Here is a 57,671-nt window from a genome sequence, read left to right as displayed (position 1 = left end):
TGATAGGTAATTCAGCAATTGCCTGGCATCAATTTGAAATAGGTCAATTTCATTAAAATCTTTTACTAAAGTCGGCCCCCAGCCCATAAATTTTTCAAAAGTATCGGCTTTCTCTCCTTCCAATTCGGTATAAACCTGGTATAGCTTAAACAAGGCACTTAGGTTATCCAGTAAGGTCATCCCGGATAGTTTTACCATAAACTCTTCGGTTGAAAAAGTAGAAGGCGACCAAATTGGTTTACCGGCCAAACGAGCCAGGGTTCTTTTTAAAAAAGTACCTGCCCTGCGGTTGGGAAATACAACCGCTAATTGGTGAATCTGATCCGGATAATTGGTTAATATATGTTGCGCTACCCTTTCTACAAATGACTCCATGAACTAGCTTGTTAATTTTGGATTGTTTTTATGTCGGTTGGCATCCCTTTTGGATTTTTTGTCTAAATTTTTTTCAAGGGATTGAGTTAGGTCTATTCCTGTTTGGTTGGCTAAGCAAATTAGTACAAAAAGAACATCCGCCATTTCGTCGCCAAGTTTTTCATCGTTTTCGCCTTCCTTAAAGGATTGTTCGCCAAATTTTCTTGACATAATTCTAGCCACTTCGCCAACTTCTTCCATGAGGATGGCGGTATTGGTTAGCTCATTGAAATACCTCACTCCGGTGGTCTTTATCCATTGATCAACTTTGGTTTGTGCTTCTTGAATGGTCATGGCTGCAAGTTGGAAAAAAATTGGGTTATATCAATGTGAATTGAGAAATAGTCCAAAAACTATTTTGAAAATTATACCGGAATGTACCGATGCAAAAGTTATTTATATCTATTAATGCTAAACCTGGATTATACCTTAACAGAATTGCTATCGGTTAGGCTAATTGAAATATCGGAGGAAAAGAATGAATTTGTCCCAACATGATATTGGATTCAAGTAGAAAATAGCGATAACTCTTGCCGGAGTTAATTCCAATCAGGTTGAATTTTACGATTAGATTGTGAGCTTAGCGCTTGGTTTTACAAGTCCAATTCGTTGATTTTTTGCCCAATACAACGACCTTGATACATTCCCTGTTCAATGCTATGTCTAAATTGAGTTCCTCCATACAAGGACGAGTAGGCTGCTTCATCAACTAACTGATTTACACTTGAGTAGCTTCGGGGGCTAATTCCTTTTGATACCAAACTACTATCAACCACATTTAAATCGCCAAATAGGTCCTGGAATACTTGGTAAATCATCCCGGATTGCACGGCCATGGCAGAACTAAATTCAGGTGTAGCAGGAGAGCTAAGGTAGGGTTGCCAGTTATTGTTTAATTGTTGTTTGATGTAAGTTTCAGGCCGCATGGAATTGTGTTGGTATTTGGTTTTCCAGCAATTTTGGTAAACATCGCTGAGTCCAATACTTAATTTAACAAATGCTAAAGCCGAGGTTTCCTGGTTAAGGTTCTTTTGTCGAATGATATTTCGCAACAATTCCAGTGCATGATGAGCTGCACTAACTCCATTTTTACCATCAGCCCAGTAGTCGGCTATTTGTTTTTGGTCGTCAGTTATAGCAGAGCTAAGTTCGTAAACTTCATAGGCATCCTGGTAGTAAATGGAGTTGGTTTCGGTAGAAAAGTAGTTTGGAATTCCTGGGCTGCAAACCATTTCCGGGTCAGAAACGAGGTAACGAAATTTATCCCAATGTGGCAAAACCGGATTTCCGGAAGCTGTTGGTTCCCATAAACCTAAACCTGTAGGAATGGTATAGGAGCTGGTATCTGCGGTTTTAAAATTATCATTCATAATCCATTGAATGATGGCATTACCTAGTTCTTCGCCAAAATAAATGGAATTGCCGATAATTTCAGCGCTAACCCCCTGATTCATGAGTTGGCTGCGGTGGTTTTGTGCTAAATCAACCAATTCCTGCCTCAACTCGATAGAGGCGGTGTTAAACAAATAAAAAGAAACCTGCTTTTGTGCAAAACTGGAAACCAATCCCCAATGGTAAGACTTGGAATCGGAAGGTTTAGGTAAGTTGGTTAGTCCATTTATTTTGTTTTCCAGTGAATGGAGTTGGGTATTGCTAAAGTGAATTCCTTCGTAGCAAGCAATGCCGCAATAGGCAAATACCCTGGAAGCTTTGGGGGAATTGAGCCCGGCACGTGAAGAAGTACTTCCCAATTTTTCCATCCAATCAGAAACAAAGTTGGTCTCTTTGGTATTATCAATGATGGTTGGATCGGTTGGATCGGAAGGTGTACAGCCCAATCCAAAGCAAGTAAGAATAAGTAAAAGGTAGAAAAGTTGATTTTTCAAAAGCGGCTTTAAACTAAAATGGGTTTGACTATTTAAACCTAAGAAGATACAGGTAAGTTCCAATTCCAACTGCAAGTCCGGCAATTCCGCCATAGGTAGCATTGGCAACTTTGCGGCGTTTGGCAGTTTTATTAAATCCATCCATATAGGCTTCATCTTCTAATAACTCCGGTTTTGGAACTTGTTTTTCCAGGTTTTTATTTTTCTTTTTTACTGCAACCAAAACAATATAGGTGGCTGGAATCACTGGCCCCCAAAATGCTCCACCTATGCCACCAATGGCTCCAATTCCGGTGCCCCAAACGGTAGCCCAAGGCGATTTTACTTTGCGCCCGTCTTGCTCTCCTTTAATATACCTCCGCATTTCTCCAACGTTGTATTCTACTTCCACCTTACTTGAGTCCAGAAAACCCAAGGTGTCGGGACTATAAATCACCTGTTCTACTCCTTCCGTTGTTACCGAAAAAACCATTTCCTTTCTTTTTTTCTTTAAGCCTTGGTAACTGAGTTTGGCTATTGCCAGGTCTTTTTCTTTTTGAAGCTTTTCTTCTTCTGTTGCTTGTTTTATTTTTTGATCAAAGCTAAATTCATCCACTTCCTTCTGACTTTTTCCCTTGGCTTTATACTTTTCTAGTTTTTGGCTATAATGAGTGTTTATTAGGTAAAGTTTCTTCAGGAAATTCTGTTCCAATACTTTAGTTTGGCTTTCTACCAATGCCAAATTAAGGTTGGGTTTTAGCTTTTTAGCATATCTGACATGGAAATAATCAATTGAATAAACATATACTTTTTTAAGCTTTCCATTGGTAAGAAGCATGTCCGATTGGCCCGAACTAACCAGGGAAAGAAAAATTGCAAATGTCGACAGCAGGACTCTCAATCGAATTAAACTTTAGACCACAAACCTACATAAAAAGCCCTGACATTTTTTAAGTTTCCATGGATTTTAAGTAGAACTCATGGACAAATTTTTATTTTTGACCGATTTTTTCTCCTTAACCAAAAGAATGTGTCGAAGATAGTAGTGCTTTATTGGAGCCAAACCGGACAGCTTACCCGAATTCTTAATTCCATAACCAAGCCTTTGGAAATGGCCGGTCATCAGGTAGATTACAAACGGTATTATCCCGTTCAGGATTATCCTTTTCCCTGGACTGTTCCTACTTTTTTTGATTTAATGCCCGAAACATTTTTGGGCATGCCTCGACCCGACGAATTATTGGTTGAGCCGATTCAGGAAATGGAGAGCTACGATTTGGTTATTCTTGGTTATGCTCCCTGGTTTTTATCGCCAAGTTTGTTAGTGCAAGGCTTGTTGGAAAAGGAAGATGTTAAGAGTCTAATTGCCAATAAGCCAATAATTACTGTTACGGGGTGCAGAAATATGTGGCTAAACGCCATGGAAAAATTGAAAGAATTGTTATTGGTTCGTAAGGCAAGATTGGTTGGGAATATTGCATTGGTAGATCCGGCTTCAAATGTGGTAAGTTTAATTACCCTTTCAGCTTGGCTATTTGCAGGTAAGAAGGAAGGATTTATGGGTGGAATTTTTGGTCCATCCGGTGTTACTGATGCTCAAATTCAACATGCTTCAAAGTTTGGAGAAATTATTCATGCTTATTTGTCTAAAGGTGATTTTTCAGGCATGCAACCTGAACTTGTAAAAGCCAATGCGGTAGCAGTTAATCCTAATCTGATTCCTATCGAAACCCGGGCTATTCGACTTTTTGGACTCTGGGCCAATTTCATTCGTAAAAAGGGTGGTCCCGGAAACCCCAATCGTTATTTTCGATTGAAATTGTTTTTGTATTACATCGTGGCGGCATTGTCAGTTATTGGTCCTATCGTTTCTGTGTTTGCCTGGATTGGCAGAACCTTATCTCCTAAAAAAATTAATAAACAAATGGCCTATTTCCAAGGTTTGGAATGGGATAAAAATGGTATTTAACCTGTATGAAGTTTTCCAAAAGTTTTTCTCAGTTTATGTTGGTATCCGGTTCGGTTGCCTTGCTCTGTATTGCCGCTCCATTTATTGCACATCAGTTGGTTCCCGATTTGGTTTTACTGCCTGTTTTGCCTTTTAGCGTATTGTTTATTTTCCTTGCCTCATCCGTTTCTCATTATTTTGTCTCCAATGCCATCAGTGGGCGGCCTCAAAGTTTTATAAACGTATTTATGGGAAGTATGGGCATTAAGTTGGCCTTGTATTTTGCCTTCATAATAATTTATGTATTTACCCACAATTCCGATGCAGTTTCTTTCCTTTTGTGGTTTATGACTTACTATGTGGTGTTTACCGGTTTAGATATTGGATTTTTGCTTTCACAGAATTCGAAAAAGAATTAATGTGTTGAAAATCAGCACTTGACTACGGTATGTGAGGATTGGTTTACAGGCTTGAGTTGTTAGTCTAAATTATGACGAATATTAGTTCTTTTTAACGAAAAATCATTTGGCACTTTCAGTAACAGCCATACATTAGCCCCGTTAATTAGAAACAAGTTATGGCGAGATCAGCAAAAACCAAAGCGTCGGAAGAGGGTATTGAAAGAATAACTGTGCAATTAGACAGTAGAACAACCATTATCGTAAGGAGTAAAGAAGCATTTCATAGTTGGTTACAACGTTATCCTAATGCTAAAATCCTAAACAACTAACGGATTGTAAATTCTTTAAGCCTATTCAGGGGCTTTTTAAACCCGGCGGTTCCAGGAACTGACCGGGTTTGTTTTTTTTGAATATTTCGTTCTTTTTTTTGGCGGGTCCCTTCGCCTTCCGATTTTGTTTCGATTTCAGGGTTTTTTGCAAGGGCTCAGGTCGGGCTTTTCACTTCAAGTCCTCACCCGAAAGTGTTCGGGTTGTGGGCTTTCCGTTACAATCCCTACCCGGTCGGAACCCCAAAATGTATGTTTTCATACAAACATGGAAGCTTGATGGGGTTAGTTCAAAGCGTGAAATTTTGGGCTGTAGTCGGGTAGGGATAGCAGTGGAAAGCCCACAGGCGACCGCGGCGTTAGCCCGGGCGGCGAGGACTTGGAACGTATAGCCCGACCATGAGCCTTGCTTCTTTTGGGCCGATGCACTTAGTTAATGCGAATGGGACCCGCCAAATAAATAAACTAGTAACCTAACCACGGGCCCAGCCATTTCTCGATGTATTCAACCGATTGGCCTTTGCGTTTGGCATAATCTTCCACCTGATCTTTGGCGATTTTACCTAATCCAAAATATTTGGCTTCCGGATGAGCGAAATACAGGCCACAAACAGCAGCAGTGGGGTACATAGCCAAGCTTTCGGTTAAATGAATTTGGGTAAGATTTTCCGCATCGAGCAATTGGAAAATAGCCGGTTTTTCGGTATGATCCGGACAAGCAGGATAACCAGGTGCCGGACGAATTCCTTGGTAAGCCTCATCAATTAATTGTTCGTTGGTGAGGTTTTCTGATTTAGCATAGCCCCATAATTCGGTTCTTACTTTACGATGCATTAATTCTGCAAAAGCTTCTGCCAAGCGGTCAGCCAGGGCTTTGAGCATGATGGAAGAATAATCGTCGTGATCTTTTTCAAATTGTTCAATCCATTTTTCAATTCCGATACCTGTTGTAAGTGCAAAGGCGCCGATGTAATCTTCGCCTGCTTCTTTAGGGGCGACAAAATCGGCCAATGCCAAGCTTGGAACATTCGCAGCTTTTTTACCTTGTTGACGAAGGGTGTGCAAGGTTTGAAATTGTTGGGTTCCGGCATCATCAGCAAACAGAGCGATATCGTCGTGGTTGACTTGATTTGCTCTCCAAAAACCAATGCTTGCCTTGGCGGTCAGCCATTTTTCGTTTACAATTCGTTGAAGCATGGATTGGGCATCAGCAAAGAGTTTTTGAGCTTCTTTTCCAACAATTTCGTCATCCAGAATTTTAGGAAACCTACCGGCCAATTCCCAGGCTTGGAAAAAGGGAGTCCAGTCGATGTGTTGAGCAATTTCGTCCAGAGGGTAATTTTCGAAGGATTTTATACCCAGGAAGGATGGTTTAATGCGATTGGCGGAGTTCCAGTTTGCCTGGTATTTGTTTTTTCTAGCCTCTTCCAGGCTAATGAGTTCTTTTTCGGATTTATGTTTATTGTGATGTTCTCTTAGTTTTTGGTATTCGGCTTTTAAATCGGTTTCGAATTTGGTTTTAGCATCCTTGGAGAGCAAGTTGCTAACTACGGGAACGCTTCGACTTGCATCCAGGACGTGAACGGTGGTTCCGCTGTAATGTGGTTCAATTTTAACTGCGGTATGAACCCTGGAAGTAGTTGCTCCGCCGATGAGTAGAGGTGTTTTCATGCCCCTGCGTTCCATTTCTTTAGCGATGGAAACCATTTCGTCGAGGGAAGGGGTAATAAGTCCGCTGAGGCCTATTACATCCACATTTTCGGCAAGTGCGGTATCGAGGATTTTTTCGGTAGGAACCATCACTCCCAGGTCGATAACTTCGTAATTATTACAACCTAGAACTACGCCAACGATATTTTTACCAATATCGTGCACATCGCCTTTTACGGTTGCCATAAGCACCTTTCCTTGAGATTGGCTTGCCCCGGCTTCTTTTTCTGCATCCATAAATGGCATGAGGTAAGCAACTGCTTTTTTCATAACCCTGGCGCTTTTCACAACCTGAGGTAAGAACATTTTCCCTTGTCCAAACAGGTCACCAACTACATTCATGCCGTCCATGAGAGGACCTTCGATAACAGACAATGGTTTTTCGTATTTAAGTCGGGCTTCTTCGGTATCGGCATCAATAAACTCGACCATACCTTTTATCAGAGCATGTTTCAGGCGGTCTTCCACGGGGGCATTCCTCCATTCTTCATCTTTTTTCTCTGCTTTGCCCTTAGTACCTTTCAGGCTTTCGGCAAATTCAACGAGGCGTTCTGTTGCATCCGGTCTACGGTTCAGGAGTACATCTTCTACGCGTTCCAGGAGGTCTTTGGGTATTTCGTCGTACACACCGATTTGTCCTGCATTAACAATTCCCATATCTAAACCGGCTTTAATGGCATGGTATAGGAAAGCGGTGTGCATGGCTTCACGCACGGGTTCATTTCCACGGAAAGAAAACGATATATTGCTGACACCTCCGCTCACTTTGGTTCCGGGGAGATGTTCTTTAATCCATCGGGTTGCATTGATAAAGTCAACCGCATAGTTATTATGTTCTTCTATTCCGGTTGCAACAGTAAGGATATTGGGGTCGAAAATGATGTCGGTAGCAGGGAATCCTATTTTTTCGGTGAGGATTCGGTAGGCACGTTCACAAACTTCAATACGTCGTTGGTAATTATCGGCTTGTCCTTTTTCATCGAAAGCCATGACGATTACGGCGGCGCCATATCGACGAACGAGTTTGGCCTGTTCGATGAATTTTTCTTCACCTTCTTTAAGGGAGATAGAATTGACGATGGCTTTACCCTGAATGCATTTGAGGCCGGCTTCCAAAACGGTCCATTTGGAGCTATCGATCATGATGGGCACTTTGGAAATTTCGGGTTCAGAGGCAATGAGGTTTAGGAAGTTGGTCATGGCCTGAACGCCATCCAACATACCTTCATCCATATTGATATCAATCACCTGGGCTCCGTTTTCAACTTGTTGACGAGCGATGGCAAGTGCTTCTTCGAAATTGCCTTCTAAGATAAGCTTAGCGAATTTTTTACTACCTGTTACATTGGTTCTTTCACCCACATTGATGAAGTTGCTACCCTCGTAAATGGTTAAAGGTTCTAAACCGCTGTAGTGAGGGATTTTGGGAAGTTGAGGCAGAGGTCTGGGAGAGAATTTGGCTGCTTCATTAGCTATGGCACGAATATGGTCCGGAGTAGTTCCACAGCAACCTCCAACAATATTAACGAAGTTATGTTCTAGCCAATCGCGGATGTGAGCTGCGGTAATGTCGGGGGTTTCGTCGTATTCTCCGAAAGCATTAGGCAAACCTGCGTTGGGGTAGGCAGAGATTCGGAATTCGGTATTTTTAGATAGGGTTTGAATGTGAGGCCTCATTTGCGGTGCACCAAGGGCGCAGTTTAGTCCAATACTAAGAAGAGGCAAGTGGGAAACGGAATGTAAAAATGCTTCAACGGTTTGTCCGGAAAGGGTTCGGCCGCTAGCATCAGTGATTGTACCGCTGACCATGATTGGCAGTTTGGTGCCGGTTTGGTCGAAGTATTGGTCAATGGCGAAAAGCGCTGCTTTGGCATTTAAGGTGTCGAAGATAGTTTCCACAAGGAGGAGGTCGCATCCACCTTCGATTAGTGCCTTTACTTGTTCGGAGTATGCGTCGACCAATTGGTCGAAGGTAATGGCACGGTAGCCCGGGTTGTTAACATCGGGGGAGAGGGAAGCGGTTCGGTTGGTGGGTCCCATGGCACCGGCAACAAAGCGAGGCTTATCGGGGTTTTGGGCAGTAAATTCAGCTGCAACTTCCTTAGCAATTTTAGCAGATTGGAAATTGATGTCGTAAACTGCACTTTCCAATTTATAGTCGGCTTGGGCAATCCAGGTTCCACTGAAGGTATTGGTTTCAATAATATCGGCTCCTGCCTGCAGGTATTCGCGGTGAATGGCTTTAATAACATCTGGTCGGGTAATAGAAAGCAGGTCGTTGTTCCCTTTCAAGGGGTGGGAGTGATTTAAAAAAATCTGACCGCGGAAATCAGCCTCTTCCAAATGGTAACGTTGAATCATAGTTCCCATAGCCCCATCGAGGACGAGAATTCTTTTTTCGAGAGCTTGGTAAATAGTGGTCATATTAAATAGCAAGAAGTATTTGTTTATTAAAAAGGCAAAAATTGGTGAGGAAGGAGTAAGGTGTTTTCAAATTAAATTTTGCCGGGCAACTGGATTTTATTATTTATTCATTTCAAACCTTAGGTTGGTTCGATTACAAGCAAAACAAAAAAGCCCCGCTGAAATAAATCAGCGAGGCTTTCTAAATCAAATTATTAAGCGTACACCGACTTATCTCTTCTTCTTAAAGGAAGATAGGACTTAGCACCGAATATTGCTCCGGTTGCTACGGTTTCATAGGGCCTTTCCCTCCACCGTTCTTGATAAGTTTGTAAAGAACTGCTGCAAAGATAAGGAGATTTGCCTCCTTTTTTCGTCTTTTTAAAATTTTATTTTGCAACGACAAATTTTTTCACTCGGAACAATTTTTCCTTGCTAGATAGCTGTGCAATATAAACTCCTGCCCCAATGTTTTCGATAGGGAAAAACTGTTGGTCTTTGAAATTCACATCAAATCGTGCTACCAAATCGCCGGTAACGGAAAATACCGATAATTGGGCAGGTTCAGAAATTTTACCGGCCATATTTACCACCAACTGATTGTAAATCCAATCTACACCAATTTCCCATCCTCCCACGGATTCTTCGTATGACATAGCCGCACAACTATCGTGAATTGCTAGTCCTTCAAAAAATTGTTTAACGTTTAACACCGCAAATTGGGCACAATCCATGTGATCCAAAGCCGGATTAACGTCGAGGGTATCGCAATTTTGGCAGCCATTTGCGTTGAAATATTCAATTGCAGTAACCGCATTTTCGAAAGGTACCCTGGTGTCGGAGCGGCAAAACATCATGTAGGTTGGACTGGTTGGAACAAACTGGTAGGAATCGTTGTCGCGCAAGGCAACTCGAAAGAAATAATTGCTGTCATTAATAAATGAGTCAATCTGAGTTTGTTTAAAGATGGTTTTAGGAACTGCGGGTGCTATACTGTTTATTTCACCAAAGTTATGGTTTCCGTCGTAAAGGGGAGGAAGCAGGGTATCCCAAGGGGAGGCTAAAATTTCAGAAGGGTTGTCGTAAAAGTGGTAAATTTGGTTCCATCCGAAGACCAAATAGGGCAAATAAGCAGGTTCAGGGTAAACGTCATCCAACAGAAGCAAATCGGCCATAACCCCACTAAGTGAGTATGCACCGCTAAGAGGTGCACTTGCAGTTACGGTCATTTCGTTCGAGAGGTGGTTTTGAATGAGTTCCTGGGCGGCCATAGCAGCGTGCCCACCTTGGGAATAGCCTGTTAAGAACAATTGATTATTGTGACTAATATTTAAATCGGGAAGAGCTTCTTTGGTTGCTCGGATTAGATCGACTATGCAGGTAGCCTCTGTATGTTTATGTTGATATGGATGCAAGCCCGGACCGTCACCCATTCCTAAATAATCTGGTAAAATGGAAACATATCCAAAGGAGGAAATGATTAAACCGATATAGGCTTCCATTCCTGCTATTCTGGAAGGAGCATCGTCTTTGTAGGTCATGGTTCCATGGGCATACATGGCAATGGGGAAACTACAACCGGGAAGTCGAGGCACAACAAGTAAACCGGAGGCATAGGTGGAGGTGCTGTCCCAACTAACGGTATTGTAAAGTACTTTATAAGTATCAATACCCCATTTGGTTCCAACAATACTTGCCGGAATTCCAACTGAATTCAGTGTGGAATCCAATTCAGCTTTTGAATAGGAGCGGATAAAGGTTTTGGAAATTAAGAATTGGGCTGAACTTCCCAAGCTTAAGAGTAAGGCGATTGCAAGTAGGTAGATTTGCTTAATAAAAAAATTTTTCAAACATAACGAAATCCTTTGGAAATTAAGGAATAAGATACTGGAATAGTAGTATTTTTAAAAAAATGGTTATTCGAGAAAGAGTAGTTGTGATAATTTTGAAAAAATTTATAATTATGAAAAGAATAACTACCCTTTGTTTGGCCGCCGTTTTAGCCTTTGGTGTGGCCTCAGCACAAAAAGTAAAAGAATTAAAAGGTGATTTAGGATTCCTAAAAGGACAAACTGTTCTTAACGTGCAATATGTTTATGACGGAATGATGGTTGGTAAGAAACAAACCGAAGCAGAGTATATTAAGGAGAAAACCGAAGATGCCGAGAAGAAAGAGAAAGGGAAAGGAGATACCTGGTTAAAAGGCTGGAAAGGTGCACGAGAGCAAAGGTATCAACCTCATTTTGAAGAACTCATGAACAAGCAATTAGACGGAGCCGGAATGGTGGTAAAAAGTGGTGCAACAGAAGCCAAATACACTGTAATTTTGATAACAACTCGTACCGAGCCAGGGGTAAATGTTGGTGTATACAAACAACCTGCATATGTAGATTTTCATATCAAAATTGTAGAAACAGCCAATCCATCCAATGTGCTTTACGAAGCAGATGCTCTTAACACTCCCGGATCCCAGTTTAGTGGATATGACTTTGATGCAGGAACTCGTTTGGCAGAAAGTTATGAGAAAATGGGAAAAACCCTTGGTGGAAAAATAGCGAAAGCCATTAAATAAATAAATGTGTGATTAATAATCGAAAGGCTGTCCATCGAATGGGCGGCCTTTTTTGTTTGTGCATATTTCCAAATACCTACATTTGTCCACCTGAATTAACCTGATGGCCGAAGTGTTATACTCCGAAAAGAAAGCCCAAGCTGTTTCCACAGAGACCCTGTTAAGTGCTTGGGAATTAATGTGTACTGCCTATTCTATGGCTGAGTTGTATGAGAAAAATGCAGCTGTTACAGCTAAATATGTGCATGCTACCAGTCGTGGACATGAAGCTATTCAGATAGCAGTAGGTATGCAATTAACAAAATACGACTACCTTTCAGCCTATTACCGCGACGATTCTATTCTGCTTTCTATAGGTATGACACCCTATGAGCTTATGCTTCAATTGTTGGCTAAGCGAAACGATCCGTTTTCAGGAGGCAGAACCTACTATTCTCATCCAAGTTTAAAACGGGATACCATGCCCAAGATACCTATGCAATCTTCTGCCACCGGAATGCAAGCAATTCCGGCCACCGGAGTGGCCATGGGTATTCAATACAAAGAACTGCAAGGATTAACAGCTGATTTTGAAGGGAATTATCCTTTGGTAGTTTGTTCGCTTGGCGATGCTTCTGTTACGGAAGGAGAAGTGGCCGAAGCCTTCCAAATGGCTGTACTTAAAAAACTGCCCATTTTGTATTTGGTGCAAGATAATGAATGGGATATTAGTGCCAATGCAACAGAAACCCGGGCTCAGAATGCCGCTGAATATGCCAAGGGGTTTAAGGGATTAGAAACTCGTAGCATTGATGGTACTGATTTCACGTCCTGTTATCAAACCATACAAGAAGTAATGGGGCTAATTCGGAATGAAAGAAGGCCTTTTTTAGTGCATGCAAAAGTTCCGCTTCTTAACCACCATACAAGTGGTGTGAGAAAAGAATGGTATCGAGACGATTTAGAAAAATCAGCTTTGCGTGACCCTATGCCCAGGTTGCGTAGACAGTTACTTGCTGCCGGACTTGAGGCCAGCGAAATTGATACCATCCAAAAGGCTTCCCAATTGCGTGTTGAAAAAGATTATGCAGAGGCATTGCTAGCTCCGGATCCACAACCGGCGGATTTGTTTAATCATGATTTTGCTCCAACACCAATTGTAAGTGAGAAGGGACAGCGGTCGCCTCAAGGTAAAGAAAAGACCGTGATGGTAGATTGTGCACTTTTTGCTGTACAGGAAATAATGGAGAAGCATCCGGAAAGTTTACTATACGGACAAGATGTTGGGCTGAGACTAGGAGGTGTGTTTAGGGAAGCTGCTACACTAGCTCAAAAGTTTGGAAGTAACCGGGTTTTTAATACCCCAATCCAGGAGGCATTTATTATTGGAAGTACCGTTGGGATGAGTGCTGTTGGGTTAAAACCAATTGTGGAAGTTCAGTTTGCAGATTATATTTGGCCTGGACTGAATCAGTTATTTACGGAAGTAAGTCGTTCGTGTTATTTGAGTGATGGAAAATGGCCGGTTAGTTGTATTATAAGGGTACCGATTGGTGCTTATGGTAGCGGTGGTCCTTACCATTCATCCAGTGTTGAGTCGGTTTTAACCAATATTCGAGGGATTAAAATTGCCTACCCTAGCACAGGAGCTGATTTAAAAGGCCTGATGAAAGCTGCATATTATGATCCAAATCCGGTTGTAATGCTTGAGCATAAAGGATTGTATTGGTCGAAAATTAAAGGTACTGAAGAAGCAAAAACTGTGGAGCCGGATGAAGATTATGTTATACCTTTTGGCAAAGCAAGGTTGGTACAAGAGGCTAATACTTCCTTCACTCATACAACTTGTGTGGTAATAACTTATGGCATGGGTGTTTATTGGGCCATGAATGCTGCAAAAGCATTTGAAGGAAGGGTAGAGGTGCTCGATTTGCGAACCTTATATCCACTCGATGAGGAAGCCATATTCCAGGCTGCAAAGAAACATGGAAGGTGTTTGGTGCTAACCGAAGAAGCAGTAAATAATAGCTTTGCTCAAAGCATTGCTGCCCGAATTCAACAAAATTGTTTCCGAAGTTTAGACGCCCCCGTCCTAACACAAGGAGCTGAGAATCTTCCTGCAATACCATTAAACTCCACGTTGGAACAAGCTATGTTACCCAATGCAGAAAAGGTTAAGTTGAAATTGGAAGAATTGCTTTCTTTTTAAATTTTATCCTATACCTATTGTCAGCCTAAACAGCATTTGCTTAATCCTTTACCACTGTAATTTTCAAATTAGTTTTTGGACTATTTTCCAAATAACATTGGTAAAATTGTTCTATTCCATTCTGGCTATTTTTCAACTATGACCAAAACCCGGGAGTTAAAATAATGATTGTAGGCGTAAAGGGTTCCATACCAGTTTCCGGAAGTAGGGTTAGAGAAAACACAAATTTCTGAATCTGCATTGGGGTTAACTCCGGCACAATCGGCAGTCCAAGTATAGGAATAGTCAGTTGGTGGATTGTGGTTGATGTTAGGAGTACTTCCTTGTCTCAGGAACATATCTGCATAGTTTAAATAAGATCCGGGAGTTGTTTCAATTGTCTTTACAGTTAGTTTAGTTGTTCCTGCCGGACAATTAAAAGAAAATGGAATCCGATCCCCCACATTTCCGGAAAAATCCTGAGCCAGTATGGTGTCAATTGTTGAACCACCGCCGCCACCGCCACCGCCACCACCACCATTGGATGGGTCGGTAATTTTGGTGAAGGTCATGTCCCATTTGTCCGGATTGGAAAACTCCAAAGTGATAATTCCGTTCGATTTAGATAAGGTGATTTCGGTTTCTTCAAAATGAAAGCCATTTGGAATACTGATCACTGCATATTCTGCATGCAAATGATCGGCTTTCCATTTGTTAGTGCCAATTTTGGTGATGTTTTTCAAATATACATCGCCAACTTTTATTAAGCTGGGATTGTTTCCTAAGTAGCTATCACCAAAATCGGTAAAATAGCCTGTATTTCCATCAATTTCAAAGATTAGGCCACCATCGGCAGGGTCGCCTTTTTGGTAGAATCCATCTAAAATATATTCTTCTACCAAATCATTGGTTATTTCATCGGTTTTTTTGCAAGAGGCAAGGCCAATGCAGCTAAGGCCTAGAATAGCCATCCAAAGGGTTGAGGGGATTTTCATTATCTCCAAAATTATACCCAAACCTTTGCTAAACGAGACTTTTTAGACTAATCTTGAATATTAAGCTTTATAAGTTCGAAATCCCCCCTTAAAATGTATAATCCGGATGGAAGTTGAGTTTTTTGTGAATTTAAACCCTTATTAAGTTGAAAGGATTGTATTAGTTTTCCATCTAAGTTGTACAATTTAAGTATTTGGTTCTTGGGACAATTGATATGAATTTCACCTTCTGAGTAAAAGGCATAGCACTTTTCTTGCTCAGAGATATTGATTCCAACGGCGGAGCAGCCGGGTTCTCCAAGAACCTGGTATAGAAACAAGGCTGATTTTTGAATAATATCCGGGTAGTCGGGGTCTGTTACTGGTCCGGGAGGAAATATGCCGTTTACTACTCCCCAGTATTCGTGTAATTGGTTGGTGCCGATATAAAATTCATGGTTGAGGTTAAGATGATTGAGGCGTTGATCCATTCGTTGAGATCCGAAAACCCATGGTGCAGTAAATAATGCTGAAAATGGATAACCTTCCGAGTAAGGAACCACCGGATCAATATCGCCATGAAACATAATGGTGGGTTTATATTCCGCCGGACTAATCCAAGAGGTATCGGCAATGGCACCCCAGCATCCTACCAAGGCATCCGGTCTGCCACGATGATGGTAATTATTGCCTACACAATCCTTGCATCCTAAATCGGGTTGTAAGAAGCCACTGTTTGCGCTGGATGGTCTTTCCTGATCGCTACAATACATCAGTGATAAGCTCAAAAATGTACCAGCACTGCTACCCCACATAAATATATGATTGGTGTCAATGCCATACGTATTGGCATTTTCCTTTAAATACCTAATTGCCGCACTACCATCCTGAGTAGCACGCCAAATGGCACGGTCTACACTGGAGGTGCTGGCAGCATTCAAATTTATTCTATAGTTCATGGAAGCAGTCACATATCCATAATGAGCAAAGGTGTCAGCTAAATATTGCATGTCATCGTTGTCTTTGGAACCGCTAATAAATCCACCACCATGTGCAAATAAAATAACCGGGCGTTTTGCCATAGTATCTCCCACCGGAAACCAAATATCCATGGTTTGATCCTGGTTAGTGGTAACATTTTCGCTTACGTAAACAGCGGGAATCGCCGGTGCATTGGCATAAACAACATCCGATGTTTTTGAAATTGTAGGAAAAACTTGGGAAAGAAATCGGCAAGGTTGTGCCAAGCCCAAAATAGGCAAAAAGGTAAATAACAGGAGGTAACGCATGAAGCAAACTTAGAAAATAATTGATACCAAGATTGGTAGATTAGGAGGTTATAAATAAGGTGAAACGAACAAGTAAAACAGATAAGTTAAGAATGATTTGGTATGGATGTTTCTATAAGTCCCAAAACAAAACTATTTGAGGGCGGTTTAGGAGCCAGGAAAACTCTTGGATGAGGATAATTAAAATGCCAAGTAATGGTAGTAGAATCATAAAATGTGATGAAAAATATATCGGATAGGTATAAATCCGAAAATAAACGATATTTTTGTGGGGTGGAATGGAATTTTGATAGGGCAACATTAGATCCGTTAAAGGAATACTTCGATCGGTTGGAAAGTAAGCGCAATCTGATTCGAAACAAACGGCCTTTGCCTGCTTCCGTATTGGAGAAAGTTAAAGAAGAGCTTCAGTTGGAATGGACTTATAACTCGAATAGTATCGAAGGAAATACCCTTACGTTGCAAGAAACAAAAATTGTATTACAGGATGGTATGACTGTTAAAGGCAAAAGTATGCGTGAGCATTTTGAAGCTACTAACCATCACAATGCCATTGCCTATCTTCATGAAACTATTACACCAGCTTATACGCTTTCAGAAAAGGATGTATTGAAAATTCATTCCTTGGTTTTACAAAACATAGAGAAAGACTTTGCCGGTAGATATCGGAATGGAGGGGTGCGTATTACCGGTGCTAATTTTGTTCCTCCTAATGCACTCAAAGTACCAGTATTGATGGAAGCTCTCCTGGAATGGGTTAATTCCAATCCGATGGAATTGAATGTATTGGCGTTGGCTGCTGTATTTCACCATCGCTTTGTACATATTCATCCTTTTTTTGATGGAAATGGACGTACGGTTCGCCTACTGATGAATTTATTGCTGATGAAGGAAGGTTATCCTCCGGCAATAATTTTGAAAAATGACCGAAAGAAATATTACGAGGCGCTAAATCAGGCTAATCAGGGTAATTATTCCAAGTTGTTGTTGTTGGTACTTCAGGCTCAAGAGCGATCGTTAAACATATACTTGAATTCTTTTCCTACCGAAGGTTATGATCAGGAATACCTTGAAATAACTAATTTGGTTAAAGAAGAAAAATTACCATACAGTTCGGAATATATCAGTTTGTTGGCCCGAACCGGAAAAATTGATGCTTACAAAGAAGGCAGAAATTGGCTTACCAGCAAAGCTGCGGTTCAAAATTATATGAAGCAACGCAAAAAGAAATAGGAAGTTGAATCACTTATCCGATTCACTTCCTATTTGCTTATGGAAAGTTGAAATTAGGAACCTTTAGTAAGTTTTTGGAAGGTTTCTTCTAAACTTTGTTCTTCCTTTTGCATGGTTAAAACTGCGAGTCCTTTTTCAACTGCAAATTGGAAAATGGCGGGACGAAGATCCAGGTTGGATTTGCCCTCTAGAATCCACGTGTTTTTACCTATGTTTTTAACTTGAATTACACCACTTATTCCTTTTAATACATGATCGGCAACCGGCTTGTCGAACTCAACTGAAACGATTGTTTTCCCTCCTTGATGTTGAATTTCACCAATAGGTTTGTCGGCAACAATGCTACCCTTGTTGATGATAATTACCCGGTCGCAAACAGCTTCAACCTCTTGCATAATATGGGTTGAAAGTAAAACGGTTTTTTCTTTCCCTAATTGAAGGATGAGATTACGTATATCAACCAACTGATTGGGGTCTAAGCCGGAGGTGGGTTCGTCGAGTATAAGAACTTTGGGGTTGTGAATCATAGCTTGAGCCAAGCCAACCCGTTGGCGATAACCCTTGGATAGTGTGCCAATTATTTTATGTTGTTCAGGACCAAGGCCGGTTTTTTCAATCATTTCCTTGGCAAGTTTGTCGGACTGTTTACCCAAGCCATGAATAGAAGCGCAAAAAGCCAGGTATTCCTTTACATACATTTCCAGGTATAGCGGATTGTGTTCGGGAAGGTATCCGACCTGTTTTTTGACTTCGAGCGGATTTTCGGCAACATCAAATCCGCATACTTCTGCCTTGCCTTCTGTTTGTGGGATGTAGCAGGTCAGGATTTTCATCATAGTTGATTTTCCGGCACCATTGGGGCCTAGGAAACCAACAATTTGTCCTGCAGGAACTTCAAAACTGACATTGTTTAAGGCTTTTTGGGTTCCATAAACTTTGGTAATGTTCTGTGTTAGAATCGACATGGAAGATGTTTTTGAGCGTTAGATGGATACCCCGCCAACCCAAGATTGATTAAAAGATGAACCTGCTAAACTAAACCCGATAGCAACGGAAATGCCAAAGCCATGGCTTAAAGGGCAGGCTGGCATTGCAGTGAATAGCGGGGCAGGTGATAGTTCGGGCAGCATACGTTTGTTTCCTAAAAATATCCTTCAACTTTAAAATTACATATTTCGACGGTATTGTCCACCAACCTGAAATAGGCTCTGTGTAATTTGTCCAAGGGAACAATATTTAGCGGTTTCCATGAGGTTTTCGAAAATATTTTGGTTTTGAACGGCTGTTTTTTGCAAACTTTCCAATCCTTGTTTTGCTTGAATAGCCTGCATTTGGTGAAGATTTTCCAGCATTGAAATTTGGTATTTTTTCTCCTCTTCGGTGGCACGGATAACCTCGTTTGGAATGATGGTTGGCGAACCTTGAGAAGATAAAAACGTGTTTACTCCGATGATGGGAAATTCTCCTGTATGTTTCAGGGTTTCATAGTACAAGGATTCCTCCTGAATTTTGCCGCGCTGGTACATGGTTTCCATAGCGCCGAGTACACCACCGCGTTCGGTAATCCGATCGAATTCGGCTAACACTGCCTCTTCTACTAGATCGGTTAACTCTTCAATAATAAAGGAACCCTGCAACGGATTTTCATTTTTTGCCAATCCCAATTCCCGGTTTATAATCAACTGAATGGCCATGGCGCGACGAACGGAAGCTTCGGTAGGGGTGGTAATGGCTTCATCGTAGGCATTGGTATGCAAGGAGTTACAGTTGTCGTAAATGGCATACAAGGCTTGCAAGGTGGTTCGGATGTCGTTAAAATCGATTTCTTGAGCATGCAGACTGCGGCCGCTGGTTTGGATGTGGTATTTCAACATTTGGCTGCGCTCGTTTGCCTTGTATTTCAATTTCATAGCTTTTGCCCAAATACGGCGTGCTACCCTTCCGATAACGGAGTATTCAGGATCGATTCCATTGCTGAAAAAGAAGGAAAGGTTGGGAGCGAATTTGTTTACATCCATACCTCGGCTGAGGTAGTATTCAACGTAGGTAAATCCATTGGCCAAGGTAAAGGCCAATTGGGAAATAGGGTTGGCTCCGGCTTCGGCAATGTGGTAACCTGAAATACTAACGGAATAGAAGTTTCTAACGTTGTTTCGGATAAAATAATCCTGTACGTCACCCATTACCCGAAGCGAAAATTCAGTACTGAAAATGCAGGTATTTTGTGCCTGATCTTCTTTTAGAATGTCAGCTTGAACGGTGCCCCGAACAGCGGCCAGGGTATCGATTTTTATTTTTTCATAAACTTCTTTTGGTAAAACCTGGTCGCCGGTAACACCTAGTAACATCAAACCTAGTCCATCATTGCCATCCGGAATTTCGCCTTGGTATTTTGGTCTGGGTTTGCCTTGGTAAATGGCTTGTATGGTAGCTTCAACTTCTTGCTCTAATCCATTTTGCCTGATATAAATTTCGCATTGTTGGTCAATGGCAGCATTCATAAAATAGGCAGTAAGAATGGCAGCCGGACCATTGATGGTCATGGAAACAGAGGTTCGGGGGTCGGCCAGGTTGAAGCCGGAGTAAAGTTTTTTTGCATCATCGAGGCAGCAAATGGAAACCCCGGAATTGCCTATTTTTCCGTAGATGTCCGGGCGGTAGTCCGGATCTTGCCCATACAAAGTAACCGAATCAAAAGCCGTTGAAAGTCGTTTGGCAGGAAGACCTTTGGAAACATAATGGAAACGTTTATTGGTTCGTTCTGGTCCACCTTCACCGGCAAACATTCGGGTAGGGTCTTCTCCTTCACGTTTAAAGGGGAAAACCCCGGCAGTATAAGGAAATTCGCCAGGGAAATTCTCTTGCAAAACCCAATTCAATTGATCGGCTTTGGAGCGGAATTTTGGTGTAGCAACCTTTGGTATTTGAAGGTGAGATAAACTTTCTGAATGGGTTTTTACCTTTAATTCTTTGTCTCTAACCTTAAAGACAAAAAATTCATTGCGGTAGTTTTCAATCTTTTTAGGCAGTTCGTCAATGAGGTGTTTATTTTGGGGGTCGAATTGTCGGGAAAGTGCTTCAAAAGCTTGATCGAGGGCTAGTTTGGCTTCAGCAGAATGTACTAATTTTTGGGCGGTTTCCAAACCTTCAAGCTGGTGTTGAATTTCTACTTGATCCTTTACCCATTGGTCGTAGTTTCGATTTGTTTCTGAAATTTCGCTGAGGTAACGGGTTCTGCTGGGGGGGATGATATACACTTTTTCCGACATCTCGTTGGTGATGTGGAAGTTGGAAGGGAAATTAAGACCGGTTTTTTTCGCAATGGTTTGCATAATAGCCACATACAAACGATTCATTCCCGGGTCGTTAAATTGGGAAGCAATGGTTCCAAAAACCGGCAAATCGTCGTCGGGGGTTTCCCAGAGCTGGTGGTTACGTTTATATTGCTTTTTCACGTCGCGCAGGGCATCCAGGGCGCCGCGTTTGTCGAATTTGTTTAAAGCAATTACATCGGCAAAGTCCAACATATCAATCTTTTCAAGTTGGGTAGCAGCACCATATTCGGGAGTCATAACGTACAATGACACGTCGCTATGTTCTAGAATTTCAGTATCACTTTGACCAATTCCTGATGTTTCAAGTACCACCAAGTCAAAACCGGCGGCCTTCACAATTTCAACGGCATCTTTTACATATTTTGAAAGGGCCAGATTACTTTGACGGGTTGCCAGGGAACGCATATAAACCCGGTCGTTGTTAATGGCATTCATCCGGATTCGGTCTCCCAGTAGTGCTCCACCTGTTTTTCGTTTCGAGGGATCCACCGAAATAATGGCAATGGTTTTATCCTTGAAATCGAGCAAATAACGTCTTACCAATTCATCTACCAATGAAGATTTTCCGGCTCCACCGGTACCAGTAATTCCTAATACGGCAACTTTTTTATCGGTTCCGGCTTTGAAAACTTGGTCAAATTCATTGTGGTTGTTTTCGGCTGCTGAAATAAGTTTAGCGATGGATTTAATATCCTTTTCTGCCAGGTGTTTTACTTCCCCGTTTAGGTTAAAACCGGTTGGGAAATCGCAGGTTTTAAGCAAATCGTTAATCATTCCCTGCAAGCCTAGCGAACGTCCGTCGTCGGGTGAGTAAATTCGGGTAATTCCGTAACGATGCAGTTCTTCAATTTCGGTTGGAAGTATGGTGCCACCACCACCTCCAAAGATTTTAATTTGTCCGGCACCTCGTTCTTGCAAGAGGTCGTACATGTATTTGAAAAATTCAACGTGTCCGCCTTGATAACTGGTAATAGCAATCGCCTGCACATCTTCCTGAATAGCGCAATCAACAATTTCTTTCACCGAACGATCGTGGCCCAGGTGTATCACTTCAGCTCCACTACTTTGGATAATTCTGCGCATAATGTTAATTGCTGCATCGTGGCCATCAAACAAAGATGCCGCAGTAACAATACGGATTTTATGTTGGGGTTGGTAAACGGTAGTTTCCATTAGGGGCAAAGATAGAAATAATGAAGGAAACAGGGAATAGTTTGGTTTCGCTTTCGTGAAAGGATTTGTACAAAGCAGGAGTAAAATTTCAGTTCAAGTTTTTATGCGGGTGCCTTCGCATAGGGTTAACAGATGGTTACTAGTTTTTATTGGCTCAGGCCCGGGCTATCCGTTCCTAGTCCTCGCCCCAAAAGTGTTTGGGGCTGTGGGCTATCCACTCCTATCCCTACCCGGACAAGCCCCAAAAATCCTGCAAGAAAGCAATCTTGGGTTGTTAACCGGTGGGGGTGTTGTAACAAGTTTCGAGTACCACTCGGTTCCATTTGTCGCCTATTTCTTTTTCTCCAAAATGCTGTTGGGCCAAACATCGAGCATTTTTTCCAAGTGTTTCTTTTTGAGTAACATCGGGCAAAAGCCTTGACAAAATTTCCACAAAATCCTTTGCATTTTCAGCAACTAAGTAATCTTTTCCGGGTAAACCGGGCAATCCTTCAGCCCCGTGTGGTGTTGTAACAACTGCCAAGCCATGCATCATGGCTTCGATAATCTTAATTTTTAAACCTCCCCCCGATAACAAAGGCGCAACTAAAACTCCCGATTTTCTCCAAAATTCATCCAGGTTTTCAACGTAACCCAGTTTTTCAAATCCGGGTAAGTCGATGTTTTGAATGGCTGAGGGCATGCTTCTTCCCGCCAAAAAAAACTGAGCTTGAGGTAGTTTTGCCAAGAGCAATGGCCATATTTCGTTTAAAAACCACAACACGCCTTCGCTATTGGGTGTCCAATCCATGCTTCCAACAAATTGGCAAGCTACTTGGTTGTAGTTGGGCAAATGTTTTCCGGTTTTCATGCCGGTAGGAATCCAATAACAAGGTTTTTCGGTTAAAGAATGGAAAACATCCGTTTCTTCCTTTGAGATTCCTATAACGGCATCTACCTCCTTGAGGATGGAATGTTCGTATTTTTCAAGCTTTTGAGACAAGTGCTGGAAAAAGTACTTTTTAACTGGGTTTTTTTCTTTTTCTGCAAGGGTCTTCCACACCATAAATTCGATGTTGTGCTGACGCAGAATAATTTTTGCCTTGGAATAATATTGCAAACCTTGCAGGTAAACCGATGAATAAAGTCCATCCAGAATTATGCAATCAAAATTTTCTTCAGTAATAATCCGAATCAGTGTTTGGTCGGCCAGTGGTGAAAAGAAACGGTCAACATTGTAACTTCCGCTATCAAATAGACTTAGCAGAGCCGGGAAAATTTTTACCTCAATTTCAACCGGAACACATTCTAAATCTGTTTCAGTTAAAAACTGAGGTGGAAATTGTTCAGGCAGGTAAGGGTGTTTAAAGGTTGATAGGCAAAACAGTTTAAGCGAATGTCCATTGCCTAAAAGGGAATTTGCAAGGGAGATGGAAGTAACACAACCACCATCAACTGCCGGATAAGGTGGTTTGGAACAAATTTGGAGAATACGCACGGGTAATAATTATCTCAAGCGATCGGCTGATTTAACTAGATCATCATCCTTTTTTATAGCTCTTAAAGCTAAATACAATAAAATGACTGCCACTGCCGGGAAAACCACCGGAAATTTAAATACGACTAAATCAGTATCTTTTAAAATTTCCATTCTGGCCATCAGGGGGGTAGTAATTGATAAAATGAAAGCCAGAACCAGGTTTAGTTTGGTAATTCGCATTTGACGATCGCGATCCGTATACATAAAAATGGTTGCTATGGCCAAAAATGCAGACAGAAAGCAGAGGGTTGGTTGCCAAAGGTTTTGTTCAAAGAGGCCGGTTTCTTCGTCAACCAACCCCGACAACATAATACCCATGGTTTGACCATCTCGAATCATATCAGCAACAGGTAAAAAAACGGTAGAAAGTAAGAAAAGGGCGGCAATGCCTAAAAAGATGCTTTGAATCCTTTGAATCATGCAGCGAAATTAGAGAAATCCTGGGAATTGAAAACTGATTCGACTCAGCAAGAAGTAATTGGCGGATTTTTGAGATTAAGTTGTTGAATTTTAGCAATTTAAATAGTATGAAAATGATTTTTCGGGTTGATGGTGTCTATGTTTTTCCGGTGAATGTGGGTTACCGCCCTTCTAATTTTGGTTTAGTTCAAAAAGAGCCTGACGGTTAGAATTAGTACCAGGTTGAAAATGGCAGTATGGGTAATTGCCCGGTTATTCTTTCTGAAAAGGAATTCAAAAGCGAATAGACAAGTTGTAAACAGTCCTTTAACATTCCATTTCATTTGAACTTATGCAGAAAAGGTAGTAGTATGTTTTGGCATTTGGTGGATATTCCAAAAGAAATTTTGTGGTTTAGAATTTTGTTGTAATATTGCGGCCGATTCGCTGAATCAGTTAGCACGTCGCTAAATCAATTTTTTCACTTATTCCTTTAGTTTATCACTACCCACACAGTTTTTGTGTCTTTAATCAAAATATTTTTTCTGGATGGATTTTAGTTTGGATGCTATGGCCAACATGATGGTGGCCGATTTAAAGAAAATTGCCAAAGAATCAGGTATAGAAGGTTTCGAAATTATGCGTAAGCAAGAATTAATCGATGCCATACATGAATGGAAAAAACAGCCTAAAAAGCATAAGGCAGAAGCAGAACCGGTAAAAGCGGAAAAGGCTGCGACTCCGGTAGCCGAAGAAGTTGCAAAGTCAAAGGCAAAACGTCCCCGCAAATCAGAACCGGCAGTATCAACTCCGGAACCTGTTGTGCCTAAGGATTTGTTTGCTGAAGAACCAACTAAACCTGTATTGGAAGAGGTGGAAATTATACCTGTTTCCGAAGCTCCGGTGGCAGAGGTGGTTGAGCCCGTGCAAGAGGTAAAAACTCCGGTTGAAAATGCTGTTTCTCCAAGCGCTGAAGGTGTTGAAGAGAAACCGGCAGTTGCTCCGGAAGTTCCGGCATCTGCAGAGGGTCAAGGGTATCAACGCAGAGAAAGGTATCCTCGTCAACGGTACGACAGAAACGATAATCAAGGTCAAAATCAAGGTCAAAATCAGGGAGCAACAAGCCAAGCTCAACCTGTTGCACAAAATTCGGGTAATCCTCAAGCTATTGCAGGAGGCAGAAATGCAGCGTATCAGCAAGCTTTCCCTCAAAAAGATCGCAAGCAGCAAATTGATGAGTTGCTTTATAATTTTGATGGTATTGTATCAACTGAAGGGGTTTTAGAAATTATGCCGGATGGTTATGGTTTCCTTCGCTCTTCTGACTATAATTATTTAAGTTCTCCGGATGATGTGTATGTTAGTCAAAGCCAGATTAAATTATTTGGCTTAAAAACTGGGGACACCGTGCAAGGTACAGTGCGTCCTCCGCGTGAAGGAGAAAAGTACTTCCCGTTAATAAAGGTAGAATTTATCAATGGACGCGAACCACAAAATGTACGGGATCGTGTTCCTTTCGATTTTTTAACTCCTTTGTTCCCGGATGAAAAACTGAATTTAACCGGACCTGCGGGAAATATCAGTACCCGTATCATGGATTTGTTTGCCCCAATTGGAAAAGGCCAAAGAGGTCTTATTGTGGCTCAGCCAAAAACCGGTAAAACAGTTTTGTTGAAGGATGTAGCCAATGCTATAGCAGCTAATCATCCGGAAGTATATTTAATTATTCTGCTGATTGATGAAAGGCCGGAGGAGGTTACCGATATGGCTAGAAGTGTGAATGCCGAAGTAATATCTTCTACTTTCGATGAACCGGCTGATAGGCATGTAAAAATTGCCAATATCGTATTAGAAAAGGCCAAACGCTTGGTGGAAGTGGGCCACGATGTGGTGATTTTGCTCGACAGTATCACTCGATTGGCTCGTGCATACAACACCGTAGCTCCGGCTTCCGGAAAAGTATTATCGGGTGGGGTGGAGGCTAATGCACTTCAAAAGCCTAAACGTTTTTTTGGGTCGGCCCGAAAAATTGAAAACGGTGGTTCCTTAACCATCATCGCTACCGCCTTGATTGATACCGGTTCTAAAATGGATGAGGTAATTTTTGAAGAGTTTAAAGGTACCGGTAACATGGAATTACAATTGGATCGTCGAATCTCCAACAAACGTATTTACCCTGCAATTGATATTGTATCGTCTAGCACACGCCGCGATGATTTATTAGTGGGTAAGGAAATGCTGCAAAAAATTTGGGTATTGCGAAACCATTTGTCAGATATGACACCATTGGAAGCAATGGAATTTGTAAGGGATCGGATAAAAGATTCTCGTTCCAACGAAGAATTCTTAATTTCCATGAATGGATAGTTCCAGCGTAAAAGCTAAATAAACACAGTCCGGTTGATACTTCTTCACCGGACTGTTTTATTTTTATCTGGTTCAAAGCCTATTTTTGAGAAAATAAAATGATGAGAAAGTTAAGTGTACTTGTTTCCCTGTTTGCCCCGGTATTTGCAATAGCCCAGCATTCGGTAACTCTTAAATCAGGAGAAGTAAAAAAAGGTCGATTGGTATCAGTTGCCAACGATGAGGCCAAGTTTATGATCAATGGTACCATCAATTCCTGGCCATTGGGTAGTATCAAATTAATTAATTTAGATGAACCTGTTTCAAGCAATACTGTATCTACTTCTTCCGGAAACGCTGAAGAAAAAACGGTACAGGCCGGTACGTATTCTGTAAAATATGTGATGGCAGGCAGAACTATCAAAACGCCTCCAAAGATTACCAACGGCACGCAAGAAACAGGGGTTGTGGTGGTTGCAATTACTATAGATAAGTATGGTAATGTAATGAAAGCAGAACCTGGAGCAGCCGGTTCTACTACCACCAGTAACTACTTGTATACCAAAGCCAAGCAAGCCGCTGAGAGTGTGAAGTTCGATAATGTTCCAACTGCGCCTTTGCAAACCAGCGGATTTATTACCATTAGCTTCTAATCTAAGCTGGCTGGTAATGGTTTAGCTTGGCTTGTTGGTTTTTTCTGTTATACCCATGTTCATTAAGTAACTGCCCTATTGGCTAATCCAATATGGCTTCCATTGTTTTTGACTAGCTTAAATTTTTGGTCGATACTACATAATCAATCGGTATTACCTTTGTGAGACCTTGGAATCCAGAATTGCATGTAATCTGTTATATGAGGCCGTAGATCAATCTTATACTGCTGCGGCTGCAAGTGCTTACCACTTGTCGGTATTAATATGCCCAAGTCGGGTGCAATTGGCCGTATTGGATAAATCCAGACTTTGTTACCTGGGTGTAAAGGAGTATAGTTCCGGAATTCATCAATTTTATGATTTTCCTGAATTGCTGAGGGTTTTGGAAAAGGAAGAGGCTTGGTTAGGCTTGTCCTATGATTCTATCAAAATTGCCTTTTGTTCAGAAAAGTCCTTGCTGGTCCCATCCGTTTTTGCTCGTGAAATAGATGCCTTGAGTTTAACAAAGCATCATTTTTCTGCCAAACCCGACGAAGGTTTGCAAAAGTTTCCGGTGCCGGGAATGGATGCCGAAATTATTCAAGCCATTCCGAATGAATTGGTTAAGTGGGCAGCCCAAAAGTCGCCTAATAAGTTTTCCGTTTCTCAAGTGTTTTTGCAACAAGCACGATTGGATGGATGCAGCATTCGGATGGCAGTGTTGGATGCCTATGTTTTTTTAGCCATCTTTGATTCTTCTTCCTTGGTTTTTTACAATATATTCCCATTTCGTTCGATAGAGGAGGCTGTTTATTTTATATTATTTGCGATACAGCAAAACCAGTTGGATCCGCTAAAGGTTCACGCATTAGTGTCTGGTGAAATTGAGCCTGGCGGTGAACTATTAACACTAATGAGGAAGTATATATTCCAGGTCGAAATCCAAGAAAAGTACCAAGGTTATTCCTTAGCACAAGCCTTAAGTGGGTCGGCCCAATACCGTTATTCAACTCTTTATTCCTTATATCATTGCGCATCATAGCCGGACAATTGAAGGGTAGGATTCTTCATCCACCAAAGGGTTTGCCTGTTAGGCCTACCACCGATTTTGCCAAAACAGCATTGTTCAATATCCTGAGCAATCGCATAGATTTTGAAGAGTGTAAGGTTTTGGATTTGTTTGCCGGTACCGGTAGCATATCGTTTGAATTCAGCAGCAGGGGTTGCCCAAAAGTGGTGGCGGTAGATAAAGATTTTGGTTGCATACGATTCATCAAAGAAACCGCGGAGAAATTGGCAATACAAGGTTTGTCGGCCAACAAAGCAGATGTGTTTGGTTTTATTAAAACGTATTCGGGTAGTTTTGATTTGATTTTTTGTGATCCTCCATATGATTTGGAAAAGTTGGATAGTATACCGGATGCACTATTTTCTACAAACTTGTTATCAGAAGGAGGAATCCTGCTATTGGAGCATCCCGGCCGGGTTGATTTTTCTAAACATCCCAATTTTCGGGAGCATAGAAATTACGGAAAGGTGAACTTTAGTTTTTTTGAAAGGTAGGAATTAATGTTGGTTTTGGGTTAAACTCAACAAGAGTAAATCCCCCATGGTTTTGGCTTGAGCAAAAGCAGAAGATTGGTAATATTCACCCAATTCCGAAGCTAGTGATTTCACCTTTTCCTCGGTACTAATTTCGTCCTTTGACATGACTAATAGTAATTGTTCCAACTTTTCTTTTTCGGCCTTAAACCTTCGAGCAATAGCGCTTCGCTCTTCTTTTTGGTATTGTTGAAAGCTTTCAAAGGTTAGGAGTTCGATGCATAGATCGACAATGGGTTTGTTTTCTTTGAAGAATTGAGGCAAATAGAGGTTTTTTCGGCCCTCATAACTTTGTTGGTCAAAATCGATGGCACGAATTCGGTATTGCAAATCATCGAAATCGGGGGTGATATCGATAACATAGTTGTAAGCTCGCATATCGCCAAGCAATCGGACAAAGCAACGTTCGTTGAATTTAACAAACTCCTTAGCCAATCTAACCCGGTTGGTAGGTCGTTGGTGCATATAATCCCGCATAAAGCTATCGCCGGGAATTCCTGCTACATGTTCTTCGATTAAGGTGTTATCGTCGGTGATGTAGCTCATTCGGTTGGGCGACAATAGGTGTTCTAATTCCAAACCATAGACGCGGGAGGCATCGGCCTTTTTTACATAGAAGTAATCGTAATTGTCGTTTAATCGGTTGATGATGCGGATACGGAAAGGATTGCTATTTCCGAACGTGCAATAGTCGATACGTTCCACTTGCAGATGTTCCATAACATCTACATCGCCTTCGGTCTTTAAAAGGGCATAAATGCTGGTAAGTCCGGCATTTAGCCATTTTGTTTTTTCCGGGTTAAAGAAAACCGTTTCCCAAAGCGTGTCATTACCTATTTTATCTAAAAGGGGCACCGAAAGTTCCCAATCTTCGAGGTGGTGGTAATTTACAGGCAAATCGTTTTCCCTGCCGTATTGTTCCAGGTAATTCCTAAAGGAAGGATGAATTGGGAATGCCGGCTTTTTTCGGGAGATTTCATTCATAACCGGAAGAGGTATTGAACTTATTTACGAGCCAAGGCTTTTTCTACGGCCTCCACAATGTTTTTAACTTCCAAACCATATTTAGCCATTAGTTCATCCGGAGTGCCACTTTCACCGAATGAATCATTTACCGCTACATATTCCAATGGTTTAGGGTTGTTTTTAGCCAAAACCTGGGCAATGCTATCGCCTAAACCACCGGCCATTTGATGTTCTTCGCAGCTAACGGCACAACCGGTTTTGGCAATACTTTTTAGAATGGCATCTTCATCCAGCGGTTTGATGGTATGAATATTAATAATTTCGGCATTAATACCTTTTGCTGCGAGAATTTCTTCGGCCATTACAGCCTTAATTACGAGGTGTCCTGTGCAGAAAATGGAAACATCCTTACCTTCTTTAAGCAGGACTGCTTTACCTATTTCAAATTTTTGGTCAGGAGGGGTAATGTTGGCGATTTTAGGTCGGCCAAATCGGAGGTAAACAGGGCCATCGTATTCAGCGATGGCAATAGTAGCCGCTTTGGTTTGGTTGAAGTCGCAAGGGTTAATAACGGCCATGCCGGGCAGCATTTTCATTAAGCCGATATCTTCCAAAATTTGGTGGGTTGCACCATCTTCTCCAAGGGTTAAGCCTGCATGTGAGGCGCAAATTTTCACATTTTTTCCGCTGTATGCAACCGATTGACGTATTTGGTCATATACCCTGCCGGTGCTAAAATTAGCAAATGTTCCTGTAAATGGAATTTTACCACCAATGGTCATTCCGGCAGCAATTCCAATCATATTGGCTTCTGCAATTCCTACCTGAAAAAAGCGGTCAGGAAATTCTTTTTCAAAAGCATCCATTTTAAGGGAGCCTGTTAAATCGGCGCAAAGGGCAACTACATTGGGATTGGTTCTTCCCAATTCTAAGAGTCCTTCACCAAACCCACTGCGGGTGTCTTTATCTTCGGAGTATTTTGTTATGTTCATGCAAACCGGGTTTTAGGAGTTTTAGTACAATTGCACATTGACCGAACTGCCCGATTCAATTTTAACCTGTTTTTCAAGGGTGTAAATTGATTCTTTTGAGCCTTTTGGACGGAAAAATATGCGGTACCTTCCAGGTTGCAAAACAACATTTTCTTGGATGTTATTCTCTTTTAAGTTGTAAATATTTTTCAACTCATTGTTTTCTTCTAAACAAATGTTTCCGTAGCCTGGTCCTTTTTTAAGTATATTGGCAATTCCGGCTTGTGGGATAGAAACGGTTGTAGTATGGCTTTGGGTTATTTGAACATCATTGATATACAAGCGGGGCAAGGTTAATATCTCCAGGTCGTATTCGCCTACGATAAGCTTTTCTACCTCATCGAAAGGCATGACTAATAAGGTTTTGGTATCCCCTTTTTTTCGAACAATGGCCTGGAGGTTTTTGTATTCGCTGTGGCCGCTTGTTTTGAGTACCAAGAAACCTTGAGGCGCATCAATTCCAACCACGGTATGCTTTCCGGGAATTAAGATAATGCTGTCTTTTTCGACCGGAGGAATAGTATGGACAACTATTTTGTAAGAACCTAAAGGGTCCACTTGCAGGGTATCTGGATTGCCTTTGTGGTTGAGCGTATGTACAAAGTTGTAGCGGATTCGTCCGGAAAATTCGTCATAAAAGGTCATATCCACATTGGTTTCGGTTGGTTTGCCTGCGATATCTAACAAGTTAACCTGCATGGTGGTGCTATTCAATGCTTGGGAAATGACCACATTCAAAACCGTCCGGAATTGTTCTTCGTTGGAAGCATCGTAAAAATTTCCGACACATTCAAATTGTTTTTTAATGTCGACTCCCAATCCTACGCCGATTACAAAAGGTTTGAGGATGATTCCGTTTTTTTGCAAAGCTGCGGAAACGGCACAAGGATCACCGTTGCATTCTTCGATACCGTCGGTTATAAGAATAATAATATTCCGGCAATTTCCACAAGGGGTAAAGTCATTGGCGGCCTTTTCGAGACTGTAGGCAATTGGTGTTGTGCCGGAAGGAACCAATTGCATGATTCTGTTTTTTATTTTAGGTGCAGTATTGGGTCCAAAGGGGACTTCCAATTTGGTGTCTTTGCAATCCTGGGGTGGGAATTTGCTTTGGTGTCCGTAGCAACGCAATGCCAGTTGCAGATTGTCTACTCGTGCAAGGCTATCCAAAAGGTTGGAAAGGAGTTTTTTAGCTACTTCCATTTTAACGCCGGTTTGCCAGCGACCGTACATGCTTTGTGAGGCGTCGAAAACAAATAGAATACGTGTTAAAGGAGGTTGGACTTCCTTTTTTTGTTGAGCGAAGGAAGAGAGGAGTAGACCGGAAAAAAGCAGGGAAAGCCCAACAGGTTTAAGATGGTTGAAAATCCATATGGGAAGTTTGCCTGTCGGTTGCATACAAATGAGCTTAGGTTCTAACGAAAGTAGTTTTGTTTTCATTGTGGCCAAGCCGGGTTGGGTAAAGATTTCAACGGTTGGTAGTTAGTGGAAGAGGTAAAAGCTTAGAGGCTTGCAGGAGCCAGGTTCGGAGTGCCCGGGCAACGATAGAGGCAAGTAGCCCACAGGCCCACTACGGCTTTAGCCTAGGGGGACGAGGACTACAGCCGATAGCGTGACCCGAACGCCATGTGCTTAGCCTTGAAAATTTGGCAAGAAGGGTGGTTGGCGGAAGGGGGCCCGCCTAAATAAAAAACCTAAAAAATTTTGACAAAATAAGACAGCAAGTGCGGAAATGGTGGGGAGGAAACCTTAAAAAACCAAAAGAATTGCGATGAATTAGTGTTTCAAAGTTAGTTCTAGCTACTTTTGTGAAATATGCCAGAAGTATATTTAACCAGGAAGGAAAATTTTAATGCAGCCCATCGTTTGCATCGTTCTGATTGGAGTGAAGAAGAAAATCAAAGAGTTTTTGGACGTTGTTCGAATGCCAATTGGCATGGACATAATTTTACGTTATTGGTAACGGTAAAAGGTAGACCAAATCCGGAAACAGGTTTTATCATTAATTTGAAAGACCTGGCTGTTTTGATTCAAAGGGAAGTAATTGTTAAGTTGGATCATAAGAATTTGAATGTGGATGTTCCGTTTATGGCGGGGATTTTGCCGAGTACGGAAAATATGGCAATTGCGATATGGAAGATTTTGGATCCATTGATTCAGGAGCACCATGCAAAACTCTATTCGGTGCGGATATTTGAAACGGAGAACAACTCTGTGGAGTACCGGGGAGAATAAGAAACTTGTTACCATTTTTATGACATACAGAAAGAACAAACAAGACAAGGGCTACGAAAAAATTGACCGGTATGACGAGAAAACAACAAAAGATTTGTCATTTAGTTACGGTTCGATTTTAAAAGACCTGGGCGAGAACATTGACCGGGAAGGCCTATTAAAAACGCCGGAGAGGGCTGCTAAAGCGATGCAGTTTCTTACTTCGGGTTACGACATTGATCCGGGTGAAATTATGCGCTCAGCCATGTTTAACGAGGATTATAGTCAAATGGTGTTGGTGAAGGATATTGAATTGTATTCTTTATGCGAACATCATTTATTGCCTTTTTTTGGCAAGGCTCATATTGCCTATATTCCGGATGGGAAGATAGTGGGTTTGAGTAAAATTCCGAGGGTAGTAGATGCCTTTGCTCGTCGCTTGCAGGTTCAGGAGCGATTGACTAATGAAATCAGGGATTGTATTCAGGAAACCTTGCATCCGAAAGGGGTTGCAGTAGTGATTGAATGTGCGCATTTGTGTATGCAGATGCGGGGAGTTCAAAAGCAGAATTCAGTTACTACCACATCGGCTTTTACAGGTGAATTTTTGGAAGGCAAAACCAGGAGTGAATTTATACGACTGATATCGGCCGATTTACATTCTTAGGGGAGTAATTCTTAGGGTTCATTTTGCATAAAAACATGCTTTCGGAAACGGAGGAGAGAAATTCTTTTGCTATATTTGAGCCTATCTATTATTTAAATGAAGATGATAAAACGGATTGGAATAGGCTTGGGAATAGCTGCTTTTGTGCTATTTGTCGGGTTTTACTTTTTACCCGACCATTTTGAGGTAAGCAGGGAAATAGTTGTGGAAGGGGATGCAGGGTACATTCAGGCAGAGTTAGATAATTTTCATCATTGGAATGAGCATTGGTCACCATGGGTGAAGATGGATCCCGGAATGAGTATCAGGTATGATGGTCCGGAGCGTGGAGCCGGTGCATTTATGCATTGGAAAGGGAAAGAGAGTGGAGAGGGAGAGTTGAAGGTGCTTTATTCCACCGAGGATAGTGTGGGATATTCGATGCATATGTTGGATTTCGGCGCTAAGTCGGTTGGGAAGTTTGAATTAATTCCTCAAGGTTCTGCTACTAAGATTGTATGGACCAATGTAGGCAAGTTGGCGTTTTGGGAAAGGCCGTTTGGTTTGTTTATGGATGGGATGATGGGACCGGATTATGAGAAAGGATTAGTTCAAATCAAACAATTGGTGGAGGGGCAACCTAAGGTGAAAAAGGAGGAAGAAAAGCCGGCCATGGTTGTAGAGGAGAAAGATTTTAGTCCGAAACAGGCTCTTCTGATTTCGATTAAGTGTACGGAAAAAGAAATTGGGGAAAAGCTTAGTGCGGCTTATAGGGATATTTTAGCTTATATGAAGCAAGAACATATAAGGATGGAAGGTCCTACTTTTGCCATTTACCATCGTTTTAGTGCAGCTCAAATTCAGGTTGATGCCGGTATACCGATTGATAGGCCTGTGTTGGGGCATAAACGAATTTTTTATAAAAGATTTGAAAAGGTTCGTTCTGCTCAATGTTTGTATCGGGGTGATTTTGCTAAAACTTCCGCTGCACACGCCCGAATTGCGATTTGGATGAAGGAGCAAAACAAGCGGCAAAAGGCACCTGCTTGGGAAATTTACCTCACTGACCCTGATGTGGTGAAAGATACCGCAAAGTTGGAGACTTTGGTGGTTTATCCGCTTGAATAATTGTATTATTTTTATAGGTTTTTACAAGAATAAAAAATTAATAATAATTTTTTTATGTCCAAAAAATTGTATTTCTTTGGAAACATATTTTAATTTTTTTTCATGGCCGGATTAAACAAAGTTCTATTGATAGGCAATTTGGGTAAGGATCCTGAACTTAGGTATTTAGAGAACGGAGCTACCATAGCTAGTTTTCCCCTTGCAACCACCGAGCACTTTAAGGATAAAAATGGAAATAGACAGGATCAAACGGAATGGCATAATGTAGTAGCTTGGCGAGGTTTGGCGGAAATAGCTGAGAAATTGCTTAAAAAAGGGACTCAGGTTTATATTGAAGGCCATTTACATACTCGAAGCTGGGAGGATAAGGAGGGGCATAAGCGCTATTCAACAGAGGTAGTTGCAGATGATATTAAAGTGTTAACCAGGCCGGTAGATCATCATAGCCATTACCATCCCGGAAGTGCCGATACCAAGCCAAACGATTCTACGGTGTTTTAATTTTGAGTAGGTAAATCTTCCATCGCTTGATTGAAAGTGGAGTGCAGGAAGTTGTCTTTTTTTCGGAAGGTTTCCGTATGGGAAGGTGATGCGAGTTAAAATAAAGCTTTGAAGTAGAGCATATTACTAGGTGTTTTCTATTTTTGCCTTTTGCCATACCTTCTTCGGGAGGTTTAAAATTTGAAAATAGTATGCGTAATTTAACTTTAGTAGCCATTCTGCTGTTTGTTTTTGGTATAGACTTCAGGGGTCAATCACAAAATACTGTGGGTTTGATTCAGAATGATCCGGGAAGTTTTCAGGATGGATATTTTATCTTTAGTCCGGTTGCTTCACACAAAACTTATTTGGTTGATCATTGTGGAAGTGTGGGTAAATCATGGGATATTCCTAATAATCCCGGATTGTCGGGATATTTAGGTCAGGATGGATTTCTTTATGTTACCGGTTCATTGACCAATACCAATTTTGTGGCCGGAGGCAGAGGAGGAGTGATTCATAAGCAGGATTGGAATGGAAATGTTTTGTGGTCCTACACAATTTCGGATTCGTTGCAATGCCAGCACCATGATATTTTGCCTTTGGAGAATGGAAATATTTTATTGTTTGCCTGGGATTTGAAAACCAAACCACAAGCAATGGCGCGAGGAAGAAATCCATCGCAATGTGCTCAAACCTTATTTAGCGAGAAAATTATGGAGATACAGCCGGTTGGCACCAATGAGGCAAATATTGTATGGGAATGGAAGCTGTGGGATCATTTAATACAGGATTTTGATAATACTAAGCCCAATTTTGGGGTTGTGGCAGACAATCCTCACTTGGTGGATATCAATTTTAAGGCATTTGCTTCTAATTCGGATTGGATCCATTTAAATTCCATTGATTACAATCCGGTTTTGAATCAAATAATGGTTAGTGTGCATGCTTTTAATGAGATTTGGATAATAGACAAAAGTACAACCACCGAAGAAGCCGCCGGACATGTTGGAGGAAATTCAGGCAAGGGGGGAGACTTGCTATACCGTTGGGGAAATCCGGCTTCTTATGGGCATGGAACCAGTTCAGTATTTTATGGGCAACACAATGCACATTGGATAAAGCCGGGTTTGCCATTTGAAAATCAAATCATGGTTTTTAACAATGGCTTGGGGCATCCGGGTACGCCCTTTTCCACGGTTGAGATTATCAATCCTCCGGTTTTAGGTTATAATTATGATCAAACATTGCCCTATTTGCCGGCCAATCAAAGTTGGGTTTACAACCGGAACAATGAAAAAAATTGGTATTCGATTAATGTTGGAAGTGCCCAAATGTTGCCCAATGGCCATGTGTTTGTTACGGATGGTGCTGCCGGTCGTTTTTTTGAAATTGATACCCTCGGAAATCAGTACTGGGCTTATGTAAATCCCGATGCTAAAATCGGAATACTGGAACAAGATTCTACCCCCACGCTTAACCAATTGTTTAGTTCCATTTTGTACCCTTCCGATTTTCCGGGTTTTGCCGGACATGCCTTGGTTTCGCAAGGAATTATTGAAAATAGGAATTCGTTGTCAGATACATGTATTTTGTATAATGGTATCAATTCTCCTATAATCGACGCCACCCCGTTTATTGTTTACCCCAATCCCGGCAACGGTTATTATCAAATTGATTTTAAGTCCCGTTCCGAAGCAAGTGTCGAGGTTTATGATTTGCAAGGGAAGAAGGTCGCTCAGCTAGAAAAAGCGTATGGACAGCTTGCCCTGCCGCTTACCCTTAATTCCTCATCGCCCGGTTGCTACATGGTGAAAATTCAAATGGGCGAAAAGCTGTATCATCAGCGAGTAATCCTGGAATAGGCCAAACGGAATTTAAGGTTTTTCATAAGGCAGGGTCGGAAAGTGAATGAGCATAAATCTGAAATTAATTTCCTTTTGAAATGCCATTTAGAAAAGATAATCAAGTCTTGCTTTTGTTTGGGCAAGAAACCGAAAGACTTCATTTTAGGAAGTTGGAAGAAGCAGACTTTCAGGATTGGTTAAGGTTTTGCACTGATCCGCTATCGTTGAATTATATTTTCCCAAATGATAGGAGGAGCGCAGAGGAAAAATGCAGGGAATGGTTTAACCGCGTTTATAACAGGTATGAAAATGATTTGGGAGGTATGAATGTATTGGTGGAAAAGGGATCGGGTAAGTTAGTAGGGCAATGTGGCTTGCTGGTGCAAAAGGTGGACGAGAAAGAGGAATTGGAAATTGGATATTCTTTAATGCCTGCCTTTCGGGGCAAGGGTTTTGCCACAGAGGCTGCTCGAAAATGTCGTGATGTTTGCTTTGAAAATTCAATCAGTGATACCTTAATTTCCATTATTCATGTAGAGAACCTGGATTCCAAGCGGGTCGCGTATTCCAACGGGATGAAACCGGAAAAAACGACCCTGTTTCATCAATTTCCGGTGGATGTTTTTCGGATTAACTCGACGGAATGGGCCAAACAAACCGGCCACTAATTCCTGCCAATTGTCAGGAGGAAAACTGACCAATCTCAGGTGGTTTTTCTTGCGCACTTTATGGGCTCTGCCTTACTTTGTATAGGCAATTAACCTTGCCTTAATAAAATAATAATAATGGTCAAGAAAGAAGCAATGGAAGAAAAACAAATCACAGTAAAAACAGCAGTAAAGAAGGTTTCAAGCGGAGATGTCATTGGAGGGAAGTCGCCTCAACAAGTGAAGTCTAAAACCGTTCAGGTTAGAACCCAGGCTAAGCTACAGCACGAAGCTGCAGTAGCAGAAGGAATTTTAAAAAAGGGGCCAAAAAGTAAAACCGAGTTGTTGGATTACCTGAAAGATTTTAGCATGGAGGAGCAAAAAGAGGTGCTCCAAACCTTACAAACTAATTTAAATGAACAGCCTATCAAGGTTCATCCTGATGAGGAATTATTAGGCAATTGGAGGGAAGCTGAATATCCTTACAAGAACCTGATGTCGAGGAAAAACTATGAACGAAATAAATACGATTTACAGGTTGAGTTATTGAAGTTGCAAAACTGGGTGAAGGAGACCGGAAGTAGAGTGGTTATTTTATTTGAAGGAAGAGATGCGGCCGGAAAAGGAGGAACCATCAAACGGTTTATGGAACACCTGAATCCTAGGGGAGCCAGAGTGGTGGCCTTAGAAAAACCTACGGAAGAGGAACGTGGACAATGGTATTTTCAAAGGTATATCAAACATTTACCTACCAAGGGCGAAATTGTACTTTTTGACCGTTCATGGTATAACCGTGCCGGCGTTGAAAAAGTAATGGGATTTTGCTCGGATAAAGAATACCATGAGTTTATGCAACAAGCTCCTGAATTTGAAAAGAACATAGTGCAAAGCGGAATTTTATTGTTTAAATTTTGGTTTAGCGTTACCCGCGAAGAGCAAAAGAGAAGGTTTAAAGAAAGAGAAAATCATCCACTTAAACAATGGAAGTTGTCGCCAATTGACAAGGCATCCCTGGGTAAATGGAAAGAATATACCGTGGCCAAGCAGCAAATGTTTTTTCATACCGACACCTCCGATGCTCCATGGATAATTGTAAAATCCAATTGTAAGAAAAGGGCCAGGTTGAATGCGATGCGTTACATTTTACATAAAGTTCCTTTCTCGAACAAAGATGAAATGGCCATTGGTAAAATTGACCCTTTAATCGTCGGAAGGTCCAATGAGTTAGGAATAAATTTAATGAATACCAAATCATAGGATTTTCCTTAATCTATTTGGCATAAGTTTGTAAATAAGAAGATGATTTTCTTTCCTTTTTTCTAGGAATGTAGATTTTATTACTTTGTGAGGATTTTTCAAATTAATCAACAGCAAAAATTAATCAATGGAAAAAATTTATTCAGCACTAATCGCTATTGGAATGGGTTTCAGTTTGCCCTGTTTTGCTCAGGATGGTTCCCTGGATTTGAGTTTTGATACCGATGGAAAAGTAATGGCATCCATTGGAACCTTTGATGATGCAGCCAAAGGAATTGTTGCCCTTGACAATGGCAAAATCCTTATTGCCGGACATTCCTATACTGCGAATTCGTATGATTTTGCTGTAATGCAGTTTTTGGAGGATGGTAGTATTGATTCTTCATTCAGTGTTTATGGTTATACCACCTTTGGAATTAACACCAATGAAGACAGAGCCAATTGTTTAGCCGTTCAACCGGATGGAAAAATTTTGGTCGGCGGATTCACCAACGATGGACTTGGAGATTTGATGATGGTTGTTAGGTTGCTTCCAACAGGTGAACCAGATCTAAGTTTTGGAACAAATGCGGCTGCCATTGTGCCCGGTAATCCTAACCAAAGGGTTGAATCTTTGGTATTACAAGGCGATGGAAAAATCGTACTAACAGGTGGAAGTTCCGGCTCAGGAAACAATGATTTAATTATGGTTCGTTTAAATGCAGATGGAAGTTTAGACAATACCTTTAGTACCGATGGAATTGTTGTTACTCCGGTGTCGGCAAACTTAGACGATTATGGTTATTCGGTTAAATTGCAGTCTGACGGGAAAATACTGGTAGGCGGTTTTAGCTTTGATAATACGAATGCTAATTTTTTAATTGCCAGATACAATACTGATGGCAGTCTTGACAATACCTTTGATGGCGACGGTATTGTAACTGCCGGAATATTTGGTTCTTTCAATGAATATGGTTATGCATTGGATGTTCAGCCGGATGGGAAAATTCTATTGGCAGGATACATAGACAATAGCTATTATGATTTTATCATTATTCGAATAAATTCGGACGGAAACCTGGATTTAAGCTGGGGAAACAGTGGTGTGGTTTATACCGATTGGGGTACAGTAAATGATTATGGTGCCCCGGTGGATTTAATTGTTCAGATAGATGGCAAAGTTTTGGTCGGTGGATACCATAGCATCGGAAGCGATATCTATTTTGCTTTAGCGAAGTACCAAATGGACGGAAGTTTGGATACAACGTTTGATGCAGACGGAAAAGTTACCACTGATTTTGAAGGAATAGGGGATGCCGTTGGTTATTCCCTTGCCTTGCAACAGGATGGTAAAATTCTGTTGGCTGGTGCAGCTTATAATTCTCAAAATTATTTTGCTATTGCCCGATACCATAATACCATTGGTTCACCGGTCGGTTTAGCAGAAACTACAACTAATTCCTCCGTTCAATCCTTCCCTAATCCAAGCAATAACCAGGTTCATTTTCAATTTAATAACCCATGTCAAAATGGAGAATTGCTGATTTACAATACCAATGGACAACTTGTTAAGCATATCACTGATATTCAAGGAAGCACTTATTTGTTTGCAAAAAAGGAATTACCTGCCGGTATGTATTCCTACCGAATCATGAATAATAATTCCTTACTGTCCCAAGGTCGTATTTTATTGCAAGATTAGTTTTTTGATTGTTGAATTACTCAAGGAAGAACCTTCAGGTAATAATTGCGTTGGAGGGCTAAGTTCAACAGAATCAGGTGAATGGATGATGTTGTTTTCCATTTTTCGTTCGGAGCTTGTTATCTAAGTTGAATAAAAAAAGTATGAGTTACTTGCTTTTGTTGCGTCGATTTTTTCCGTCAATGGTGTTGTTTTTTATAGGGTGGTCGGTTGCACATGCTCAAACAGATTCGGTTACCAATGCCAATGCACTGATTCAGCACAATGAGTGGTTGCGAAATAGGATTGAAAGGGAGTTAAACCTGCGAAACAAGGCCATTCAAGAGAATGATTTAAAAACGGTTTATTTTTATTTCCATCCTTTTGCCTTGGGTACTCAGGTTTTTGAAGAGTTTGAATCGGAACACAAAAACTATAAGCAAGACTTGGATTCGCTTCATCTTCAATTGCGTGGTTTTGAAGTGTTAGGAAAAGGTAAAATTTTCTTTTGCAATAAGGAATATCAATGTTTACTCAAACAAAGAACTTCTTTTATAAAATCTCCCGGAGGGGAAGAGGTTCTTACCGATCGTTTTTTAATTGCAATTTCGGGCAACGGCGAAAGTTGGAAGTTTTTACCGGTTGAAGAGCGAGATTTGCCTCGTTTGAAAAGTCGTTTTCCTTTTTTATGTCTGGAGTCTGAGTAGTTACACCGAATGTACATTATGTTTAGTCCAATTTTAGGTATTAATTCCTATTGAAAAATAGGCCTAACATACTGTATACTCGGCATTTACCAATCTAAATTTATAAAAGCCTTCGGACTATTTATAAATTAAAATTGGTATTACTTGCCGTGTTTTTCAGCGTGCCTGTAGTTTTTATTTTCGATGCTATTCTAAAAGAGGTAGTTTAGAATAAAATTGTACAAAACCAGGTTAACTTTGTTTATTTCATACTTTGCTTCTCCATACATATTGGCCCGGTTTATTTTTCCCGCCACTAGTAATTGGGCATCTAGGCCTTTTAACCATTTTGTAAACCGGTATTTGATATCAAGGTTGAGTTGAGCATAAGAGGGCATTCCGTATTTATTGAGGCGAAAGTCTTTAGCATCCGGGAATTGATAATAACCTCCTGCCAATCCAATCTTTATTCCGGTTTTTTCCCATCCATATTGAAGTTTTGCTACCCAGGCATGAACATTTCCTGCCCCTTCATTTCGTTCCCTGGGAATAAAGGTATAAAAGGGTTCTCTTCCCCATTCCCTTGGCATTAAGAACCTTCCATTATTGAAAATTCGGTTATAGTTGGTGGTAAACTCCAATCCTTTCCATTCAAATCCTAGCCGTCCACCCAAAGTAATTGCTGAAGCCTTGGGATTGATATAGGTGTTTTCCGGATTTGGATTCCCTCCATTTCCCACCGCATCCTGCCTAATAGATTGTGCTCCGCCAATAATTTTCCAGTTCGGTTTAATGGCCCAGTTTAAATCGATTTGAACCAAAACCGTATTCATTACATTTTCAAAAAATAAATCATGAACAGTCCATTTAAACCAGGGAATTGGCGAACATTGAGTTCCCAGAAAAAAAACACCTTTGCTCGAAATGGCCCCGTAATAATTGGCTTTTTTACCGGAGGTGGTAACTCCCATGGAATAAACTCCAACCGAGCCTGCCGTTGAAAACCACCTGGAGCTGCTTCGAGGCGAAATTCCTATTATCCAGCCTCCCTCTATTTTCATTTTTCCCAGGTTTTGGGTTTCAAAAACGATACCTTGTGCCACGCTGGGTTGCATTCGCCCATCCTGAACATTCAAAAATGGGGTTTGTAAGGCTTGTCGTCCCAATTTAAGGGTGGTTTTACTAATAGTATAGGAAAGGTATAACTCGGTTAGTCGGGTAATATCCCGCTTGTTGGCCGGATTTTCTACATCAAATAATCCCAATTCGTATCGGTCTAATTGCCTTGAAATGGAATCGGGTTTTGATAAATCAGAGGAACCCAAATTGAAGTTGGAATAAACTTCTATACCCGCTCTAAAGCCATGAAAATTTCCTGTTTCGTATTTTATTGCACCGCCCAAGGCATTGGCAAAATAGTCGGTGTAGGGTGAGTGGTTGTCGGTAGCACTAAAATAATACCTAATTAATCCGCTTACTTTTCCACCCTTGAAGGCATTCCATAATTTGGAAGAGTCGGAACGGACCGGTTCAGGTTTTTGAGATTGGACAACCATAACAAGTCCTATCAAACCTAACATGGTAAGAAAGGCTTTTTTAATTGGGTTTGCCATTCGTTTCAACTTATATTATCCTATTTTAGAAGGGTTTCCTTGGCAATAATATAAATTCCCATCACCAACACAAACCATCCAAACGCTGGTTTTAATTTGGAACCGTCTATGTTTTTCGATAAATAGGATCCAATAACAATTCCTACAATAGCAAAGCTTGAAACTTTGGCCAAAAATACCCAATCAATAACTGTTTCTGAACCTTCACCCAAAAAGCCAATCAATGATTTTGCCGCAATTATCACCAACGAGGTTCCTACAGCCTCCTTCATGGGTAATTTACTCAAAATAACAAGTGCCGGAATAATCAAAAATCCTCCACCGGCACCAACCAAACCGGTTAAAATGCCCACAATCATTCCTTCAATCAAAATAAGTGGATAATTAAAAACCTGATCTCCTTCCGATTTTTTTCCGGACGATGGTGGATCTTTTTTAATCATGCTATACGAGGCTGCAATCATTAAAACAGCAAAAAGCAACATCAACAGTAAATTTTTGCTTAATACCCAACCATCAATTTCCATCACCTCTTTGGGTATGGCCGGAACGAGGTAGGCTCGGGTTGCAAATACGGCTGCAATCGATGGCATTCCAAAAACCAAAGCCGTTTTCACGTTCACTAAATTTTTCCTAAAATAACTCAGCGAACCCACCGCACTGGTAAGTCCAACAATAAACAAAGAATAAGCAGTTGCCAGCACCGGTTCCACGCCAAAAAGGTATACCAATACCGGAACGGTCAAAATGCTTCCCCCTCCGCCAATGAGTCCTAGGGTTATTCCAATAAAAATCGATGCCAAAAATCCTGCAATTTCCATTTGCTCCACCTTTAACTCAGGCCGCCAATGTACTTGGATTTTTCATTCCGGAAGCCAAGTAAAGGTAAAACCTAAATTGATTAATATCGGCAAATGTAGTTGCTTGGTCCCCGTTGCTTAGCTACAAAAGTTACATAAGGCTTAGAATAATAAGAAGTTGTTTGTTTTTTTTGAAAACGAGGGTTAGCTGCCCGAAAAATCTTCATCCCCGTTATCGCCCATAGTTTGCCATCCAAGTTCATGCCTTTTCACGGGCTTTTCGGGGTGGCAAAGCTATTTGGCTCTACCGGGTTTAGCTTAGGGGCTGTAGGCTTCCAAGCCATCTGGGGTTTGGTTGTTTGCAAGGTATAAGTTTGGTTCGGCAACCCTTATACCTCGATTCAAAGCACTACATTTAGGCTTTGCACCCCGGGTAGGGATAGCAGTGGAAAGCCCACAGCTGCCTACGGCGATAGCCTAGGCAGCGAGGACTTGGAACGAATAGCCCGGACCTGAGCCTTACTCAACTTTGTTCACTGTGCAAAGCCCATGCGAAGGTACCCGCATCCAAAAAAAATAAAAAATTCTTCTAAAAATAAATGTTTAACTATTTGGCAATCAGCTTGCTTTGGCAAATAAAATTGGTTCTTGGCACTTCTGTTTCGGCAATGGATTTAAATCCACCTTCCACTTCGGAAAAATTGCGGAAACCTCTGGCCTGAAGAATGCTAGCTGCAATCATGCTGCGGTAACCACCGGCGCAATGCAAAAAGAAATGTTGGTTTTGGTTAATGTCCTTTATCCATTCATTTATGTCGGACAAAGGCTTGTTAAAGGCTTCTTCCACGTGCTCTGCAGCATATTCTGTTTCTTTGCGAATATCGATGACCATATCGGTTTTAACATCAAAATCCCGGGCAAATTGGGTGGCCGAAATTCGGTTTACGCGGTCTACTTCTTTACCGGCGTTTACCCAGGTTTCGAAACCGCCTGCCAAATGACCCAAGATGTTGTCGAAACCAACGCGGGTAAGGCGGGTAACGGTTTCCTGCTCTTTTCCGGGCTCTGTAATAAGCAAAATGGGCTGATTTACATCGCCGATCAGGGCACCCACCCAAGGGGCAAAATCTCCATTAATGCCAATGTTTATTGATTGCGGTATAAATCCTTTGCAGAAGTTTTTACTATCCCGGGTATCAAGCAATAGCGCCCCACCGGCGGTTTCGGCAGCCACTTCAAATTCATTGGCGTTGAGAGCTCTCATGCCATTGTTTAAAACGGTTTCAAAGCTTTGGTAACCCTTTTTATTCATGGCTACATTCATTCCAAAATAGGCGGGAGGAGGCAATAAGCCATCGGTAACAGCGACAATAAAATCTTGTTTCGAAGCCTGGTTAAGGGCATAATTCATGCGTTTTTGATTTCCCAGGGTGTCCACAGTTTCTTTCATCATGTTTTTACCACAAGCACTCCCTGCGCCGTGTGCCGGATACACAATAACATCATCGGCTAAAGGTAAAATCTTGTTATACAGGCTTTCGTAAAGCAAGCCGGCCAATTCATCCTGGGTCATATTGGCTGCTTTTTGAGCTAGGTCGGGTCTTCCTACATCGCCCAAAAACAGGGTATCGCCTGAGAAAATGCAATAATCTTTTCCATTTTCATCTTTCAATAGATAGGTGGTGCTTTCTAAGGTATGTCCGGGGGTATGAAGCACTTGAAGGTTTAGCTTACCCAATGGCAAAAGTTGACCGTCTTCGGCAATGATGGCATCGAATTCGGGTTTAGCTAGAGGTCCATAAACGATGGGAGCACCGGTTTTTTTGCTGAGGTCGAGGTGTCCGGAAACAAAATCGGCATGGAAGTGAGTTTCGAGTATATATTTTAATTTCACACCATCGCGTTCCAATCTGTCTATGTAAGGTTGGGTTTCGCGTAATGGGTCAATAATGGCTGCTTCACCTTCGGAAACAATATAATAAGCACCTTGGGCCAGGCAGCCGGTATAAATTTGTTCAATTTTCATTTTCTCTTCAATTGGGAAGGCAAAAGTATACCCTTTTTTTGGTATAAACAGATACTAATGTTACATAAGGAAGTTCTTTAAGGGTAAAAAAAAAGCCGATTCGGCAAGGAATCGGCTTTTAAAGATAGGGGGTTTAAATTAGAACGGCAAATCATCATCGGCAGCAGCCAAACTCGGATTAAAGGCATCCGCTCCATTTGGTTCAGAAGTTGCTGCATAGGCTGAAGTAGGTTGAGCCTGAGTGTAGGATGCTCCAGGTGCTGCAGTAGCTCCCATACGTTCTACTTTCCATGCTCTAAGATCGGTGTACCAGCGATCGTTGTATTCGCGGCTTTCCACATCAAACGAAACCCTTACCTCGTCACCAACTTTATAATTTTTAATCTCATTGGCTTTGTCGGTCCAAAATTGACAAGCGATCTTTTTTGGATAGCGGTCTGTAGTGGTTTCTAAAATAACGGTTGATTTTACCCAAGGACCATTGGCTCCTTGTCCGGTGGTTTCTCCGGCAAATTTGAAAATGCGTCCGATAATTTCGTTTGGCATTGGTTTGATATTGAAAGGATTAAACTTAATTGACTACTGAAATTGCCAAGGTACTTTCCCCATGACGAATACAAAATTAAGGAGTTTGCCCGAGAAATTTTCAATTGTTCATAAAAAGTATATCGATTTCAACTTGCTTTTTCCGGTTGGTTACACAGGCTTTAGTTACTTTAGTCGGCAAAACCTCAGAAATGGCATTTTCAGTTTACAGGTCCTCAGCCGGATCAGGAAAAACCTTTACCCTGGTCAAGGAATACCTTAAATTATGTCTGCGCGGAATGGAGCAAGGCGATGCTTCTACCTTCCGTGGCATATTGGCAATAACTTTTACCAATAAGGCCACCGCAGAAATGAAGAACCGTGTCATTTCCAGTTTGGAAGGTCTTTCATCCTGGCCCTGGAATTCGAAAGTGCAAGCCATGGGGGAGGTTCTGTCGGCCGAACTTCAATTGTCTCCAAGTATTATCACCGAACGGAGCTTACGCATTTTTCGAACCATTCTACACCAATACGAGGATTTTTCTATTCAAACCATCGATAAATTTACCTCCAAGGTTATTCGCAGCTTTGCACGCGATTTGGGCTTAAGCCAGGATTTTGAGGTGGAATTGGATTCGGAAAAAGTCTTAACCCAAGCCATTACCAAGGTGTTGGATGAGGTTGCCAATAATGAAGTTCTTAAAATTGCCCTAACCGAGTTCGCCTTAGATAAACTAGAGGGGGAATCGTCCTATAAAATTTTTGATAATCTGTTTTCTTTTGCAAAGGAACAATTAAAAGAAGAAAGCTATTTACAACTCGACAATTACCGCGACTATTCCATTTCTGCCCTGCTCGATAAGAAGGTGGAGTTTAAACAGAAAGTGGTTGAATTAGAAAATAAGGGTAAGAATATAGGCGTTGATATGCTGGCCATTCTTGATAAATCGGGAGTATTATTGATTGATTTTAAAAATGGTAATAGTGGATTTGGTGTCCATTGGAAAAAGTTGGTTAATGGGGAGTTTAAAAAACCTAATTCACATGTAGAAAAAGCTGTTGAAAATGGGGAATGGTTTGCCAAAGACAAGAGCCATTTGCAAAGCCAACTCGATCCATATCTAAACGATATTACCTTGGTATATAAACGCTACCTGGATTTTATTGAAACAGATTACCCCACTCTTATTCTCTATAAAAATATCCTAAAAACCTTTAATTCTCTGGTAGTTATCAATGAAATTGAAAAAGCATTTCAGGAAATAAAGGAAACGTTGAATGTGGTGCTGATTAGTGAGTTTAATCTGAAAATCAGTGCCATTGTTTCTACTGAGCCCGCCCCTTTTGTGTATGAAAAAATTGGCCAACGTTACCGTAGTTTCCTCATCGACGAGTTTCAAGATACCTCAGTGATGCAATGGCTTAACCTGTTGCCCCTCATCGATGAATCTCTTTCCAATGGAAACTATAACCTTTTGGTGGGTGATGCCAAACAAGCTATTTATCGGTTCAGAGGCGGTGAGGTTGAACAATTTGCCAAATTACCAGCTATCTACCTTTCTCCGGGACTACTGGCACGGCAACTTTCGACCGATGAAAACAAACGATTTTTTCAACTTAAAGCCATTCGCGAAGCCCGACTAAACGATAACTTCGAATTGTTTAACCTCAGCGTCAATCGCCGAAGCAAAAGAGAAATTATTGAATTTAACAATGCCTTCTACTCCTTTCTTTGTCAACATCTTTCACCGCGCAACCAGTCTATTTTTACCGACTACGAACAAGGGTTTGAACCATCCAATACCGGTGGAATGGTGCAATTGCAAACCTGGCAAACTTCCAAAGAGGACGAAGTTGATGGGTATCAGGTAAATTGGGACTGGACTTTGCAAACCATTCAACAAGCAGTTCAAGATGGTTATTCCTATTCCGATATAACCATCCTTACTACCAAAAACAGATTTGGTGCCTACCTGGCCGAGCAATTGCTGAAAGAAGGAATCCAGGTGCTGTCTGCCGAGTCCTTGCTGATTGTTTCTTCCCCCAATGTGAAACTGTTAATCGCCTTGGCCGGCGCTATTGCCTATCCTTCCGATACCTTGTCCTTGGCAACCGCGTCTAAATACCTGAGCGCCCAACTAAACCTCGACCTTGATTCTCTGTTGTCAAAAGTGAAAAAGCAGGGTTTGCAGCCATTGTTGGACCTTAAATCCAACCCTCCCTCTCGCTCTTATCTGCTTGGTTTACCCTTGCATGATTTATTCCTGGAACTGGCTAATTTTTGGCTTACTCAAATGGATATCAATACCCAGTTCTTACTCGATGAAGCCCTCAATTATAGCAAAAGGTATGGCGATAACTTAATGGCTTTTTTATCCTATTTCGAAGAAAATAAGAACAACCTAAAGGTAAAATCAGCTCAGGCCTCCAATTCCATTACCGTTATGTCTATTCATAAATCCAAAGGTCTGGAATTCCCGGTGGTTATTATTCCGTTTATCCAATTTGAATCAAGTAAAGGCTTTCTCTTTTGGTACGATTCGCCCAATTTGCCCATACCCAATGTATTGCTTACTTCAAGTTCACACCTTGCCGGAACCGATGCCGGAATGCTGTATGATCTCCAAAAAGATAAGGCAATTCTCGATAAAGCCAACCTGCTCTATGTAGCAACTACCCGCCCTCGCGAACGTTTATACCTTTTTCAAAAGCTCCATCCCAAAGCCAACGATAACCCTTTTCTGCAGTTGTCCGATTTTGCCATCAGCTCCGGAGCCCAAATCGCTGAAGGTCTTTACCGCTGGGGGCAACCGGTTCAACCAAGCAAGCCTTCACGCGAAACACTTTCAGAAAATCCGGTTTATCAAACCAAGTTAACCACTTCGGCAAATTGGAGGCAAAACCTCCTGGTGAAAGCCGATTTGAATAAAAATCAGTCCTCTCCTTCTCGCCGGGCTATTCAATATGGAGTGTTGGTTCACGAAGCCATGTCATATATAAAAACCAAGGAGGATGTTGAATCGGCATCCATGAAACTTGTTCAAAATCAGCGACTTGCCGATAGCGACCTGGCCGAATTTATCCATTATCTTCAGCAGTTGGTTGCTCATTCCGACCTTCAAAAGTATTTCAGCCCCGAGTGGGAAGTGCTCAATGAACAGGAAATTCTTTTACCCAATGGCAAAACCTTGCGTCCCGATCGGGTGCTTGTCGCCGATGGAAAGGCAGTGATTATCGATTTTAAAACCGGCTTGCCTTCTCCAAAGCATCAAAAGCAATTAAAAGAGTATGGAGAATCATTGAGTGATATGGGTTTGAAAGTCAGTGAGTTGCTTCTTTATTACACCGCCAATTCGGAAGTTGTTAGGGTGTAATTTTTTGTTTTTTATTTGGCGGGTCCCATTCGCACCAAAAGCAGTGCCTAATCCAAACCAAGGAAGGCGAATGGTCGGGCTTTCGGCGTTATACCAATTTTAATTTATAAATAGTCCGAAGGCTTTTATAAATTAAAATTGGTAAATGCCGAGTATACAGTATGTTAGGCCTATTTTTCAATAGGAATTAATACCTAAAATTGGACTAAACATAATGTCCATTCGGTATAACTGCCACTATCCCTACCCGGCTAAACCCCGAAAAGTTGGTTCTTTTCCGATTTGGATTAATGAAGTATCGGTAAGGTCAATTCCAAATCCTGACTGATTTCGTAATAGGTATCAGCTTCGGTTATGGCATGAAAATAATCTTTGTCGCCTGTTGCCAGGGCAAGTTTCATTCGATGCCCTTTTCTAAACTCATAAGAAACCGGAAAAAAATCAAAAACCACTTGGGTGTATTCGTCAGAAGAAAGTTGAATGGCATCTTTTCGGTAGTAACTGTGGTAAGGTACAACATCTTGGTAGTTAACCGGTTTGTCATAGGTTTTTGAATGAGCAAGGCGCAAATGTCCTTCCGAAACATAATGCACCTTACCGGTTGTATCTACATCCAATAGGTAGGCAAACAGGGCACCATCTGTTTTGTTCGATTTTAATTTCAACGAAATGACAGGATGTCCTGTCACCTCGGTATTTTGGTCCAAGGGATTGGAAAGGAAGTACAAGGTTTTTTGATCCCAGTCTTTTAAATCAGGGAAACCGGCTTGAGGAAGACTAAAGCCTAAATTCCAGCGGGAGTAAATTCCGGTTCCAAAACTTGAATCTGCTTTCAAAACAAAGCCATCATTAACCTTGGCAGATGCCTGCCAATCTTTACCAACGCTAACCTTATTCGGAATGGAATTAGCTGGAGGCCAGGTGTTGGAACTGTTCCATTTTTCGGCACCGATGGTATAGTATGAAACCTTGGGTTCTTTCTCTATACCGGTTGAAATTCCTTTGAGGTGGTAATCGAAAAATTTCATCACTTCACCAATGTGGTCAAATTGGGTTTTGCCTAAGCTGTAATGACTTATGTTGGTAACTCCTCCATGGCTCCATGGTCCCAGCATAAGTTTGTTTTGAGGATTTGAATAGTTTAAAAACTGCCTAACTCCTCCTTTGGTAAAGCCTAAGTCCCACCAACCGGTGTAAGAATAAACCGGAACTTGATCTTGATTTAATTCCTGGTAGACCAAATGGGGGCTTTTAAAGGCTTTTCTAGGTATACAACCATCCAGGGAGCAACTGTCATCCATAAATTCTAAAACGGTTCCAGGATGGTTTTGATAAAAGTTGTCTTTATGGTCATTAAATGCCTTTTTTCGTAAAATCCAGCCTCTCCAGGGGTCAGCTTTTCCAACTCCACTCACCAACATTTTCTTTACAAAATCTAAATGCCTTGGAATGATTCCTTGATCCATTCGTTCACACACTTTATTCCATCCGGTAATGAACTTTTCTGCAAAAATCCCACCCGGCATACCAACATCGTCGTAAAAATCAAACGGTGTAAACAAAGGGGCAACAGCTTTAACTGCAGGATGCCTGTTCATCATTAGAAATTGGGCCGTTATTCCAATGTATGAAATGCCGGTTGCGCCAATTTTTCCATCGCTCCATTTTTGTTTGATAATCCAATCACACACTTCAGCGCCATCCTTAATTTCATTGGAATCCGGTAAGGAAAGGGTTCGTTTGCCAAACGAAGAACCTGTACCTCTAACATCCACACAAATGAGGGCATAACCATTTCTAATGAACTCCTTCATTTCGAAATTGGGGGTACTTGGAATCATTTTAAACACATTTCCCAACAATGGACCGCGAAGTTGAATGGATCGAAAATACCTGGTTTGGTAAAGTATTGCCGGAATTTTTTGTCCTTTTTTCAATCCCTTGGGAATGTACACATCCACCGCTAACTTAACCCCATCGCGCATGCTGAGGTAAAAGCTCTTTTTCGAAAAATGCTTGTATTGCCGGTTTGTCTTTTGATATTCGTAATTGCCTGGCCTGCTATCACCGGGGCTAAGGGGATTTTGGGCAATGGTATTTAAACCGAACAATAATCCAAAAAATAAAAGTAACAGGAACTGCCTAAACATGGGGGCGCAAAAGTAGAAAACAGACCGATGTTAAAGCCTTGGCTGATAAGGTAGTTGGACGAAATTATGTTTTATTAACGCTTCTTACTTTTACCATGGATTTTACCAGTTTGGCCTTTTCCTTTACATCAGATAAATTGGTTCCGGTAATGGTGATATGACCCATTTTCCGAAAAGGCTTGGTGGTGTTTTTACCGTATAAATGTACATACACCCCGGGCATTGCAAGTGCTTGTTCCAGGCCTTGGTATTCCACCAATCCGGTATGACCTTCTTCGCCAAGGAGGTTAATCATGGCTGCGGGATAAACCAAATCGGTACTACCCAAAGGCAGGTTTAACAAGGCTCTAAGGTGTTGCATAAATTGCGATGTTCGGGCAGCTTCTATCGTGTGGTGGCCGCTGTTATGCGTTCTGGGTGCAATTTCGTTAACCAGGATTTGCCCGTCCCGTGTAAGAAACATTTCTACGGCAAGTAAGCCAACAATGCCGGTTTTGGCAGCCAGGTTAATGGCAATTTCCGCAGCTTTATTTTGAATCTCTTGTGTTTCGTCGCTGGGCCAATACAAAAATTCAACTAAATTGGCTTTTGGGTCAAATTCCATTTCAACCATCGGAAAGGTCTTGATTTCACCTTGGAGGTTGCGTGCCACTATTACTGCAATTTCCTTTTTAAAATCAATACATTCTTCGATTAAACTGGCTTCAGAAAACCCTAAATCTTTTGCAGATTCAATTTTGGTTACACCTTTGCCATCGTATCCGCCTTTTCTTAATTTTTGAATAAAGGGATAACTCCAATTATATTGATGTATTGATTTATCTGCATCTATGAGTTTAAACCTTGATGTTGGAATGCCATTTTCAAGGTAAAACTGCTTTTGCAGGCCTTTGTCCTTAACCATCTCTAAAATAGAAGGCTGAGGAAAAACCTGTATGCCTTCCTTCTCTAAATCAAATAAGGCCTGGGTGTTAACATGCTCTATTTCGATGGTAACCAGGTTAAATTTTCTGCCAAATTCAAGCACGGTTTGGTAGTCCTGGAGAGAGCCTTGGTGAAATTCATGAGCTATATATTTACATGGGGCATCAGGGTCCGGGTCGAGAACACCAATCCAGGTGTTTAAGGAAATAGCTTCTTGAATAGCCATCCTTCCAAGTTGACCTCCTCCTAAAAATCCGATACGTAAACCGTTGTAGAATTTTGTTTCCATGGGCTGCGAAGGTAGCACTTGGCAGAAACGACACGCCAAAAAGACATAAAAACATGGTATTTTTTAACAATGAGCCTTACTTTTCCAAAATTCCATTTCCGGCTCGATTCTGCATCTAAATTCGCATCAATTTTGATAAGCTCCATTCATGGCTAAAAAGAAAGAAGATAATGCGGAGAATCCTTTATTAAGGAAAGCCCAGGAAGAAATTGTTCGTTGTCAGGTAGAACGTTTCCATCAAACCTATAAAACCTATTTCGGCCGAACAGATACGGAGAAGTTAGTTAAATTCTTTTTCGAAAAAATTTATGACTTGGAGGCGCAAGATACCATTATCCAAATTGCCATCAATACTTATGACAAGGTTAAGAATCAGTTAGCCGCCGATACTCAGGAGAATTTGGAAAATCTGATTGATCTTAATCAAATGACCCATGATTTGGATCGGGGAATGGCAAAACTATTGTTAGAGAAAGGTTGGAAAGAAGGTGAAAAAATAAGCCAAGAGGCCTTTCAAGAACTATACAAAGAGTTCGGTCGGGAAGATGATAGAAGGCAACAACTTCGTATGTCGGTTAAATGCATGATTGTTTCCTATCAATTGGCGCATCGCCCGTTTAACGATATGTTGTTAAAGGCTGCAAAAGGATTTGCAGTAATTTTTGGGGTACAACCATTGTATGATTTTGTTGAAGAAGGTTACCGGGCTACCAAAATTGTAAAGGCAGATGTTTTTAATGAATTTGTCGATACCGTTACAGACGAAGAAGTCAGCTACCTGGAGAATGCCTTTCAATAGCTTATTTTGCAACTAAATTCAAAACCTCTTTGGCAATTTGATTAGCACTGTCGGGTAATCCCAATTTGGCTATTTCCAGTTGCAATTGTTTTTGTTTTTCTTTGTTAGAAATTAAATCAATAGCCAACTTGGTTAGTTTTTCACCCGCTTCGGTATCTTTTACCAAAAGGGCTGCCTGTTTGTTTACCAAAGCCATGGCGTTTTTGGTTTGATGATCCTCTGAAACATTGGGCGAGGGGACTAAAATGCAGGGCTTTGCAACCAAGCAAAGCTCTGAGATACTGCTGGCTCCTGCCCTGGAAATAACAACATCTGCTGCAGCATAAACCAAATCCATTTCCTTAATAAATTCATAAACCTGAATGTATTCGCTTTGTTTTTCTTTTGCCTTGGAAAAATAGGTTTTTCCGGTTTGCCACAAAACCTGAATTCCCGATTCTTCAAGCTGTTTACTCCCGGCAAATAAACTTTCATTAATGGTTCTGGCACCTAAACTACCTCCAATGGAAAGTAAAATGGGTTTATTAGGATCCAAACCAAATTTTGAAATTGCCAATTCTCGCTTTCCTGTTAAATCCAATATGTCCTTTCTTACCGGATTTCCTGTAAGTAGTATTCGGTCTTTTGGAAAGAATTTTTCCATCCCTTCGTATGCGACACAAATACGGTGGGCCTTTTTACCTAAAATTTTGTTGGTTATGCCTGCAAAGGAATTTTGTTCCTGAATCAAGGTAGGTATTCCCATAATGGATGCCATAAATAACAAAGGTCCACTGGCATAACCTCCAACTCCTACCGCCACATCCGGATTAAATTCCTGAATTATTTTTCTCGCATCCAGTAAACTTCCAATCACCTTGAAAGGAAAACTAAGATTTGAAAGGCTTAACGATCGTTGAAGGCCGGCAATGTTCAAGCCTTTAATCGGGTAGCCTGCCGCCGGAACCTTCTCCATTTCCATGCGGCCATTCGCACCTACAAATAGAATTTCACACTTTGGATCAATCGATTTTAATGCGTTGGCGATGGCAATCGCAGGAAAAATATGTCCTCCTGTTCCTCCTCCACTTAGTATGATTCTGGTTGGATTCATGTGTAAATTTGGAGTACAAAGATGGAAGGAAGTATTTGTATTGGAAAGTCTTTTTTTAAAATGAAGAATGTTTACTGCGTTTTATCAAATTCGTAAGAACGTATTAAAAAATTTATAGCTTAGCGGCGTTTATCTTAAAAAAACCTAAAAATCGCTTACCTGCCCAATGAGAAAACTTCTACTTAGCCTTATTTTTGGCTTTATTACCCTTTTTGCATTTGCACAAAAAGGCAAGGTTACCGGTTATGTTACCGATAAAAAAACGAAAGAACCCTTAATTGGAGCGACTATCCTGGTCAAAGGTGCTGCAATAGGCACCACTACCGAAGCTAATGGTTCTTTTGCTTTGGAATTGGATTTTTCCAAACCTGTGGTTTTGCAAGTTTCTTATATTGGATATGAGAAACTTGAAGTACCGGTTTCCGGACCGGGTAAAGCACTTACCATTGAGATGGAAATGGCTATTATTCCAGGCAAAGAGGTGGTGGTAACTTCTTCCAGGTTAAGTGAAACCATCCTTCAGGCTCCGGTATCGATTCATAAAATGAACGAAAAGGAAATTAAGGAGGTAACTTCAGGCGATTTCTACCAAGGACTTTCCAATATTCAGGGAGTTGATATAGCTACATCATCCATGGGATTTAAGGCAATTAATATGCGCGGATTTAATACTTCTGCACCGGTTAGGGTGGTTCAAATGGTGGATGGTATGGATAACCAGGCTCCAGGCTTAAATTTCGCAATCGGTAACCTGGTTGGTGCTAATGACCTCGATTTGCAAAGTGTAGAGGTAATCACAGGTCCGGCATCAGCACTATATGGCCCTAATGCAATGCAAGGAGTAGTGAGTATGAAAACTAAAAGCCCATTCGATTACCAAGGGCTTTCTCTACAACTAAAAGGTGGAAGCAGAAACATGGCTGAAGGTCAATTCAGATATGCAAAGGTTATTGGCAAAAACAAAAAATTTGCATTTAAAGTAACCGGTTCCTTCATGAGAGCAGACGACTGGAGAGCTACCGATACCACTGTCAATAAATATGGTAAACTAAATGTTACCCAAAACCTGGCTTCCATTCTCGAAAAGCAACAATACGACACCATCAATAACACCCCACAGGAAGTTCAGGATTTTATTGCATTGAACAATTACCTGAATTTTAATCCGGTTACTTATCAAGGCCTAAATCAACGAGAAATTCGAACCCCTGGCTATATGGAAACCGATCTGGCAAAAACCAATGTGAACAGTATTAAGGTAGGAGTGAATTTATCCTATAAAATTAAGCCTGATATGATACTGAGTTATGATTATAAGCTAGGTAATGGAACAGCGATTTATCAAGGTACAAACCGTTACAGCATTAATAACATTCTTTTCCAACAACATAAGATCGAATTTCAAAGTAAACGCTTACTGGTAAGAGCTTATACCACTTTCGAAAATGCAGGAGATTCCTACGATATCGTTTTTACCGGAATAAATTTATCAAAAGAAGGAATCAAACGTTGGGTGTCTAAGTATATCTCTGCTTATGTTGATACCTTGCGCCCTCTAACCAACGATTTCGATGATAATGCCAGTGTGGAAGATGTAGAGAAAGCTACTGCTTATGCCACCCAAGTTGCTTACCAAGAAGCTTTCTACCAACCCGGAACCTCCGAATTCGAAACCTTAAGAAATTCCATTGTTAGCAGCGGCAATTTGCAAAAAGGCTCCAAATTCATTGATAATTCTTCCATCCAACACCTTGATTTGCAATACAGCCTTCCAATTAATTTTATGGAAGCTATGGTAGGCGGTTCCTTCAGACGCTATGGACCCCAAAGCTACGGTACCATTTTTACTGATACTTTAATTAATTCGGCCGATACCTTACCTGATGGAGCTCCGGATACCAAAGCCAAATTTACCCGGATAAATAACTATGAATATGGGGCATTTTTACAATTAAGTAAGAGCTTTTTTGATAAGAAATTGAAATTAATGGCTTCCGGAAGGGTAGATAAAAATACCAATTTTAAACCGCAGTTTTCTCCAAGGTTTGCCATTATGTGGACTACCAAATCCGGTCATGTTTTCCGAGTTAGTGCACAACAAGCTTTCCGGATGCCAACCCTCCAAAATCAATACATAGGTTTGGATTTGGGTCCTATCTATTTGCCGGGGAATTTGAATGGATATAACAACCTCTATACCCTTGAATCGGTGAAAGCATTTCAAGCTCAATACGATTCTACCGATGCCAATGGAAACTATATAGGCTCCATTCAGCCAAGTTTGCTTCAACCAATACAGTTGAAACCTTTGCGTCCTGAACAAATTCAAACAGTGGAAGCCGGATACCGAGGAATTTGGTTTAAACGATTGTATGTTGATTTGAGCGGTTACGTTAGTCGATACAGAGGATTTATCGGAAATATTCGAGTGGTTGAGCCTTTGCATGGAGCAGTTGCCGGAGAAGAAAGCGGTGTTGATGCCATTTTAACCAATACTTCAGCAAATAAAACTTATCAGGTATACCAAATCGCTGTGAATGCCGACCAAGATGTGATGACCTACGGCGGTTCTATTGGTTTGGCTTACTACCTTACTAATAAATATGTGTTTTCAGCCAACTATACCTTTGCAAGTTTGGACGATAGCAAATTAACCGATCCAATTTTGCCTGGTTTTAATACCGCTAAACATAAAGTAAATGCAGGAATTAAAGGAAGAAAGGTGATTAAGAACTTTGGCTTTGGCGTGAATTGGCAATGGGTTGATACTTATTTGTGGCAATCTTCATTTGGCGATGGACAAGTTGCCGCCTATAATTTAGTTGATGTTCAAGTGAATTATGAGTTTCCAAAATACTTTTCTACCATTCGTTTGGGCGCTTCCAATATCCTAAACAACCTTCACAAAGAAATTTATGGTGGTCCTTACATTGGAAGAATGTTCTACGCACAATGGACGTTCGATATCCCGGATTTATAGCCGATTGTTCCATCAATCGAATTCCAAAAATGAATGGATTGATTTTAGAAAGAAAGTACTCCAAAAAAGCCTCGGATAATCCGGGGCTTTTTTTGGGAAGTTTGCTTCCGGGATTAAATTAAGCCTAGCGACTCTTTGCTCTTTTAGGCACTTGAACTGTTTGTAAATCCGGATTAGTGCATGGATACTTTGAAATATATTGCCTAAACAGTGTTTGCATCGGCAGTT

45 protein-coding genes and 1 riboswitch (1 of these 46 only partly in view) are annotated in these 57,671 nt (G+C 41.2%); of the genes, 23 read left to right on the top strand and 22 right to left on the bottom strand.

Going from position 1 to position 57,671, the window contains the following annotated elements; translation table 11 throughout:
• From K1X82_00455 to K1X82_00440, 4 genes are all read right to left on the bottom strand, one after another.
• On the bottom strand, positions 1-375 hold the 5' end (the start) of the coding sequence (locus K1X82_00455) for a PD-(D/E)XK nuclease family protein (GenBank protein ID MBX7180555.1). 2,457 nt of this gene lie to the left of the window's left edge; 375 of the gene's 2,832 nt are visible here — the first part of the coding sequence; it begins with the start codon at positions 373-375; its stop codon lies off the left edge, out of view.
• A 3-nt stretch (positions 376-378) separates the two neighbouring features.
• Positions 379-708, bottom strand: a complete 330-nt coding sequence (locus K1X82_00450; GenBank protein ID MBX7180554.1) for a nucleotide pyrophosphohydrolase — start codon at positions 706-708, stop codon at positions 379-381.
• Between the two features lie 299 nt (positions 709-1,007).
• Positions 1,008-2,393 carry a vanadium-dependent haloperoxidase gene (locus K1X82_00445; GenBank protein MBX7180553.1) on the bottom strand — a complete coding sequence of 462 codons (1,386 nt, stop codon included), beginning with the start codon at positions 2,391-2,393 and terminating at the stop codon, positions 1,008-1,010.
• Positions 2,329-3,117: a hypothetical protein gene (locus K1X82_00440; protein MBX7180552.1), complete on the bottom strand. Its 789-nt coding sequence runs from the start codon at positions 3,115-3,117 to the stop codon at positions 2,329-2,331. Before K1X82_00440 ends, K1X82_00445 begins: the two co-directional genes overlap by 65 nt.
• Positions 3,118-3,309: 192 nt before the next feature.
• On the opposite strand from K1X82_00440, the gene K1X82_00435 reads away from it, so the two are divergent.
• The 3 genes from K1X82_00435 (at position 3,310) to K1X82_00425 (ending at position 4,957) form a co-directional block, all read left to right on the top strand.
• Complete coding sequence (locus K1X82_00435; GenBank protein ID MBX7180551.1) at positions 3,310-4,248, top strand: hypothetical protein; 939 nt, start codon at positions 3,310-3,312, stop codon at positions 4,246-4,248.
• 5 nt (positions 4,249-4,253) lie between these two features.
• Positions 4,254-4,646, top strand: coding sequence for a hypothetical protein (locus tag K1X82_00430; protein ID MBX7180550.1), 393 nt, complete (start codon positions 4,254-4,256; stop codon positions 4,644-4,646).
• Positions 4,647-4,804: 158 nt separating this feature from the next.
• On the top strand, positions 4,805-4,957 hold the full coding sequence (locus K1X82_00425) for a hypothetical protein (protein MBX7180549.1): 153 nt from the start codon (positions 4,805-4,807) through the stop codon (positions 4,955-4,957).
• Positions 4,958-5,419: 462 nt separating this feature from the next.
• On the opposite strand, the gene metH is transcribed toward K1X82_00425, so the two are convergent.
• Together metH and K1X82_00415 are read right to left on the bottom strand one after the other, a co-directional pair.
• Positions 5,420-9,088 (bottom strand): methionine synthase, encoded by a 3,669-nt coding sequence (metH, locus tag K1X82_00420; GenBank protein ID MBX7180548.1) that lies wholly within the window; start codon positions 9,086-9,088, stop codon positions 5,420-5,422.
• A gap of 207 nt (positions 9,089-9,295) precedes the next feature.
• Positions 9,296-9,397, bottom strand: a riboswitch (SAM riboswitch).
• Between the two features lie 59 nt (positions 9,398-9,456).
• Positions 9,457-10,917 (bottom strand): T9SS type A sorting domain-containing protein, encoded by a 1,461-nt coding sequence (locus K1X82_00415; GenBank protein MBX7180547.1) that lies wholly within the window; start codon positions 10,915-10,917, stop codon positions 9,457-9,459.
• Between the two features lie 113 nt (positions 10,918-11,030).
• Here K1X82_00415 and K1X82_00410 point away from each other — a divergent pair, with 113 nt between their 5' ends.
• The gene (locus K1X82_00410) at positions 11,031-11,639 is read left to right on the top strand and encodes a hypothetical protein (protein MBX7180546.1); all 609 of its coding nucleotides are present in this window, start codon (positions 11,031-11,033) and stop codon (positions 11,637-11,639) included.
• Between the two features lie 103 nt (positions 11,640-11,742).
• Complete coding sequence (locus K1X82_00405) at positions 11,743-13,827, top strand: tungsten formylmethanofuran dehydrogenase (protein MBX7180545.1); 2,085 nt, start codon at positions 11,743-11,745, stop codon at positions 13,825-13,827.
• A gap of 125 nt (positions 13,828-13,952) precedes the next feature.
• Here the strand turns inward: K1X82_00405 and K1X82_00400 are convergent, their stop codons facing one another.
• Positions 13,953-14,801, bottom strand: coding sequence for a hypothetical protein (locus tag K1X82_00400; GenBank protein ID MBX7180544.1), 849 nt, complete (start codon positions 14,799-14,801; stop codon positions 13,953-13,955).
• Positions 14,802-14,848: 47 nt separating this feature from the next.
• Positions 14,849-16,069: a carboxylesterase family protein gene (locus tag K1X82_00395; protein MBX7180543.1), complete on the bottom strand. Its 1,221-nt coding sequence runs from the start codon at positions 16,067-16,069 to the stop codon at positions 14,849-14,851.
• Positions 16,070-16,288: 219 nt separating this feature from the next.
• Between K1X82_00395 and K1X82_00390 the strand changes: the two genes are divergently transcribed.
• The gene (locus K1X82_00390) at positions 16,289-17,302 is read left to right on the top strand and encodes a Fic family protein (GenBank protein ID MBX7180542.1); all 1,014 of its coding nucleotides are present in this window, start codon (positions 16,289-16,291) and stop codon (positions 17,300-17,302) included.
• Positions 17,303-17,355: 53 nt separating this feature from the next.
• Here the strand turns inward: K1X82_00390 and gldA are convergent, their stop codons facing one another.
• The 4 genes from gldA to K1X82_00370 all read right to left on the bottom strand — a co-directional run bounded on the left by gldA (position 17,356) and on the right by K1X82_00370 (position 23,749).
• A complete protein-coding gene (gene gldA / locus K1X82_00385) occupies positions 17,356-18,267 on the bottom strand; it encodes a gliding motility-associated ABC transporter ATP-binding subunit GldA (GenBank protein MBX7180541.1) in 912 nt (303 codons plus the stop codon).
• 201 nt (positions 18,268-18,468) lie between these two features.
• On the bottom strand, positions 18,469-21,810 hold the full coding sequence (locus K1X82_00380) for a methylmalonyl-CoA mutase family protein (protein MBX7180540.1): 3,342 nt from the start codon (positions 21,808-21,810) through the stop codon (positions 18,469-18,471).
• Between the two features lie 274 nt (positions 21,811-22,084).
• A complete protein-coding gene (locus tag K1X82_00375) occupies positions 22,085-23,287 on the bottom strand; it encodes a glycosyltransferase family 4 protein (GenBank protein MBX7180539.1) in 1,203 nt (400 codons plus the stop codon).
• A gap of 9 nt (positions 23,288-23,296) precedes the next feature.
• A complete protein-coding gene (locus K1X82_00370) occupies positions 23,297-23,749 on the bottom strand; it encodes a DUF4293 domain-containing protein (GenBank protein ID MBX7180538.1) in 453 nt (150 codons plus the stop codon).
• Between the two features lie 549 nt (positions 23,750-24,298).
• Here K1X82_00370 and rho point away from each other — a divergent pair.
• The 4 genes from rho to K1X82_00350 all read left to right on the top strand — a co-directional run bounded on the left by rho (position 24,299) and on the right by K1X82_00350 (position 28,269).
• Entirely contained in the window at positions 24,299-26,095 is a 1,797-nt protein-coding gene (gene rho, locus K1X82_00365; protein MBX7180537.1) for a transcription termination factor Rho, read from the top strand.
• Between the two features lie 98 nt (positions 26,096-26,193).
• The gene (locus tag K1X82_00360) at positions 26,194-26,727 is read left to right on the top strand and encodes a hypothetical protein (protein MBX7180536.1); all 534 of its coding nucleotides are present in this window, start codon (positions 26,194-26,196) and stop codon (positions 26,725-26,727) included.
• Between the two features lie 169 nt (positions 26,728-26,896).
• Positions 26,897-27,748, top strand: coding sequence for a DUF3822 family protein (locus K1X82_00355; protein ID MBX7180535.1), 852 nt, complete (start codon positions 26,897-26,899; stop codon positions 27,746-27,748).
• On the top strand, positions 27,736-28,269 hold the full coding sequence (locus K1X82_00350; protein ID MBX7180534.1) for an RsmD family RNA methyltransferase: 534 nt from the start codon (positions 27,736-27,738) through the stop codon (positions 28,267-28,269). Before K1X82_00355 ends, K1X82_00350 begins: the two co-directional genes overlap by 13 nt.
• Before the next feature lie 3 nt (positions 28,270-28,272).
• Here the strand turns inward: K1X82_00350 and K1X82_00345 are convergent, their stop codons facing one another.
• From K1X82_00345 to K1X82_00335, 3 genes are read right to left on the bottom strand one after another with little or no spacing between them, the layout of a single operon-like run.
• The gene (locus tag K1X82_00345) at positions 28,273-29,292 is read right to left on the bottom strand and encodes a hypothetical protein (protein MBX7180533.1); all 1,020 of its coding nucleotides are present in this window, start codon (positions 29,290-29,292) and stop codon (positions 28,273-28,275) included.
• Between the two features lie 20 nt (positions 29,293-29,312).
• Entirely contained in the window at positions 29,313-30,266 is a 954-nt protein-coding gene (locus K1X82_00340) for a transketolase family protein (GenBank protein MBX7180532.1), read from the bottom strand.
• 21 nt (positions 30,267-30,287) lie between these two features.
• Positions 30,288-31,745: a VWA domain-containing protein gene (locus K1X82_00335; GenBank protein MBX7180531.1), complete on the bottom strand. Its 1,458-nt coding sequence runs from the start codon at positions 31,743-31,745 to the stop codon at positions 30,288-30,290.
• 375 nt (positions 31,746-32,120) lie between these two features.
• Between K1X82_00335 and K1X82_00330 the strand changes: the two genes are divergently transcribed.
• From K1X82_00330 to K1X82_00290, 9 genes are all read left to right on the top strand, one after another.
• The gene (locus tag K1X82_00330; GenBank protein MBX7180530.1) at positions 32,121-32,540 is read left to right on the top strand and encodes a 6-carboxytetrahydropterin synthase; all 420 of its coding nucleotides are present in this window, start codon (positions 32,121-32,123) and stop codon (positions 32,538-32,540) included.
• Positions 32,541-32,559: 19 nt separating this feature from the next.
• The gene (folE, locus tag K1X82_00325) at positions 32,560-33,186 is read left to right on the top strand and encodes a GTP cyclohydrolase I FolE (protein MBX7180529.1); all 627 of its coding nucleotides are present in this window, start codon (positions 32,560-32,562) and stop codon (positions 33,184-33,186) included.
• Positions 33,187-33,288: 102 nt separating this feature from the next.
• The gene (locus K1X82_00320; GenBank protein ID MBX7180528.1) at positions 33,289-34,293 is read left to right on the top strand and encodes a GyrI-like domain-containing protein; all 1,005 of its coding nucleotides are present in this window, start codon (positions 33,289-33,291) and stop codon (positions 34,291-34,293) included.
• A gap of 102 nt (positions 34,294-34,395) precedes the next feature.
• Positions 34,396-34,794 carry a single-stranded DNA-binding protein gene (locus K1X82_00315; GenBank protein ID MBX7180527.1) on the top strand — a complete coding sequence of 133 codons (399 nt, stop codon included), beginning with the start codon at positions 34,396-34,398 and terminating at the stop codon, positions 34,792-34,794.
• 191 nt (positions 34,795-34,985) lie between these two features.
• The gene (locus tag K1X82_00310; protein MBX7180526.1) at positions 34,986-36,638 is read left to right on the top strand and encodes an aryl-sulfate sulfotransferase; all 1,653 of its coding nucleotides are present in this window, start codon (positions 34,986-34,988) and stop codon (positions 36,636-36,638) included.
• An 80-nt stretch (positions 36,639-36,718) separates the two neighbouring features.
• The gene (locus K1X82_00305; GenBank protein ID MBX7180525.1) at positions 36,719-37,288 is read left to right on the top strand and encodes a GNAT family N-acetyltransferase; all 570 of its coding nucleotides are present in this window, start codon (positions 36,719-36,721) and stop codon (positions 37,286-37,288) included.
• Between the two features lie 135 nt (positions 37,289-37,423).
• Positions 37,424-38,524, top strand: coding sequence for a polyphosphate kinase 2 (gene ppk2 / locus K1X82_00300; protein ID MBX7180524.1), 1,101 nt, complete (start codon positions 37,424-37,426; stop codon positions 38,522-38,524).
• 127 nt (positions 38,525-38,651) lie between these two features.
• Entirely contained in the window at positions 38,652-40,205 is a 1,554-nt protein-coding gene (locus tag K1X82_00295; GenBank protein ID MBX7180523.1) for a T9SS type A sorting domain-containing protein, read from the top strand.
• Positions 40,206-40,348: 143 nt separating this feature from the next.
• Positions 40,349-40,891, top strand: coding sequence for a hypothetical protein (locus K1X82_00290; protein ID MBX7180522.1), 543 nt, complete (start codon positions 40,349-40,351; stop codon positions 40,889-40,891).
• A 191-nt stretch (positions 40,892-41,082) separates the two neighbouring features.
• Here K1X82_00290 and K1X82_00285 read toward each other — a convergent pair whose 3' ends face one another.
• The 4 genes from K1X82_00285 to K1X82_00270 form a co-directional block, all read right to left on the bottom strand.
• Positions 41,083-42,483, bottom strand: a complete 1,401-nt coding sequence (locus tag K1X82_00285) for an OprD family outer membrane porin (GenBank protein MBX7180521.1) — start codon at positions 42,481-42,483, stop codon at positions 41,083-41,085.
• Positions 42,484-42,503: 20 nt separating this feature from the next.
• Positions 42,504-43,304, bottom strand: a complete 801-nt coding sequence (locus tag K1X82_00280; GenBank protein ID MBX7180520.1) for a sulfite exporter TauE/SafE family protein — start codon at positions 43,302-43,304, stop codon at positions 42,504-42,506.
• A 586-nt stretch (positions 43,305-43,890) separates the two neighbouring features.
• Positions 43,891-45,309 carry an MBL fold metallo-hydrolase gene (locus K1X82_00275; GenBank protein MBX7180519.1) on the bottom strand — a complete coding sequence of 473 codons (1,419 nt, stop codon included), beginning with the start codon at positions 45,307-45,309 and terminating at the stop codon, positions 43,891-43,893.
• A gap of 138 nt (positions 45,310-45,447) precedes the next feature.
• On the bottom strand, positions 45,448-45,855 hold the full coding sequence (locus tag K1X82_00270) for a DUF3127 domain-containing protein (GenBank protein MBX7180518.1): 408 nt from the start codon (positions 45,853-45,855) through the stop codon (positions 45,448-45,450).
• 191 nt (positions 45,856-46,046) lie between these two features.
• Here K1X82_00270 and K1X82_00265 point away from each other — a divergent pair, with 191 nt between their 5' ends.
• On the top strand, positions 46,047-49,208 hold the full coding sequence (locus K1X82_00265; GenBank protein MBX7180517.1) for a UvrD-helicase domain-containing protein: 3,162 nt from the start codon (positions 46,047-46,049) through the stop codon (positions 49,206-49,208).
• A 287-nt stretch (positions 49,209-49,495) separates the two neighbouring features.
• Here the strand turns inward: K1X82_00265 and K1X82_00260 are convergent, their stop codons facing one another.
• Together K1X82_00260 and K1X82_00255 are read right to left on the bottom strand one after the other, a co-directional pair.
• Positions 49,496-51,358, bottom strand: a complete 1,863-nt coding sequence (locus K1X82_00260; GenBank protein MBX7180516.1) for a CocE/NonD family hydrolase — start codon at positions 51,356-51,358, stop codon at positions 49,496-49,498.
• A 64-nt stretch (positions 51,359-51,422) separates the two neighbouring features.
• Complete coding sequence (locus tag K1X82_00255) at positions 51,423-52,571, bottom strand: 5-(carboxyamino)imidazole ribonucleotide synthase (GenBank protein MBX7180515.1); 1,149 nt, start codon at positions 52,569-52,571, stop codon at positions 51,423-51,425.
• 148 nt (positions 52,572-52,719) lie between these two features.
• Between K1X82_00255 and K1X82_00250 the strand changes: the two genes are divergently transcribed.
• Positions 52,720-53,370 (top strand): hypothetical protein, encoded by a 651-nt coding sequence (locus K1X82_00250; protein ID MBX7180514.1) that lies wholly within the window; start codon positions 52,720-52,722, stop codon positions 53,368-53,370.
• A gap of 1 nt (position 53,371) precedes the next feature.
• Here K1X82_00250 and murG read toward each other — a convergent pair whose 3' ends face one another.
• The gene (gene murG, locus K1X82_00245) at positions 53,372-54,463 is read right to left on the bottom strand and encodes an undecaprenyldiphospho-muramoylpentapeptide beta-N-acetylglucosaminyltransferase (protein ID MBX7180513.1); all 1,092 of its coding nucleotides are present in this window, start codon (positions 54,461-54,463) and stop codon (positions 53,372-53,374) included.
• 166 nt (positions 54,464-54,629) lie between these two features.
• Between murG and K1X82_00240 the strand changes: the two genes are divergently transcribed.
• Together K1X82_00240 and K1X82_00235 are read left to right on the top strand one after the other, a co-directional pair.
• Positions 54,630-57,443 carry a TonB-dependent receptor gene (locus tag K1X82_00240; GenBank protein ID MBX7180512.1) on the top strand — a complete coding sequence of 938 codons (2,814 nt, stop codon included), beginning with the start codon at positions 54,630-54,632 and terminating at the stop codon, positions 57,441-57,443.
• The gene (locus K1X82_00235; protein MBX7180511.1) at positions 57,416-57,565 is read left to right on the top strand and encodes a hypothetical protein; all 150 of its coding nucleotides are present in this window, start codon (positions 57,416-57,418) and stop codon (positions 57,563-57,565) included. Before K1X82_00240 ends, K1X82_00235 begins: the two co-directional genes overlap by 28 nt.
• Positions 57,566-57,671 lie beyond the last annotated feature (106 nt).

Source organism: Bacteroidia bacterium (assembly GCA_019695265.1).
Lineage (GTDB): Bacteria > Bacteroidota > Bacteroidia > JAIBAJ01 > JAIBAJ01 > JAIBAJ01.
The sequence above is the reverse complement of the archived record's forward strand: the minus strand, read 5'-3'. Positions and strand labels throughout refer to the sequence as shown.

What these genes read in the sequence shown, in the direction of transcription:
- K1X82_00405 (MBX7180545.1), top strand. Translation starts at nt 11,743, where the DNA reads ATGGCCGAAGTGTTATACTCCGAAAAGAAAGCCCAAGCTGTTTCCACA.
- K1X82_00275 (MBX7180519.1), bottom strand. Translation starts at nt 45,309, where the DNA reads ATGAAAATTGAACAAATTTATACCGGCTGCCTGGCCCAAGGTGCTTAT.
- K1X82_00320 (MBX7180528.1), top strand. Translation starts at nt 33,289, where the DNA reads ATGATAAAACGGATTGGAATAGGCTTGGGAATAGCTGCTTTTGTGCTA.
- K1X82_00260 (MBX7180516.1), bottom strand. Translation starts at nt 51,358, where the DNA reads ATGTTTAGGCAGTTCCTGTTACTTTTATTTTTTGGATTATTGTTCGGT.
- K1X82_00285 (MBX7180521.1), bottom strand. Translation starts at nt 42,483, where the DNA reads ATGGCAAACCCAATTAAAAAAGCCTTTCTTACCATGTTAGGTTTGATA.
- K1X82_00250 (MBX7180514.1), top strand. Translation starts at nt 52,720, where the DNA reads ATGGCTAAAAAGAAAGAAGATAATGCGGAGAATCCTTTATTAAGGAAA.
- folE (MBX7180529.1), top strand. Translation starts at nt 32,560, where the DNA reads ATGACATACAGAAAGAACAAACAAGACAAGGGCTACGAAAAAATTGAC.
- K1X82_00265 (MBX7180517.1), top strand. Translation starts at nt 46,047, where the DNA reads ATGGCATTTTCAGTTTACAGGTCCTCAGCCGGATCAGGAAAAACCTTT.
- rho (MBX7180537.1), top strand. Translation starts at nt 24,299, where the DNA reads ATGGCCAACATGATGGTGGCCGATTTAAAGAAAATTGCCAAAGAATCA.
- K1X82_00310 (MBX7180526.1), top strand. Translation starts at nt 34,986, where the DNA reads ATGCGTAATTTAACTTTAGTAGCCATTCTGCTGTTTGTTTTTGGTATA.
- K1X82_00315 (MBX7180527.1), top strand. Translation starts at nt 34,396, where the DNA reads ATGGCCGGATTAAACAAAGTTCTATTGATAGGCAATTTGGGTAAGGAT.
- K1X82_00380 (MBX7180540.1), bottom strand. Translation starts at nt 21,810, where the DNA reads ATGGAAACTACCGTTTACCAACCCCAACATAAAATCCGTATTGTTACT.
- K1X82_00340 (MBX7180532.1), bottom strand. Translation starts at nt 30,266, where the DNA reads ATGAACATAACAAAATACTCCGAAGATAAAGACACCCGCAGTGGGTTT.
- murG (MBX7180513.1), bottom strand. Translation starts at nt 54,463, where the DNA reads ATGAATCCAACCAGAATCATACTAAGTGGAGGAGGAACAGGAGGACAT.
- K1X82_00345 (MBX7180533.1), bottom strand. Translation starts at nt 29,292, where the DNA reads ATGAATGAAATCTCCCGAAAAAAGCCGGCATTCCCAATTCATCCTTCC.
- K1X82_00360 (MBX7180536.1), top strand. Translation starts at nt 26,194, where the DNA reads ATGATGAGAAAGTTAAGTGTACTTGTTTCCCTGTTTGCCCCGGTATTT.
- K1X82_00255 (MBX7180515.1), bottom strand. Translation starts at nt 52,571, where the DNA reads ATGGAAACAAAATTCTACAACGGTTTACGTATCGGATTTTTAGGAGGA.
- ppk2 (MBX7180524.1), top strand. Translation starts at nt 37,424, where the DNA reads ATGGAAGAAAAACAAATCACAGTAAAAACAGCAGTAAAGAAGGTTTCA.
- K1X82_00290 (MBX7180522.1), top strand. Translation starts at nt 40,349, where the DNA reads ATGAGTTACTTGCTTTTGTTGCGTCGATTTTTTCCGTCAATGGTGTTG.
- K1X82_00400 (MBX7180544.1), bottom strand. Translation starts at nt 14,801, where the DNA reads ATGAAAATCCCCTCAACCCTTTGGATGGCTATTCTAGGCCTTAGCTGC.
- K1X82_00370 (MBX7180538.1), bottom strand. Translation starts at nt 23,749, where the DNA reads ATGATTCAAAGGATTCAAAGCATCTTTTTAGGCATTGCCGCCCTTTTC.
- K1X82_00410 (MBX7180546.1), top strand. Translation starts at nt 11,031, where the DNA reads ATGAAAAGAATAACTACCCTTTGTTTGGCCGCCGTTTTAGCCTTTGGT.
- K1X82_00425 (MBX7180549.1), top strand. Translation starts at nt 4,805, where the DNA reads ATGGCGAGATCAGCAAAAACCAAAGCGTCGGAAGAGGGTATTGAAAGA.
- gldA (MBX7180541.1), bottom strand. Translation starts at nt 18,267, where the DNA reads ATGTCGATTCTAACACAGAACATTACCAAAGTTTATGGAACCCAAAAA.
- K1X82_00445 (MBX7180553.1), bottom strand. Translation starts at nt 2,393, where the DNA reads ATGGCGGAATTGCCGGACTTGCAGTTGGAATTGGAACTTACCTGTATC.
- K1X82_00390 (MBX7180542.1), top strand. Translation starts at nt 16,289, where the DNA reads ATGAAAAATATATCGGATAGGTATAAATCCGAAAATAAACGATATTTT.
- K1X82_00335 (MBX7180531.1), bottom strand. Translation starts at nt 31,745, where the DNA reads ATGAAAACAAAACTACTTTCGTTAGAACCTAAGCTCATTTGTATGCAA.
- K1X82_00450 (MBX7180554.1), bottom strand. Translation starts at nt 708, where the DNA reads ATGACCATTCAAGAAGCACAAACCAAAGTTGATCAATGGATAAAGACC.
- metH (MBX7180548.1), bottom strand. Translation starts at nt 9,088, where the DNA reads ATGACCACTATTTACCAAGCTCTCGAAAAAAGAATTCTCGTCCTCGAT.
- K1X82_00395 (MBX7180543.1), bottom strand. Translation starts at nt 16,069, where the DNA reads ATGCGTTACCTCCTGTTATTTACCTTTTTGCCTATTTTGGGCTTGGCA.
- K1X82_00440 (MBX7180552.1), bottom strand. Translation starts at nt 3,117, where the DNA reads ATGCTTCTTACCAATGGAAAGCTTAAAAAAGTATATGTTTATTCAATT.
- K1X82_00240 (MBX7180512.1), top strand. Translation starts at nt 54,630, where the DNA reads ATGAGAAAACTTCTACTTAGCCTTATTTTTGGCTTTATTACCCTTTTT.
- K1X82_00305 (MBX7180525.1), top strand. Translation starts at nt 36,719, where the DNA reads ATGCCATTTAGAAAAGATAATCAAGTCTTGCTTTTGTTTGGGCAAGAA.
- K1X82_00430 (MBX7180550.1), top strand. Translation starts at nt 4,254, where the DNA reads ATGAAGTTTTCCAAAAGTTTTTCTCAGTTTATGTTGGTATCCGGTTCG.
- K1X82_00295 (MBX7180523.1), top strand. Translation starts at nt 38,652, where the DNA reads ATGGAAAAAATTTATTCAGCACTAATCGCTATTGGAATGGGTTTCAGT.
- K1X82_00330 (MBX7180530.1), top strand. Translation starts at nt 32,121, where the DNA reads ATGCCAGAAGTATATTTAACCAGGAAGGAAAATTTTAATGCAGCCCAT.
- K1X82_00235 (MBX7180511.1), top strand. Translation starts at nt 57,416, where the DNA reads ATGGACGTTCGATATCCCGGATTTATAGCCGATTGTTCCATCAATCGA.
- K1X82_00270 (MBX7180518.1), bottom strand. Translation starts at nt 45,855, where the DNA reads ATGCCAAACGAAATTATCGGACGCATTTTCAAATTTGCCGGAGAAACC.
- K1X82_00280 (MBX7180520.1), bottom strand. Translation starts at nt 43,304, where the DNA reads ATGGAAATTGCAGGATTTTTGGCATCGATTTTTATTGGAATAACCCTA.